At 48.7% G+C, this 57,671-nt stretch carries 38 protein-coding genes and 6 pseudogenes (2 of these 44 running past the window's edge); 24 read left to right on the plus strand and 20 right to left on the minus strand.

Features of this window, described 5'->3' with window-relative positions; all coding sequences use genetic code 11:
* Positions 1-543, plus strand: partial view of a TRAP transporter large permease gene (locus tag C0K55_RS07645; protein ID WP_000118645.1) — the 3' end only. The gene continues 729 nt to the left of window position 1, outside the view; only the last 543 of its 1,272 coding nucleotides appear in the window; its start codon lies off the left edge, out of view; its stop codon occupies positions 541-543.
* 42 nt (positions 544-585) lie between these two features.
* Here the strand turns inward: C0K55_RS07645 and tsr are convergent, their stop codons facing one another.
* Positions 586-2,247, minus strand: coding sequence for a methyl-accepting chemotaxis protein (tsr, locus tag C0K55_RS07650; protein ID WP_000919638.1), 1,662 nt, complete (start codon positions 2,245-2,247; stop codon positions 586-588).
* A gap of 558 nt (positions 2,248-2,805) precedes the next feature.
* Between tsr and btsT the strand changes: the two genes are divergently transcribed.
* The 3 genes from btsT to yjiA all read left to right on the plus strand — a co-directional run bounded on the left by btsT (position 2,806) and on the right by yjiA (position 6,246).
* Positions 2,806-4,956, plus strand: a complete 2,151-nt coding sequence (gene btsT, locus C0K55_RS07660) for a pyruvate/proton symporter BtsT (RefSeq protein ID WP_016249551.1) — start codon at positions 2,806-2,808, stop codon at positions 4,954-4,956.
* A 119-nt stretch (positions 4,957-5,075) separates the two neighbouring features.
* Entirely contained in the window at positions 5,076-5,279 is a 204-nt protein-coding gene (locus C0K55_RS07665; RefSeq protein WP_000467859.1) for a YbdD/YjiX family protein, read from the plus strand.
* A gap of 10 nt (positions 5,280-5,289) precedes the next feature.
* Complete coding sequence (gene yjiA, locus C0K55_RS07670; RefSeq protein WP_001297640.1) at positions 5,290-6,246, plus strand: GTPase; 957 nt, start codon at positions 5,290-5,292, stop codon at positions 6,244-6,246.
* A gap of 43 nt (positions 6,247-6,289) precedes the next feature.
* Here the strand turns inward: yjiA and mrr are convergent, their stop codons facing one another.
* Positions 6,290-7,204, minus strand: a complete 915-nt coding sequence (mrr, locus tag C0K55_RS07675) for an adenine/cytosine-specific restriction endonuclease Mrr (RefSeq protein ID WP_105266354.1) — start codon at positions 7,202-7,204, stop codon at positions 6,290-6,292.
* Positions 7,205-7,391: 187 nt separating this feature from the next.
* Here mrr and hsdR point away from each other — a divergent pair.
* From hsdR to mcrC, 6 genes and pseudogenes are all read left to right on the plus strand, one after another.
* Positions 7,392-10,903: pseudogene (hsdR, locus tag C0K55_RS07680) on the plus strand (type I restriction-modification system endonuclease).
* 200 nt (positions 10,904-11,103) lie between these two features.
* Positions 11,104-12,693 carry a type I restriction-modification system methyltransferase gene (gene hsdM / locus C0K55_RS07690; protein ID WP_105266353.1) on the plus strand — a complete coding sequence of 530 codons (1,590 nt, stop codon included), beginning with the start codon at positions 11,104-11,106 and terminating at the stop codon, positions 12,691-12,693.
* A complete protein-coding gene (locus tag C0K55_RS07695) occupies positions 12,690-14,039 on the plus strand; it encodes a restriction endonuclease subunit S (protein WP_105266352.1) in 1,350 nt (449 codons plus the stop codon). Before hsdM ends, C0K55_RS07695 begins: the two co-directional genes overlap by 4 nt.
* Positions 14,040-14,266: 227 nt before the next feature.
* On the plus strand, positions 14,267-14,608 hold the full coding sequence (gene symE / locus C0K55_RS07700) for an endoribonuclease SymE (RefSeq protein ID WP_046076301.1): 342 nt from the start codon (positions 14,267-14,269) through the stop codon (positions 14,606-14,608).
* Positions 14,609-14,769: 161 nt separating this feature from the next.
* On the plus strand, positions 14,770-16,149 hold the full coding sequence (mcrB, locus tag C0K55_RS07705; RefSeq protein WP_061091159.1) for a 5-methylcytosine-specific restriction endonuclease subunit McrB: 1,380 nt from the start codon (positions 14,770-14,772) through the stop codon (positions 16,147-16,149).
* The gene (gene mcrC / locus C0K55_RS07710) at positions 16,149-17,195 is read left to right on the plus strand and encodes a 5-methylcytosine-specific restriction endonuclease system specificity protein McrC (protein ID WP_072274951.1); all 1,047 of its coding nucleotides are present in this window, start codon (positions 16,149-16,151) and stop codon (positions 17,193-17,195) included. Before mcrB ends, mcrC begins: the two co-directional genes overlap by 1 nt.
* 56 nt (positions 17,196-17,251) lie before the next feature.
* Here the strand turns inward: mcrC and C0K55_RS07715 are convergent.
* From C0K55_RS07715 to C0K55_RS07730, 3 genes and pseudogenes are all read right to left on the minus strand, one after another.
* Positions 17,252-23,596 (minus strand): annotated as a pseudogene (locus C0K55_RS07715) (DEAD/DEAH box helicase).
* Positions 23,597-23,608: 12 nt separating this feature from the next.
* Positions 23,609-26,899 carry a protein YjiT gene (yjiT, locus tag C0K55_RS07720; RefSeq protein ID WP_123058143.1) on the minus strand — a complete coding sequence of 1,097 codons (3,291 nt, stop codon included), beginning with the start codon at positions 26,897-26,899 and terminating at the stop codon, positions 23,609-23,611.
* 495 nt (positions 26,900-27,394) lie between these two features.
* The gene (locus tag C0K55_RS07730) at positions 27,395-27,559 is read right to left on the minus strand and encodes a DUF1127 domain-containing protein (protein WP_061091163.1); all 165 of its coding nucleotides are present in this window, start codon (positions 27,557-27,559) and stop codon (positions 27,395-27,397) included.
* A 176-nt stretch (positions 27,560-27,735) separates the two neighbouring features.
* On the opposite strand from C0K55_RS07730, the pseudogene C0K55_RS26530 reads away from it, so the two are divergent.
* Positions 27,736-28,558, plus strand: a pseudogene (locus C0K55_RS26530) (aminotransferase class I/II-fold pyridoxal phosphate-dependent enzyme).
* A 242-nt stretch (positions 28,559-28,800) separates the two neighbouring features.
* Here the strand turns inward: C0K55_RS26530 and C0K55_RS07745 are convergent.
* Entirely contained in the window at positions 28,801-29,745 is a 945-nt protein-coding gene (locus C0K55_RS07745; protein WP_105266350.1) for an Rpn family recombination-promoting nuclease/putative transposase, read from the minus strand.
* Between the two features lie 184 nt (positions 29,746-29,929).
* On the opposite strand from C0K55_RS07745, the gene C0K55_RS07750 reads away from it, so the two are divergent.
* The 6 genes from C0K55_RS07750 to C0K55_RS07775 all read left to right on the plus strand — a co-directional run bounded on the left by C0K55_RS07750 (position 29,930) and on the right by C0K55_RS07775 (position 35,682).
* Positions 29,930-31,210, plus strand: a complete 1,281-nt coding sequence (locus tag C0K55_RS07750) for a DUF445 domain-containing protein (RefSeq protein WP_105266349.1) — start codon at positions 29,930-29,932, stop codon at positions 31,208-31,210.
* Between the two features lie 118 nt (positions 31,211-31,328).
* Complete coding sequence (locus C0K55_RS07755) at positions 31,329-32,480, plus strand: double-cubane-cluster-containing anaerobic reductase (protein WP_061091165.1); 1,152 nt, start codon at positions 31,329-31,331, stop codon at positions 32,478-32,480.
* Between the two features lie 9 nt (positions 32,481-32,489).
* Positions 32,490-33,257 (plus strand): putative 2-hydroxyacyl-CoA dehydratase activator YjiL, encoded by a 768-nt coding sequence (gene yjiL, locus C0K55_RS07760; protein ID WP_001517686.1) that lies wholly within the window; start codon positions 32,490-32,492, stop codon positions 33,255-33,257.
* Positions 33,254-33,511 (plus strand): DUF3343 domain-containing protein, encoded by a 258-nt coding sequence (locus C0K55_RS07765; RefSeq protein WP_001517685.1) that lies wholly within the window; start codon positions 33,254-33,256, stop codon positions 33,509-33,511. The genes yjiL and C0K55_RS07765 overlap by 4 nt, the downstream gene beginning before the upstream one ends.
* A 64-nt stretch (positions 33,512-33,575) precedes the next feature.
* Positions 33,576-34,436: an SdiA-regulated domain-containing protein gene (locus C0K55_RS07770; protein WP_001517684.1), complete on the plus strand. Its 861-nt coding sequence runs from the start codon at positions 33,576-33,578 to the stop codon at positions 34,434-34,436.
* Positions 34,437-34,503: 67 nt separating this feature from the next.
* Positions 34,504-35,682 carry an MFS transporter gene (locus C0K55_RS07775; protein WP_061091168.1) on the plus strand — a complete coding sequence of 393 codons (1,179 nt, stop codon included), beginning with the start codon at positions 34,504-34,506 and terminating at the stop codon, positions 35,680-35,682.
* Here C0K55_RS07775 and kptA read toward each other — a convergent pair.
* Complete coding sequence (gene kptA / locus C0K55_RS07780; protein WP_001151954.1) at positions 35,677-36,249, minus strand: RNA 2'-phosphotransferase; 573 nt, start codon at positions 36,247-36,249, stop codon at positions 35,677-35,679. The genes C0K55_RS07775 and kptA overlap by 6 nt on opposite strands.
* Positions 36,250-36,386: 137 nt before the next feature.
* On the opposite strand from kptA, the pseudogene C0K55_RS07785 reads away from it, so the two are divergent.
* A pseudogene (locus C0K55_RS07785) lies at positions 36,387-36,661 on the plus strand (hypothetical protein); the annotation flags it as partial.
* Positions 36,662-36,673: 12 nt separating this feature from the next.
* Positions 36,674-37,846 carry a beta-aspartyl-peptidase gene (iadA, locus tag C0K55_RS07790; protein WP_000568395.1) on the plus strand — a complete coding sequence of 391 codons (1,173 nt, stop codon included), beginning with the start codon at positions 36,674-36,676 and terminating at the stop codon, positions 37,844-37,846.
* Positions 37,847-37,921: 75 nt separating this feature from the next.
* Here iadA and iraD read toward each other — a convergent pair.
* The 4 genes and pseudogenes from iraD to uxuA form a co-directional block, all read right to left on the minus strand.
* Positions 37,922-38,315: pseudogene (gene iraD / locus C0K55_RS07795) on the minus strand (anti-adapter protein IraD).
* Between the two features lie 409 nt (positions 38,316-38,724).
* Complete coding sequence (uxuR, locus tag C0K55_RS07800) at positions 38,725-39,498, minus strand: Uxu operon transcriptional regulator (RefSeq protein WP_000833695.1); 774 nt, start codon at positions 39,496-39,498, stop codon at positions 38,725-38,727.
* A 214-nt stretch (positions 39,499-39,712) separates the two neighbouring features.
* Positions 39,713-41,173 (minus strand): fructuronate reductase, encoded by a 1,461-nt coding sequence (locus tag C0K55_RS07805; RefSeq protein WP_001517677.1) that lies wholly within the window; start codon positions 41,171-41,173, stop codon positions 39,713-39,715.
* Positions 41,174-41,253: 80 nt separating this feature from the next.
* Positions 41,254-42,438 (minus strand): mannonate dehydratase, encoded by a 1,185-nt coding sequence (gene uxuA / locus C0K55_RS07810; protein WP_001517676.1) that lies wholly within the window; start codon positions 42,436-42,438, stop codon positions 41,254-41,256.
* A 339-nt stretch (positions 42,439-42,777) separates the two neighbouring features.
* Between uxuA and gntP the strand changes: the two genes are divergently transcribed.
* Positions 42,778-44,121: a gluconate permease GntP gene (gntP, locus tag C0K55_RS07820; protein WP_000558241.1), complete on the plus strand. Its 1,344-nt coding sequence runs from the start codon at positions 42,778-42,780 to the stop codon at positions 44,119-44,121.
* A 184-nt stretch (positions 44,122-44,305) separates the two neighbouring features.
* Here the strand turns inward: gntP and fimH are convergent, their stop codons facing one another.
* The 9 genes from fimH to fimB form a co-directional block, all read right to left on the minus strand.
* On the minus strand, positions 44,306-45,208 hold the full coding sequence (gene fimH / locus C0K55_RS07825; RefSeq protein ID WP_001517674.1) for a type 1 fimbria D-mannose specific adhesin FimH: 903 nt from the start codon (positions 45,206-45,208) through the stop codon (positions 44,306-44,308).
* A gap of 18 nt (positions 45,209-45,226) precedes the next feature.
* Positions 45,227-45,730, minus strand: a complete 504-nt coding sequence (fimG, locus tag C0K55_RS07830) for a type 1 fimbria minor subunit FimG (RefSeq protein ID WP_000872022.1) — start codon at positions 45,728-45,730, stop codon at positions 45,227-45,229.
* Between the two features lie 12 nt (positions 45,731-45,742).
* Positions 45,743-46,273: a type 1 fimbria minor subunit FimF gene (gene fimF, locus C0K55_RS07835; RefSeq protein WP_000837649.1), complete on the minus strand. Its 531-nt coding sequence runs from the start codon at positions 46,271-46,273 to the stop codon at positions 45,743-45,745.
* 9 nt (positions 46,274-46,282) lie between these two features.
* Positions 46,283-48,919 (minus strand): fimbrial usher FimD, encoded by a 2,637-nt coding sequence (gene fimD, locus C0K55_RS07840; RefSeq protein ID WP_000120906.1) that lies wholly within the window; start codon positions 48,917-48,919, stop codon positions 46,283-46,285.
* Positions 48,920-48,985: 66 nt separating this feature from the next.
* Positions 48,986-49,711 carry a type 1 fimbria chaperone FimC gene (gene fimC, locus C0K55_RS07845; protein ID WP_000066584.1) on the minus strand — a complete coding sequence of 242 codons (726 nt, stop codon included), beginning with the start codon at positions 49,709-49,711 and terminating at the stop codon, positions 48,986-48,988.
* A 36-nt stretch (positions 49,712-49,747) separates the two neighbouring features.
* Positions 49,748-50,287, minus strand: a complete 540-nt coding sequence (locus C0K55_RS07850; RefSeq protein WP_000831509.1) for a fimbrial protein — start codon at positions 50,285-50,287, stop codon at positions 49,748-49,750.
* Between the two features lie 66 nt (positions 50,288-50,353).
* Entirely contained in the window at positions 50,354-50,908 is a 555-nt protein-coding gene (fimA, locus tag C0K55_RS07855; RefSeq protein WP_016262827.1) for a type 1 fimbrial major subunit FimA, read from the minus strand.
* 478 nt (positions 50,909-51,386) lie between these two features.
* The gene (gene fimE, locus C0K55_RS07865; protein ID WP_000044701.1) at positions 51,387-51,983 is read right to left on the minus strand and encodes a type 1 fimbria switch DNA invertase FimE; all 597 of its coding nucleotides are present in this window, start codon (positions 51,981-51,983) and stop codon (positions 51,387-51,389) included.
* Positions 51,984-52,464: 481 nt separating this feature from the next.
* Positions 52,465-53,067 carry a type 1 fimbria switch DNA invertase FimB gene (fimB, locus tag C0K55_RS07870; protein ID WP_000790567.1) on the minus strand — a complete coding sequence of 201 codons (603 nt, stop codon included), beginning with the start codon at positions 53,065-53,067 and terminating at the stop codon, positions 52,465-52,467.
* A gap of 1,466 nt (positions 53,068-54,533) precedes the next feature.
* Here fimB and nanC point away from each other — a divergent pair.
* The 4 genes and pseudogenes from nanC to C0K55_RS26535 all read left to right on the plus strand — a co-directional run.
* Entirely contained in the window at positions 54,534-55,250 is a 717-nt protein-coding gene (nanC, locus tag C0K55_RS07890; protein WP_105266815.1) for an N-acetylneuraminic acid outer membrane channel NanC, read from the plus strand.
* 19 nt (positions 55,251-55,269) lie between these two features.
* Positions 55,270-56,376 (plus strand): N-acetylneuraminate epimerase, encoded by a 1,107-nt coding sequence (locus tag C0K55_RS07895; protein WP_105266816.1) that lies wholly within the window; start codon positions 55,270-55,272, stop codon positions 56,374-56,376.
* Between the two features lie 64 nt (positions 56,377-56,440).
* Complete coding sequence (locus C0K55_RS07900) at positions 56,441-57,487, plus strand: sialate O-acetylesterase (RefSeq protein ID WP_105266817.1); 1,047 nt, start codon at positions 56,441-56,443, stop codon at positions 57,485-57,487.
* A 14-nt stretch (positions 57,488-57,501) separates the two neighbouring features.
* Positions 57,502-57,671 (plus strand): annotated as a pseudogene (locus C0K55_RS26535) (phosphorothioated DNA-binding restriction endonuclease); its annotated part runs 115 nt beyond the window's last position; the annotation flags it as partial.

Consider the following 57,671-nt stretch of genomic DNA (forward strand, 5'->3'; position numbering starts at 1 on the left):
GCCGCAGCGGTATTAATCGTTCTGGCGATTGGCTTTTTCATCTACCGTGAAATGAAAGTTTCCCACGTAGTTAAAGCTCTCGGTGAAACCGCACGCGCCACGGCGTCGGTGATGCTGGTGATTATGGCCAGCGCCGCCCTGGGTTGGATTTTCTCAATGGAACATGCTGGCGTCGCGGTGGCGAATTTCGTCACCTCGCTGACTGAAAACAAATATATGTTCCTTTTGATTATCAACGTATTGCTTTTGACGTTGGGGATGTTTCTGGAAGGAAACGCCATTCTGTTGATCCTGGTGCCGCTACTGAAACCGGTGGTCGAACACTTTGGTATCGATCCGGTACATTTCGGTATCATCATGATCTTCAACCTGTCGATTGGCGCGTTCACGCCGCCGGTGGGCACCGTGATGCTGCTGGTGTGTAATATCACGCAAGTTTCTGTAGGTAATTTCTTTAAGCAATCTCTGCCACTGCTGGTAGCCCTGCTGCTGATGCTGTTGCTGGTCACATATATCCCGGCAATTTCGCTGTTCCTGGTATAACGATAAAAACGCCGGATGAAGCACTCATCCGGCGTCATTGTGTTAAAACGTCTCCCAGTTATCCCCGCTATCGGCAACGGCAATTTTGCGCGGCGCAACCGGTGCCACACTGTTTACTACCAACACTTCGCGCTGACGCTTTTGCTCTTGCTGAATACGAAATACAGCCACAGCTTCAGTCAGGCGGCTGGCCTGCTCTTCCAGCGCGGCGGCAGCGGCGGCAGACTCTTCCACCAGCGCAGCGTTCTGTTGCGTTACCCGATCCATCTCGACAACCGCTAAACCAACCTGATCGATACCACGACTCTGCTCATCAGAAGCAGAGGCAATTTCACCCATAATATCGGTCACGCGGGTCACGGCGCTGACAATCTCCGCCATCGTTTCCCCGGCACTTTCGACCAGCGTAGAGCCAACATCCACTTTGCCAACCGAGTCTTCAATCAGAGTCTTAATTTCACGCGCCGCCTGAGCGCTACGCTGAGCCAGATTACGCACTTCTCCCGCAACTACCGCAAAACCGCGACCTTGTTCACCCGCGCGTGCCGCTTCGACCGCCGCATTCAAGGCCAGAATATTAGTCTGGAAAGCAATGCCGTCGATAACACTGATAATGTCGGCAATTTTCTGCGAACTGGTAGAAATATCACGCATGGTCTGTACCACGCTATCCACCACATTTCCGCCGCGTTGTGCTGTTTCAGAAGCACTTAATGCCAGATGGCTGGCCTGCCGCGCGTTCTCGGCATTTTGTTTCACTGTCGCGGTCAGTTGCTCCATGCTGGCTGCCGTCTCTTCCAGCGAAGCAGCCTGTTGCTCGGTGCGCGAAGAGAGGTCATTGTTGCCGGTGGCGATTTCGCTGGCCCCGCTATAGATGGCATTCGCGCCGTTACGCACATCGCCTACGGTACGTACCAGCTCACTTTGCATATGACGCAAACTCTCTGCCAGTTGACCCACTTCATTGGAACCGTCCACCTCAATCGATTTCACCAGATCACCGCCAGCAATATGGCGAATGCTGTCGATCAGGCGATTCATCGGTGCCACCAGCGACGTTTTAATACCAAACCAGACGGCGAAAATCACCGCCAGTACGACGATCAGCACGCACGCCAGCACCCACATTGCCTGGTTATAGGAAGCATTATTATCGGTGACGGCGATGTCATAGAGACGATCGTTTTGCTGCATATACGCCATATACTGCTTTTCGAACCCGTCCTGATATCCCTGTGTAGGTTGGTCAAAAAACGCATTGATTTTGCCCGCACTTAACAACTGGATCAGCTCCGCCAGTGCATTGTGATAGATATCGTAATTGCGTTTGATCTCAGTAGCAGCCGCTGTGCTCTGACGCGAGTTACGCGGTAGTGCTTCGTAATCTGCCCAGTTTTTTTCCGCTTGTTTCAGTGAAAGAGTGGCACTCTGCATCAGCTCGGCAACAGTTGAACCACTGCCAATATTGTTCTGATCCATCATGTAGCGGATGCCCGCGCGGTTGAGGGTGTTACGCGTCTGCAACAACTCAACCCAACTGCTATTCAGCGTAGATTGCTGCTGGCGAATGGTTTGTAAAACGGAGAAGTATTCTTTGTCCTTCTTTAAGGTATTAAAGAACAGACCGCCTGATGTTAGTTGTAAAAGGCCGAAAATGGCCAAAACCAGTAGTACACTGGTCACGATCCTGATACGTTTTAGCATGGTTTCTCTTTTCCTGTTGACCGATAGCAGGATTTTCGGCCTGGAATGAGAAAACTTTATAGGTAGCGGCTTTAAACTGGCTAAATTTACCTCACTTTTTTATTTTTGTTCAAAAATACAATAGCCACGCATTGGTACATTTTCTTTTGTTATTTTTTTACACTAATTGTATCTATTTTGAACATGAGAATATTTGCCAATAGTTTAATATTATTGGCCAAAACAATATTACCGGTTGGGAAGTGTGGTTTTATATTGTTATTTAATATATATAGAATAAATATAATTTTTATATGAGTAACACAACCGGGAGATAAAATTCGCCCTGGGTGTGATCATCATCACATAAATAACCTTCGTAAACCTCGCCCAATACCGCTCAACTGCAAAACTGACCGCTTACATCCCTAATATAACCGCTCAGTTATTTACCTTACTTTACGCGCGCGTAACTCTGGCAACATCACTGCAGGATAGCGGTCAATTTACCTCCTCAAACGCAACGCAAACCTAGAACGGCTTCGGCCAACTATTAATCAATACATGCCAGGTTTTACTATGGATACTAAAAAGATATTCAAGCACATACCCTGGGTGATTCTCGGAATCATCGGTGCATTCTGCCTCGCGGTAGTTGCATTACGTCGGGGGGAGCACGTCAGTGCCCTGTGGATCGTGGTCGCCTCTGTGTCGGTGTATCTGGTGGCGTATCGCTACTACAGTCTGTACATCGCCCAGAAGGTGATGAAACTCGACCCCACGCGCGCGACGCCTGCGGTTATTAACAACGACGGTCTGAACTACGTTCCGACCAACCGTTACGTGTTGTTTGGTCACCACTTCGCCGCTATCGCCGGTGCTGGTCCGCTGGTGGGGCCGGTTCTCGCCGCGCAAATGGGCTACCTGCCGGGCACGCTGTGGCTGCTGGCAGGCGTGGTGCTGGCCGGTGCGGTTCAGGACTTTATGGTGCTGTTTATCTCTTCTCGCCGTAACGGCGCATCTCTCGGTGAGATGATCAAAGAAGAGATGGGGCCAGTACCTGGGACTATCGCGCTGTTTGGCTGTTTCTTAATCATGATCATCATCCTGGCGGTACTGGCGCTGATCGTGGTTAAAGCCCTGGCCGAAAGTCCGTGGGGTGTCTTCACCGTTTGCTCAACCGTACCGATTGCGCTGTTTATGGGTATCTACATGCGCTTTATTCGTCCGGGGCGTGTAGGTGAAGTCTCTGTCATTGGTATTGTGCTGCTGGTTGCCTCTATCTACTTCGGCGGCGTGATTGCTCACGACCCTTACTGGGGTCCGGCACTGACCTTTAAAGACACCACCATTACCTTCGCGCTGATTGGCTATGCGTTTGTTTCCGCGCTGCTGCCGGTGTGGTTGATCCTCGCACCGCGCGACTATCTGGCAACCTTCCTGAAAATCGGCGTTATCGTCGGCCTGGCGCTGGGTATCGTGGTGCTGAACCCGGAACTGAAAATGCCTGCGATGACTCAGTACATTGATGGTACTGGCCCGCTGTGGAAAGGCGCTCTGTTCCCGTTCCTGTTCATCACCATCGCCTGTGGTGCGGTATCTGGCTTCCACGCGCTGATCTCTTCCGGTACGACGCCGAAACTGCTGGCTAACGAAACCGACGCGCGTTTCATTGGCTACGGCGCAATGCTGATGGAGTCCTTCGTGGCGATTATGGCGCTGGTTGCTGCGTCCATCATCGAACCGGGTCTTTACTTCGCGATGAACACCCCGCCAGCGGGTCTCGGCATCACCATGCCTAACCTGCATGAAATGGGTGGCGAGAACGCGCCTGTCATCATGGCACAACTGAAAGATGTTACCGCACACGCGGCGGCAACTGTCAGTTCCTGGGGCTTCGTGATTTCGCCGGAACAAATCCTGCAAACTGCGAAAGACATTGGTGAACCTTCTGTCCTGAACCGTGCGGGTGGCGCGCCGACGCTGGCGGTAGGTATCGCTCACGTGTTCCACAAAGTGCTGCCGATGGCTGACATGGGCTTCTGGTATCACTTCGGTATTCTGTTCGAAGCACTGTTCATCCTGACCGCGCTGGATGCCGGTACGCGTTCTGGCCGCTTTATGCTGCAAGACCTGCTGGGCAACTTCATCCCGTTCCTGAAAAAAACCGACTCTCTGGTTGCCGGTATCATCGGTACTGCGGGCTGTGTGGGTCTGTGGGGCTACCTGCTGTATCAGGGTGTGGTCGATCCGCTGGGCGGCGTTAAGAGCCTGTGGCCGCTGTTCGGTATCTCTAACCAGATGCTGGCAGCCGTGGCGCTGGTACTGAGCACTGTGGTGCTGATTAAGATGAAGCGCACTAAATACATCTGGGTTACCGTTATCCCGGCAGTATGGCTGCTTATCTGCACTACCTGGGCGCTGGGTCTGAAACTGTTCAGCAACAACCCGCAGATGGAAGGCTTCTTCTACATGGCAAACCAGTACAAAGAGAAGATTGCTAACGGTACTGACCTGACGGCACAGCAGATTGCCAACATGAACCACATCGTTGTGAACAACTACACCAACGCAGGCCTGAGTATTCTGTTCCTGATTGTGGTGTACAGCATCATCTTCTACGGTTTCAAAACCTGGCTTGCGGTGCGTAACAGCGACAAACGTACTGACAAAGAAACACCGTACGTTCCAATCCCGGAAGGCGGCGTGAAGATTTCTTCGCACCACTAACCGGTTGCCTTATCCGGCTTACAAAATGTCTATCGTAGGCCGGATAAGGCGTTTACGCCGCATCCGGCAAATCCCCAGCCCGGACAGCTTCCGGGCTTTACGCATATCTGGAAGGCAAAATGTTTGGTAACTTAGGACAGGCAAAAAAATATCTCGGCCAGGCGGCGAAGATGTTGATTGGCATTCCAGACTACGACAACTACGTCGAGCATATGAAGACCAACCATCCCGACAAGCCGTACATGAGCTATGAAGAATTCTTCCGCGAACGCCAGAACGCGCGCTACGGCGGCGATGGTAAAGGCGGTATGCGCTGTTGTTAATGGAGAGAGCATGAACCCGATTGCAGTCACCCTACTCACCGGTTTTTTAGGCGCGGGCAAAACCACCCTGCTACGCCATATTCTTAACGAACAGCACGGCTATAAGATTGCCGTAATTGAAAACGAATTTGGCGAAGTCTCCGTCGATGATCAACTGATTGGCGACCGCGCCACGCAGATCAAAACGCTGACCAACGGCTGCATCTGCTGTTCCCGCTCCAACGAACTGGAAGATGCGCTGCTCGACCTACTGGATAATCTCGACAAGGGCAATATTCAGTTCGATCGTCTGGTCATTGAATGCACCGGCATGGCCGATCCCGGCCCGATTATTCAGACCTTTTTCTCCCATGAGATTTTATGCCAGCGTTACCTGCTGGACGGCGTGATTGCGCTGGTAGATGCGGTACATGCCGATGAGCAGATGAACCAGTTCACTATCGCCCAGTCACAGGTTGGCTACGCCGACCGTATTCTGCTGACCAAAACCGACGTCGCTGGCGAAGCAGAAAAACTGCGTGAACGCCTGGCGCGCATCAACGCCCGTGCACCGGTCTACACCGTCACTCACGGCGACATCGACCTGGGTCTGCTGTTCAACACCAACGGTTTTATGCTGGAAGAGAACGTTGTCAGCACCAAACCGCGTTTTCACTTTATCGCGGATAAACAAAACGATATTTCGTCGATTGTGGTGGAACTGGATTACCCGGTAGATATCAGCGAAGTTTCCCGGGTGATGGAAAACCTGCTGCTGGAATCGGCAGATAAACTGCTGCGTTACAAAGGGATGCTATGGATTGACGGCGAACCTAACCGCCTGCTGTTCCAGGGCGTCCAGCGCCTCTACAGCGCCGACTGGGACCGCCCGTGGGGCGATGAAAAACCGCATAGCACGATGGTGTTTATTGGGATCCAGTTGCCGGAGGAAGAGATAAGGGCAGCGTTTGCGGGGTTGAGGAAGTAAAGGCTGGTAGGCCGGATAAGCACAGCGCATCCGGCCAGGTTTTTCACTCAAAATAGTCCATATCCAGTTTCGGCACCTTCAACAAACGTGAAGAAACCCCTACTTCGTTTTCGATCATTAAGTGCACCAGGCGTTCCCCATCAACCAACACCATCCCCTCGACGGATTGGGCAAAGTCACGCGCCTGAGACGTAAATCCAGAAGTGGTAATAAAAACTCCACGTTTCGCTTTTTGCCCGGCCAGTGCGCCATAAAACGCCTGTAATTCTGGCCTGCCTACAGTGTTCTGCCAACGTTTTGCCTGAACATAAACTTTCTCCAGGCCCAGTTTATCAAGCGAGATTACGCCATCAATACCACCATCTCCAGTACCGCCAACACGCTGCAAATCATCACGGTGGCCGCCATACCCCAGGCGATGCAAAACATCCAGAACAATGACTTCAAAGCGCGAAGGAGAAACCTGCAATAAGTTTTCCAGAACCTCATCAGCCACCGCATCACGAAGTTCCTTTAGCGCCTGATCTAACCGATCGTCCGGGCTGCTCTTTGCCAGTTCTTCATGATCGGGAGTGTCGGCTTTTGGCTCTAAATCGACGGCATCCGGCTGTGACTTGAGTTTGACATTCGTAAAATCGAAGGCCAGATGGTTCGTCTCCTGCTCCGTCATTGGCTGGGGATGAGACGCAACCCAGTCAAAACCAGCGGGGGTTAGGCACCATTTGCCACGCGACAAACTCTGCGATAACCCGGCACGTTTTAAACGGCCATGCGCCCAGCCTGCACGATTTTTATAAACAAGTTGTCCGCTGGTAATGACTTTCGCTCGCTGGCTGTCATCCAGCCCTAATGCATCCGCGGCAGCCTCATGGACATCACGCGCGGCTGCACCTTCCGGTTTTGTCGCCAGATAACGCAGAACAGGTTCAATAAATTTGTCATAGGTAGGAACCGTCATAGTACATCCTTGCAGAATCAGGTAGATGTTTTTCGGCTACTATAGCACTACAAAAATAGACGAACACGTTAGAAATGAGTCAGTTGCTGTGACCGCGGTCATTGCCCGGAAAGGTACAGAAAGCTAAGATGAGATGTTATGGGCCTTAAATATTTGGACAGGCCCACACAGCAATGGATTAATAACAATGATGAATAAATCCAATTTTGAATTCCTGAAAGGCATCAACGACTTCACTTATGCCATCGCCTGTGCGGCGGAAAATAACTACCCGGATGATCCCAACACGACGCTGATTAAAATGCGTATGTTTGGCGAAGCCACAGCGAAACATCTTGGTCTGTTACTCAACATCCCCCCTTGTGAGAACCAACACGATCTCCTGCGCGAACTTGGCAAAATCGCCTTCGTTGATGACAACATTCTCTCTGTATTCCACAAATTACGCCGCATTGGTAACCAGGCGGTGCACGAATATCATAACGATCTCGACGATGCCCAGATGTGTCTGCGGCTCGGGTTCCGCCTGGCTGTCTGGTACTACCGTCTGGTCACCAAAGATTATGACTTCCCGGTGCCGGTGTTTGTGTTGCCGGAACGTGGCGAAAACCTCTATCACCAGGAAGTGCTGACGCTAAAACAACAGCTTGAACAGCAGGCGCGAGAAAAAGCGCAGACTCAGGCAGAAGTCGAAGCGCAACAGCAGAAGCTGGTTGCCCTGAACGGCTATATCGCCATTCTGGAAGGTAAACAGCAGGAAACCGAAGCGCAAACCCGGGCTCGCCTTGCTGCACTGGAAGCGCAGCTCGCCGAGAAGAACGCAGAACTGGCAAAACAGACCGAACAGGAACGTAAGGCTTACCACAAAGAAATTACCGATCAGGCCATCAAGCGCACACTCAACCTTAGCGAAGAAGAGAGTCGCTTCCTGATTGACGCGCAACTGCGTAAAGCAGGCTGGCAGGCCGATAGCAAAACCCTGCGCTTCTCCAAAGGCGCACGCCCGGAACCCGGCGTCAATAAAGCCATTGCTGAATGGCCGACCGGGAAAGATGAAACGGGTAAACAGGGCTTTGCGGATTATGTGCTGTTTGTCGGCCTCAAGCCCATCGCGGTGGTAGAGGCGAAACGTAAAAATATCGACGTTCCCGCAAAGCTCAATGAGTCGTATCGCTACAGTAAATGCTTCGATAATGGCTTCCTGCGGGAAACCTTGCTTGAGCATTACTCACCGGATGAAGTGCATGAAGCGGTGCCGGAGTATGAAACCAGTTGGCAGGACACCTGCGGCCAACAACGGTTTAAAATCCCCTTCTGCTACTCGACCAACGGGCGCGAATACCGCGCAGCGATGAAGACTAAAAGCGGCATCTGGTATCGCGACGTGCGTGATACCCGCAATATGTCGAAAGCCTTACCTGAGTGGCATCGCCCGGAAGAGCTGCTGGAAATGCTCGGCAGTGAACCGCAAAAACAGAATCAGTGGTTTGCCAATAACCCTGGCATGAGCGAGCTGGGCCTGCGTTATTATCAGGAAGATGCTGTCCGCGCGGTTGAAAAGGCAATCGTCAACGGTCAACAAGAGATCCTGCTGGCGATGGCGACCGGTACAGGTAAAACCCGTACGGCGATCGCCATGATGTTCCGCCTGATCCAGTCCCAGCGTTTTAAACGCATTCTCTTCCTCGTTGACCGCCGTTCTCTTGGCGAACAGGCGCTGGGCGCGTTTGAAGATACACGTATTAACGGCGACACTTTCAACAGCATTTTCGACATTAAAGGGCTGACGGATAAATTCCCGGAAGACAGCACCAAAATTCACGTAGCCACCGTACAGTCGCTGGTGAAACGCACCCTGCAATCAGATGAACCAATGCCGGTGGCCCGTTACGACTGTATCGTCGTTGACGAAGCGCATCGCGGCTACATTCTCGATAAAGAGCAGACCGAAGGCGAACTGCAGTTCCGCAGCCAACTGGATTACGTTTCTGCCTATCGTCGCATTCTCGATCACTTCGATGCGGTAAAAATCGCCCTCACCGCCACCCCGGCGCTGCATACGGTGCAGATTTTCGGCGAGCCGGTTTACCGTTACACCTACCGTACCGCGGTTATCGACGGTTTTCTGATCGACCAGGATCCGCCGATTCAGATCACCACCCGCAACGCACAGGAGGGAGTTTATCTCTCCAAAGGCGAACAGGTTGAACGCATCAGCCCGCAGGGGGAAGTGATCAACGACACCCTGGAAGACGATCAGGATTTTGAGGTCGCCGACTTTAACCGTGGTCTGGTGATCCCGGCGTTTAACCGCGCTGTCTGTAACGAACTCACCAACTACCTTGACCCGACCGGGTCACAAAAAACGCTGGTCTTCTGCGTCACCAATGCCCATGCCGATATGGTGGTGGAAGAGCTGCGTACCGCGTTTAAGAAAAAGTATCCGCAACTGGAGCACGACGCGATCATCAAGATCACCGGTGATGCCGATAAAGACGCGCGCAAAGTGCAGACCATGATCACCCGTTTCAATAAAGAGCGGCTGCCTAATATCGTGGTAACCGTCGACCTGCTGACCACCGGCGTCGATATTCCGTCGATATGTAACATCGTGTTCCTGCGTAAAGTACGCAGCCGTATTCTGTACGAGCAGATGAAAGGCCGCGCCACGCGCTTATGCCCGGACGTGAATAAAACCAGCTTTAAGATTTTCGACTGCGTCGATATCTACAGCACGCTGGAGAGCGTCGACACCATGCGTCCGGTGGTGGTGCGTCCGAAGGTGGAACTGCAAACCCTGGTCAACGAAATTACCGATTCAGGAACCTATAAAATCACCGAAGCGGACGGCCGTAGCTTTGCCGAGCACAGCCATGAACAACTGGTGGCGAAGCTCCAGCGCATCATCGGCCTGGCCACGTTTAACCGTGACCGCAGCGAAACGATAGACAAACAGGTGCGTCGTCTGGATGAGCTATGCCAGGACGCGGCGGGCGTGAACTTTAACGGCTTAGCCTCGCGCCTGCGGGAAAAAGGGCCGCACTGGAGCGCCGAAGTCTTTAACAAACTGCCTGGCTTTATCGCCCGTCTGGAAAAGCTGAAAACCGACATCAACAACCTGAATGATGCGCCGATCTTCCTCGATATTGACGATGAAGTGGTGAGCGTAAAATCGCTGTACGGTGATTACGACACGCCGCAGGATTTCCTCGAAGCCTTTGACTCGCTGGTGCAACGTTCCCCGAACGCGCAACCGGCATTGCAGGCGGTGATCAATCGCCCGCGCGATCTCACCCGTAAAGGACTGGTCGAGCTACAGGAGTGGTTTGACCGCCAGCACTTTGAGGAATCTTCCCTGCGCAAAGCGTGGAAAGAGACGCGCAATGAAGATATCGCCGCCGGCTGATTGGACATATTCGCCGCGCGGCGGTGGGCGATGCGCTGAAACCGTTTGAGGAACGTGTCGATCACGCGCTGACGCGCATTAAGGGCGAAAACGACTGGAGCAGCGAGCAATTAAGCTGGCTCGATCGTTTAGCGCAGGCGCTGAAAGAGAAAGTGGTGCTCGACGACGATGTGTTCAAAACCGGCAACTTCCACCGTCGCGGCGGGAAGGCAATGCTGCAAAGAACCTTTGACGATAATCTCGACAGCCTGCTCGATAAATTCAGCGATTATATTTGGGATGAACTCGCCTGACACGTATACACTTCATCCTTCAGGCTGCCTCTGCGTTGGCTGCGCTCGTTCACCCCGGTCACGTACTTCTGTACGCTCCTGGGGATTCACTCGCTTGCCACCTTGATGCAACCTGAATGATTTTGTGTATATTACCCCCGGCAATTTCTTTTTCTGCGGCCCCGAACATGCGGGCCGCTGCTTAATTTACGGAACTCACAATGAACAATAACGATCTGGTCGCGAAGCTGTGGAAGCTGTGCGACAACCTGCGCGATGGCGGCGTTTCCTATCAAAACTACGTCAATGAACTCGCCTCGCTGCTGTTTTTGAAAATGTGTAAAGAGACCGGACAGGAAGCCGATTACCTGCCGGAAGGCTACCGCTGGGATGACCTGAAATCGCGCATCGGCCAGGAGCAGTTGCAGTTCTACCGTAACCTGCTGGTACATCTGGGCGCCGACAATCAAAAGCTGGTGCAGGCGGTATTCCAGAACGTCAACACAACCATTACCCAGCCAAAACAGTTGACCGAGCTGGTCAGCAATATGGATTCACTGGACTGGTACAACGGTGCGCACGGTAAGTCGCGCGATGACTTCGGCGATATGTACGAAGGGCTGTTGCAGAAGAACGCGAATGAAACCAAGTCTGGTGCGGGCCAGTACTTCACCCCGCGTCCGCTGATTAAAACCATTATTCATCTGCTGAAACCGCAGCCGCGTGAAGTGGTGCAGGATCCGGCAGCAGGTACGGCGGGCTTTTTGATTGAAGCCGACCGCTACGTTAAGTCGCAAACCAATGATCTGGACGACCTTGATGGCGACACGCAGGATTTCCAGATCCACCGCGCGTTTATCGGCCTCGAACTGGTGCCCGGCACCCGTCGTCTGGCACTGATGAACTGCCTGCTGCACGATATTGAAGGCAACCTCGACCACGGCGGCGCAATCCGTCTGGGCAACACTCTGGGTAGCGACGGTGAAAACCTGCCGAAGGCGCATATTGTCGCCACTAACCCGCCGTTTGGCAGCGCCGCAGGCACCAACATTACCCGCACCTTTGTTCACCCGACCAGTAACAAACAGTTGTGCTTTATGCAGCATATTATCGAAACGCTGCACCCCGGCGGTCGTGCTGCGGTGGTGGTGCCGGATAACGTGCTGTTTGAAGGCGGCAAAGGCACCGACATTCGTCGTGACCTGATGGATAAGTGTCATCTGCACACCATTCTGCGTCTGCCGACCGGTATTTTTTACGCGCAGGGCGTGAAGACCAACGTGCTGTTCTTCACCAAAGGCACGGTGGCGAACCCGAATCAGGATAAGAACTGTACCGACGACGTGTGGGTGTACGACCTGCGTACCAATATGCCGAGCTTCGGCAAGCGCACGCCGTTTACCGACGAGCATCTGCAGCCGTTTGAGCGCGTGTATGGCGAAGACCCGCACGGCTTAAGCCCGCGCACTGAAGGGGAATGGAGTTTTAACGCTGAAGAGACGGAAGTTGCCGACAGCGAAGAGAACAAAAATACCGACCAGCACCTGGCCACCAGCCGCTGGCGCAAGTTCAGCCGCGAGTGGATCCGCACCGCGAAATCCGATTCGCTGGATATCTCCTGGCTGAAAGATAAAGACAGCATTGATGCCGACAGCCTGCCGGAGCCGGATGTATTAGCGGCAGAAGCGATGGGCGAACTGGTACAGGCGCTGGGTGAACTGGATGCGCTGATGCGTGAACTGGGAGCGAGCGATGAGGCCGATTTGCAGCGTCAGTTACTGGAAGAAGCGTTTGGTGGGGTGAAGGAATGAGTGCGGGGAAATTGCCAGAGGGGTGGGTTGAAACCTACCTTTCTGAAATATGTAGTAAACCACAATATGGTTATACAACTAAGTCGAGCCCTACAGGTAATGTAAAATTTTTAAGAACTACAGATATTACTAAAGGTACTGTGGATTGGTCCACTGTACCTTATTGTTTGCAAAATCCTGATGATATACTTAAATATCAGCTTCAAGATCGAGATATTGTTATATCCCGGGCTGGTTCCGTAGGTTTTAGTTTTTTAGTAAAAAATCCACCGAATAATGTCGTCTTTGCTTCGTACCTGATCAGATTTAAACCTTTTGATAATATTTCAGAGCTTTACTTGAAGCGTTTTTTAGAGTCCGGCAACTATTGGGTTCAGCTTGCCTCTATGTCGGCTGGAAATGCATTACAAAATGTAAATGCTCAAAAATTATCCACTCTTATAGTACCAATTCCTCCACTTGCCGAACAAAAAATCATCGCTGAAAAACTCGATACGCTGCTGGCGCAAGTAGACAGCACCAAAGCACGTCTTGAGCAAATCCCACAAATCCTGAAACGTTTTCGTCAGGCGGTGCTATCTAGTGCTGTTAGCGGTAAGTTAATTGACAAAAGCTTCGAAAATAAATCAGAAAAGCTCAATTCGTTTGTATCTATAGATATTGGTAATGCGTTCAAAAGCTCAGAGTTTAGTGATGAAGGCGTTCCATTACTCCGAGGACAAAATATAGAACCCGGAGCATTACGTTGGGATGACACAAAAAAATTCCCAATAGATAAACTTCAAAAATATTCTCATTTATTTATTAATGAGGGCGATATTATATTAGCAATGGATCGCCCAATAATATCAAGCGGGTTAAAAATAGCTAAAGCCAAAAAAAGTGATCTTCCTTGCGTTCTGGTTCAACGAGTTGCCAGATTTAAAGATTTCGAAAATCTAATTCCTGACTATCTGTATTTGTTATTGAATGATGTGTCTTTTATTAATTATATTCAACCAAATCAGACTGGTAGCGACATTCCGCATATCAGTGGAAAACAAATTTTAAACTTTGAGTGTAATGTCCCCTCTATCCCCGAACAACGCGAAATCGTTCGCCGCGTCGAGCAACTCTTCGCCTACGCCGACACCATAGAAAAACAGGTCAACAACGCCTTAGCCCGCGTCAACAACCTGACGCAATCCATCCTGGCAAAAGCGTTCCGTGGTGAACTTACCGCCCAATGGCGGGCCGAAAACCCGGAATTAATCAGCGGAGAAAACAGCGCTGCCGCGTTGCTGGAAAAAATCAAAGCTGAACGCGCAGCCAGCGGGGGTAAAAAAGCCTCGCGTAAAAAATCCTGATCATTATTTTCTGGCGCACCTTTCCGGTGCGCTTTTTATTATTTCACGCCAATCATAACTCACATAAATATATTTAAATCATTCCAGAAATTGTCCATTTCATTCTATTTTTAGCTGGACTTTCCCTGTATTTACTGATGATATATCCAGGTATTTAGCGCGGTGCGGATGTGCGCCAACACACCCGCACCGCTCATCACAATCACTATTTTCAAGGAATAGCAGTTATGACTGACACGCATTCTATTGCACAACCGTTCGAAGCAGAAGTCTCCCCGGCAAATAACCGTCAATTAACCGTGAGTTATGCGAGTCGCTACCCGGATTACAGCCGTATTCCCGCCATCACCCTGAAAGGTCAGTGGCTGGAAGCCGCCGGTTTTGCCACCGGCACGGCGGTAGATGTCAAAGTGATGGAAGGCTGTATTGTCCTCACCGCCCAACCACCCGCCACCGAAGAGAGCGAACTGATGCAGTCGCTGCGCCAGGTGTGCAAACTGTCGGCGCGTAAACAAAAGCAGGTGCGGGAGTTTATTGGGGTGATTGCCGGTAAACAGAAAGTCGCGTAACAGCGTTTACTCCCGGTTATCCACCGGGAGCCTTCCACTGACTCAATAGAAACTTTCCCCCTCAGTAAATATTTACCCACCACCTTTTGCAGTAAAAATCTATTGTTTCAGTACGTTGCGAAAGAGATAATAGAGACTTAGCAATGAGGAAGGCATATCTTATGGAATCAATTCAACCCTGGATTGAAAAATTTATTGAGCAAGCACAGCAACAAAGTTCGCAATCCACTAAAGATTATCCACCGTCTTACCGTAACCTGCGAGTAAAAGTGGGTTTTGGTTATGGTAATTTTACATCTATTCCCTGGTTTGCATTTCTGGGAGAAGGTCAGGAAGTTTCTAACGGTATATATCCCGTTATTCTATATTATAAAGATTTTGATGAGTTAGTTTTGGCTTATGGTATAAGTGACGCGAATAAACCACATGCCCAATGGCGGTTTTCTTCAGAAATACCTAAAACAATCGCAGAGTATTTCCAGACAACTTCTGGTGTATATCCTAAAAAATACGGACAGTCCTATTACGCCTGTGCCCAAAAAGTCTCACAGGGTATTGATTACTCTCAGTTTGCCTCTATGCTGGACAACATAATCAGCGACTATAAATTAATATTTAATTCTGGCGAGAGGGTTATTCCACCCATGTCAAAAACTGAATCATACTGTCTGGAAGATGCGTTAAATGATTTGTTTATCCCTGAAACCACGATAGAGACGATACTCAAACGATTAACCATCAAAAAAAATATTATCCTCCAGGGGCCGCCCGGAGTTGGAAAAACCTTTGTCGCACGCCGTCTGGCTTATCTGCTGACAGGAGAAAAGGCTCCGCAACGCGTCAATATGGTTCAGTTCCATCAATCTTATAGCTATGAGGATTTTATACAGGGCTATCGTCCGAATGGCGTCGGCTTCCAACGTAAAGACGGTATATTTTACAATTTTTGTCAGCAAGCTAAAAAGCAGCCAGAGAAAAAGTATGTTTTTATTATAGATGAAATCAATCGTGCCAATCTCAGTAAAGTATTTGGCGAAGTGATGATGTTAATGGAACATGATAAACGAGGTGAAAACTGGTCTGTTCCCTTAACCTACTCCGAAAACGATGAAGAACGATTCTATGTCCCGGAGAATGTTTATATCATCGGTTTAATGAATACTGCCGATCGCTCTCTGGCCGTTGTTGATTATGCCCTACGCAGACGATTTTCTTTCATAGATATTGAGCCAGGTTTTGATACACCACAGTTCCGTAATTTTTTACTGAATAAAAAAGCAGAACCTTCATTTGTTGAATCTTTATGCCAAAAAATGAACGAGTTAAACCAGGAAATCAGCAAAGAGGCCACTATCCTTGGGAAAGGGTTCCGCATTGGGCATAGTTACTTCTGCTCCGGGCTAGAAGATGGCACATCTCCTGATACGCAATGGCTTAAGGAAATTGTGATGACGGATATCGCCCCTTTACTCGAAGAATATTTCTTTGATGCCCCCTATAAACAACAGATATGGACCGACAAATTATTAGGTGACTCATAGTGGAGCAGCCCGTGATACCTGTTCGTAATATCTATTACATGCTTACCTATGCATGGGGTTATTTACAGGAAATTAAGCAGGCAAACCTTGAAGCCATACCCGGTAACAATCTTCTTGATATCCTGGGGTATGTATTAAATAAAGGGGTTTTACAGCTTTCACGCCGAGGGCTTGAGCTTGATTACAATCCTAATACCGAGATCATTCCTGGCATCAAAGGCCGAATAGAGTTTGCTAAAACAATACGCGGCTTCCATCTTAATCATGGGAAAACCGTCAGTACTTTTGATATGCTTAATGAAGACACGCTGGCTAACCGAATTATAAAAAGCACATTAGCTATATTAATCAAGCATGAAAAGTTAAATTCAACCATCAGAGATGAAGCTCGTTCACTTTATAGAAAGTTACCGGGCATTAGCACTCTTCATTTAACTCCGCAGCATTTCAGCTATCTGAACGGCGGAAAGAACACGCGTTATTATAAATTCGTTATCAGTGTCTGCAAGTTCATCGTCAGTAATTCTATTCCTGGCCAAAACAAAGGACATTACCGTTTCTATGATTTTGAAAGAAACGAAAAAGAGATGTCATTACTTTATCAAAAATTTCTTTTTGAATTTTGCCGCCGTGAATTAACGTCTGCAAACACAACCCGCTCTTATTTAAAATGGGATGCATCAAGCATAACGGATCAGTCACTTAATTTGTTACCCAGAATGGAAACTGACATCACCATTCGCTCATCAGAGAAAATACTTATCGTAGACGCAAAATACTATAAGAGCATTTTTTCACGACGAATGGGTTCAGAAAAATTTCATTCTCAAAATCTTTATCAACTGATGAGTTACTTATGGTCGTTAAAGCCTGAAAATGGCGCAAAAATAGGTGGGTTATTAATATATCCCCACGTAGACACCGCAGTGAAGCATCGTTATAAAATTAATGGCTTCGATATTGGCTTGTGTACCGTCAATTTAGGTCAGGAATGGCCGTGTATACATCAAGAATTACTCGATATTTTCGATGAATATCTCAAATAAGCGGTAAGTTTTATAGCGAATACCGCTCCCGACACGACGTCGGGAGCGACTCATCATCAGGAGGCGATCACCTCCACCAGTACATCCGTTGCCCAGCTCTCTTCGCTGTTGACCACATTCCCTTCCTGACAGGCCTGAGCCATTTTGACTAACTGGAAAGAAACGTCATCGCGGAAGTCAAAGTAATGCCATTTCGATGAAAAGTTGATGCGCCAGTAGCCCATCCCCTGATCGAAACGGATCTTCAATACCTGACCATCCTAAAAAGTCACCGTCAGTTTACGATGGTGAGGGATATCGCGCGGCGAGTCAAACACCGTCAGTTCTACCGGCCTGCCCAGCGCAGCAGCAAACCACTGATCAGCGAAATCCTGAAAATCCACTATGCTCATCCAGTCATGGAAAGGCCGGTTACCGGGGCGATCTTTATCTTTAAACAGCGTATCCAACGCCACTTCAGCGCCATCGGTCAGCGTTGTTTTTAGCGGTTTCAGAATTGCCCCCAACAACGCCAACGCAACCGGGTTTTGCAGATAGCGATCGGTATAGTGAACGCCGGTAATTCGCGTGTTTTTCACCAGCGACTGCGCTTCTTCATGGTCGTTAAACAGCACGTCCCAGAAGCGTTGCCCGAACTGCGACAGTGGTCCATTCAACTGTTTGTGGATCTGAATGTCTTTGACCCGCTCGACAGCGTTGGCGGCTTTAGCGGGCAGAATAAACTCGCTCAGTTCTACCGTTTTATAACCGAGGCTACGCACCACCAGTTCGTCATTCAGGTGCCACTCCGGCCCCGGAATCGTTGCCTGCTGGCTGCGAGAGGCCAGCGTCATCACGCGATCGGCAAAGGTAACCTGGGCAACAATCGGTAATTGCAGATCCTGTTCAACATGGCACAGTCGCACACCCAGCGCAGTAAATTGCGATAGTTCATGCAACAGGTCCGGGTCATCCACTCCCGCAGGAATAACAAGATCGACCTCGACGTTGTCTTTTAGCCGATAGTTCTGAATAGCCGCACGGAACTGACGGGCATATAAATCCCACTCATTGGGCGCGCCGGTCATCCATAGGGTGAGCTTTTCAGCGCCTTCGTTAATCGCCCGGCGAATCGTATCGCCAATAGCGCCAGGGCAGTAGCGGGCATCCGGCAACGAGAATGTCTCTTCATCCGGTAAACCGATGTAATACGTGAAGTCATCGCCAAGCCAGGCCAGCGCCGCTTTGCGATCCAGCAAATCATGATCATGGCGGGTCTGGGAATCAAGCAGGCATTCACTGCATGCAGTATCACAATGACGGCAGCCTAACTGTTTCACCATTCCCTGCAAAATAGCTTCAATGTGTACCGGTGCGCTGGAGGCAAAACCGGCACCACCGCTGATCACATCATAAAGCTGTACGGCTAATACCGATTGCCCATCCTCCAGTCTGACCGGACGTACAGAATAGCCGAGTTCTGCGGAGGAGATCCCCAGAACGCCCGCCAGCGCCTGACGCAGAGCAACCGCCAGAGTCATGGCAACAATCCGCCCCTCTTCTGTGTTATCTGGCAGATACTCGCCGTTTTGCGGTTTGCGCAGAACCATTTCAAAGACATCGGTGCGCGCCAGTGCGCCCAGGGTGACGTTCTTCATGAGTGCCGTCGAACCGGGGCAAATCAGACGATGATTCTGGCTGTCGCGATCCGCTTTACCCGGACGCGGTGGATAATGAGCTTCCATACTTTTCGGTGCATCATTTTCATTCAGCATCGACTCCGCACGGCCACAGCTCAGACACAATGCATAACCGTGCCCACCTTCCCCCAGACTTTGCTGGAAAACATGCCCATCGGCACCAGAAGCCATATAACCCATTAGCGGGTTAGGCAGTGGCATAGGCTCAGCTTTAACAAAGACCCAAGCGGGGACAATCGGGACGAATTTCATGGTTTCAATATTATTCGTTACCGGTGCATGTGCATCGGTGACAAACCCGGCAGGCTGCAGCACCTGACGGCGATTATCCATGATTATTTTTTCGCCGCAGGCGCTGTTGGAGCAAAAGAGCATCCCTGAACTGCTCATCCCCTCTTCATAGCCAATGGTCCCGCATTTGTGACAACGCCAGGCGCAATCCAGACGCTGGGCTTCATTGGTATCGGCATTGATATTGTGCCAGTGCAGTGAGACACCGGCAGAGCGGAAGACTCGGCCATCAAGAATGATCTCTGCTCCCGGCGCATATTCACGAATGGCAACACCGAGGTTACGGGAAGGTAATCCTTTATAGCGGGAGACGTTATCTTCACGGTCCTTTTTATCGCGACTTTTCTGCGATTTTTCGCGGATATAATCTTCCATCGTGAAGTTATCAAACGTCACTACATCTGTCGGGAAGCCGTATCCCGGCAGGAAGGTTCTGGCAGCCAGATCGCGCAGCAGATACTCGCCACAGTGCCGTTTCTTCTCCAGCTCTATGCGCTTACGATAAGGCGTTTGCGGCTGCGACTCACGCTCCTGGGTCACGAGATCGCGATAAACGGAGAGCCACCGCTGTTGCAGGAAGGTGATCGCGTTGATTGTTTTATCCCGCAGATGTTCGGCTTTTGCGCCATGCAACGCCGTGCCTTTCACCAGCCGTTCCAGCGCCGTGTCGATATCAAGAACCGGACGCTCCAGCCAGACTTTAAAGCGTTCGCATTTTGACTGCCCGTCATCTTCACCGAAAAACCAGAGGCTATCGAGGCTGGTTTTCTCTTTATCGGTTTCGCCAATAACGTTACATAAAAAGTCGGACAGTAATAATGCATTGACGTGACGTTGCACCAGTCGGGCGGAGTTCATCGCGACCATTGGTGCAGGGATCATGGTTTCAAACGGCCAGAGCGGGTTAGCAAAAACCTGTTGGTCGTGTGGGTTACCTTTGCATAGAGTATAAGAGATCGCGCGTGATTCTTTACTACGCCCGGCTCGCCCGGCACGCTGTAAATAGTTGGCCGGATGTGGCGGTACGTTGTTCATTACCACCGCAGTAATGCCCCCGATATCAACCCCCATTTCCATGGTGGTAGAACAGTTGAGAACATTAAGTTGCCCATTCTTGAACATCTTTTCATAGCTTTGCAGGCGTTCTGAAGACTGCTGGGCAGAGTGCTCGGCAGTGCGATAGTAGAAACCGCCTTCCACGACACGATCGTTGATATCTGTCCAAACGTTTTCCGAACGCAATCGCGCGATCAGCGGCTCATTGCTGACCCAGTCGCGTGCTTTTGCCAGACCCTCTGCGTAGTCTTCCTGTGAACGATCCAACTTCCAGATTTCCGGCATGGTGACTTTCTGTGCGACAAAAGCGCCATATTGCGCCTGGGTAAGATGTTCAAACGAAATGTGGGTGGGCAGATAAGGGGTTAAACCTTTAAAAGCCGTATCCAGGATTTTATTGGTTACCGGGCAAATCCAGGCATCCGCGATTAAAGAAAAAGTCATATGCTCTTTCGGTAAATAAAAACGGTTGCCATCGGGTTTCAGTACTGCAAGCGGTCCGGTAAGTTGGGCCCATGCTTCTTTCAGCCATGTATTGATAATATCAATAGTCGCCGTATTGACGGTTTTGAATCCAGCTCCCAACATCAGCAACTTCGCTAAACGATGGGTTATGTTGCCATTACGAATTTGAGGCCAGCGTCTGTTCTGATTATCTTCAGGATCTTTTGATTCCGGGTTACGGACGAATTTTGATGAAAAACGGCTACCGATCCAGTTTTTCAGCTCATCATCCAACTGTGTGAAGTTGCTCTCACGAACGTAATGATCCAGCGTAACTTTGAGAAAATCGCGCCAGTCATCCAGCGTTAATCCTTTTTCCTGCCAGTGCAAAGGGATCTTATGTATTTTCTCCAGTCCCAGGTAACCAACCTGAACCAGCCCTTGAGTTTCCAGACTGTTAGTCCGTTTCGGGCGACGCATGAATTCCCGGAACAACATCATTTCCGAAAGCTTTAGTGGCCCGCCGTTTTCATTAAACACTTCAGGCTTAAGATAATGGTTATATTGCAGAACCGGCCCGCGGATATCGGCCCTCTCTTTAAGCTCGTTAACCATTTCTGTCCAGGTTCGGGATACCCGAGTGGTTGCTGCTTTTCCGCCGATTGCAGACTGGTAGGCCTGTTCAAGCTGCTCGGCCTGCGCTTCTGACAATTTCGCCTGGTCTGGCAATCCCCAGCTTCGATATTCTTCTGCCTGCTCACGGGCTTGCTTTACCCTGGTCGCTAACTTTTCCAAATTGGCATTAGCGTTCGGCGCGGTGGGCGTTTGCGTTCGTTGATGCCAGCTCAGAATTTCGACTACGCTTCCGCGTAAGCGACTGCGTTCTGCTTCTTGCTGCATACGCACCGCCATCCGGGCTGTCCCTTGTCGACTATCCGTAAAGGTAATGAGTCGACGTCCTCGCCCTGGCAACGAATCTGGCCCAACGCCCTCTTTGCCTTCATCACTGGTAAAGTCCTGGCAATACTCAAGAACGGTGGGCACGATGTTAGTAACGTAAAATGGCCCACCTAATAATGCACGCCGAAAGGGTTGTTTCCCGCTCATGCCTCTGTAGCCACAGCCGCTGGCGCTACAAACCTGTTCAATATCATTAATAATCAGAGGAATGCTGTCATTGTTAATAACGCCAATACGGCGCGTCTGGCGGTCGAGGCGTTGTAGGGTATAGCCTGTCTCGCTGGTCTCTCCTGCGGCAATAATCAACGGAGGCTGGAAACTGTTCTCTTTTTCGACTTTTTCCGCTGTAGTGTCATGTTCAACAGGTACTTCATCCTGCAAAGAGAATTCATCACCGCCTTTATTTTCCCATTGGACAAGTTTGCCCTTTTTGTCCCGCGCCAGAAGATGAGGCTCGTTACAATCATTACAGAACGCCAGTTCGTAGACCGGGCTTCCACAGTCGCAATTTTGTCGCTGGTTCACATATACGTAACCAAAGGGCCAGCCTTTTTCGAGCGGTGTACCGTGCTTTAATCTGCAATCTTTATCAACACAAGCCCATATTCCCTGGGTATTACGCTGGAAGATATGCGCCCTGACTTTAAGAAATGCAGGATCCTTTGCATTCGGTTGGGTCCCTGAACAGACGTCGATCCAACGCAGTACTTCCTGCTGGCTGTAATGCTGTTTTGTCAGCACGTTTAACCGCTCGGTTATCTCATCCAGCTTCATTGGATTGGGATGTTTGACCAACATCTCACGTATGTAACGCGCTTCGGGGGAATGCGTAAGCGCATAAAAGCGCTCAGGACTTATCCCTTTAATTTTATTATCATTTTTATCTTTTAGCTCCAGATCAGGTATTTGCTCTATTTCGTCTAACGGAACAGAAACGTTTTTGGATGGTTCCAGTTCAGGAATCACCCGACTTCCGTCCAGAACATCGATGCGCTCCTGCGGGATACCGGATAATTCAGAGAGAAATTTTTTCAGCTGTTTTTCAGCGTCACTGCCGGCAATGGTCGCAGAGGTCGCTACAAAGCGCACATCATCTGGCGTCACGCCAAACGCGGTCATCACACGACGCAGCTGGAGCGCCAGTTCAGCGGCCTGCGACCCTACATAAGTATGCGCTTCATCCAGTACAATCCAGCGTAGTGATTTTTGTGCTTTGGATTGCTGGATAATCGGGGCGTCGACCTGGCGAACCATCATATATTCCAGCATCGTGCCGTTGGTCACCAGAATCGGCGCAGGTTCTTCACGCATTTTTTCGCGCGAGAGCACCTCATTCGACCTTTTTGCCTGTTCGCTTTTTACCGAAGCGTGTAGGTTTTCGGTGTTGCCGTTGTAAAGGCAGTAGCGGATCCCAGTACCAAAACCACGCGTCCAGGCATCCAGACGCTCGCGCTGTGAATTAATCAGGGCGTTTAATGGATAGAGAAAAAGGGCTCGGACACCGACCAACGGATTGTTGCCATTTTCATGCAGTTCCCGGTAAAGATCTTCCAGCACCGGAACCATAAAACATTCCGTTTTACCTGAACCCGTACCACTGGTTACCACCACCGAATGTTTCTTTTCCAGCAAAGCTTTCCAACTGGCTAACTGGTGTGTAAAAGGCTTCCAGTCAGCACCAAATCGGTACCGGCCATTACTCTGATCATCCAGTGAATCAACCACTGCTTTGCTCAACAATGCGTTGCCTTCCGTCAGACTGCGCATCGTGTGGTTTGACTCCTTCCAGCCAAACATTTGCTGGAATACCGGAGAAGCAAGGAATGAGCCCGTTTTCCCGCAATCAGCCCCCATTTGCTGCGCGAGATGTTCACGCAACTGCGGGTTTGTAACACCCATGATACTGAGCGTTGCTTCAGTTGAACGAGACAACGATTGTTCAATAAGTGACGAAAAATAGCGTGTAGTCATCCTTATTCCTTTTTATTTTTTAGCAACATAACGCAACAGGCTGCACTGGAAGATGGTCTTAAACCAGCGGGAATCGAAGTCCCTGACTTGCCTCAGGAAAAATACGGCACCGGGTTTACGGTCAAATACAGCTTCAAAAGAAGTATTTCCGCTTGCCACAGCTGCAGCGAAGACGGGTAACCAGGCCACGGAATAGCGGTAGTCTGCGTCAGGATTAATACCAATCACTGGATTTTTTTGTGACATCATCCATTTATACAGACGCTTGCAGCCATATTCAGGCCAGCGAGCTTCACTGTGCTCACGTAAAAGCTCCTGATACCACCCATGGACATAAGATTCAGGAATAGACGGAGGGAGATATCCGTTACTTAACCATTTCTCAATTTCATCGGCATATGTCGGGAACACGAGCCCCAGCCGTTGAAACATATTAGTAACCAGTAATTTCTGGGTTTCCTCCGGTGCACCTTTTTGGCTCAGGAACAATTTGAAACGCTCAGATGCAGCTTTGATCTCAAAGATGGGGAAAAACTCCCATAGAATAGGAAACTCATTCTCAATACGACTCAGATACTCTGCTGACATTTCGAATTTGAAGAGCGACATCGCCAATGCCTGCGGATGCTGCACCAGTGCACGCCATACTTCAAAGGTTGCCAGCGGTAAATAACCAAATTGATCGTACAGGCTACGCATAAATTGCCAGCCAGAATGGGCAGGATCGTTAGCCATCTGTCCGAGAACCAGTGTGATGGTATTAACTTCTGCCTGTGGATTAAAAAGCTGGGTCGCTTTTTGCAATGAGCGGATGTTGCTTTCTTCTACCGGTAACGAAGATTCGCCACGAATGAAGCAGGGGCGAAAAGCCATCTCTTCACCCGGTTTAGGAACAACCAACCATGGTCCGTTTTTGTTAACGATTGAGCTCAACTCATATTCACCGACAGGCACTCCCTCGCTCATTCTTGATGCTAAGGGAATGGATTTCCTCTCTGGTTCACTTAACAGCATGATAACAGGGGAAGGAATCTGTCCAGCACGATGGTTCACTGACTGGCTGTGTAATAGTTCTTTTTCATAATCATAGCGCAGGCTGTATTTATAGCGACGAATTTGCCAGGCCATGACCACACCCGCCCCCGTAATACGCATCTCAACAACCTGATCAATACCTGCCTCAAGTGAAATCAGGTTCTCAATATGTTCGCGCAAACTATAAAGATTCAATTCAACAGGACGATCGCTCAACGCCGTATAACACCATTCGTGCCATGCCTGTAATCCACTAACGGAGCGCAAATGCAATTGCAATGTATATCTTGTCGGTTCACCATTTCTGGAGAACAGAAACGCTCTGGAACCCAGTAGATCATGCAGCGTAATGTTTTTATCCAGAGGACGTCCGTTTACATCAAGAGCGAGACAGCCTTTAGCGGGGAAAGGTAACTCAATGTCGATGGGGTCAGCCGCCAAATTGGGCAGAACTTGTAATGTAATAAATGCCGGAGGTACCCCTTCCGCTTTAAGCTGTATCTCTGTTCGCCCCTCAGTACGCTTACGTGTAGCCTCCAGTGTTTTTTCTTTGAGTTTTGCTACACAAGGATGCTGTGTGGTGATTACGATAGTGCCTTCATTTGCGTGCATTCCACCTTTTATCTCAATACTGAAATCAGCAGGCAAGATACCGATTTTGCGACGCAAGAGAGTTTCATTATTACTATTCCGGATAGAAAGATATTGAGCCCCCATCATCTCTTGGATATGACATTGCTCAATTGAAATTCCGCTCAGGTAACGCGTTACATCAATGCTTTGAATATCCGGTAGTGTAGAAATGACTTTGGGTACACCAATAAATGTCTCATCTGGATGACAAACCCAGCTTGCACGCTTTCCATTTAGAGCAAACCTTCCGATGCTGATTTGTTCTCTTCCGGTGCGAATCCGATAAGTTTCATTTGCTGCAACTGTAACGTCCTGGCATCCCTTAACAGGTAGCGCTTTAAGTCCTAATACGTTTACTGCACTCGATTGGCCATCAAAACCAGCAACAGTGCTATTGTCCCGAGGGAGCACAATCAGAACATCGCTGCTTCGCACACTACAGGAGGCCTGTCCCTGTAACAGCCATTGATCTGCATCAACGATGAAGGTTAACGGCACCTCACCAATGGCAATTTCACTGTCATCAAGTTTAATGCCCCCAACAATCATTCCTCCAGCACGTGCGACTAACGACAAACCTGCCGATGGTTTTTGCCTGACAAATCTCACTTCGCTTTTACGTAACCGAACTTTTGCATGTCTGTTTTCCAGGGAAGCATAGGCCGCCCCAAGGCCAGAGACTTCCTCACCATCTTCACAAATGGCAAGTTCAAAGCGTGTAGTTGACGGCTCGCTTGTTACAGGAAAGGAAACTTCGTCAGGAAGAGATACTATCGCCCTAAGCTCATCTGGATGCTTTTCTGACCAATAGAATTGGCAACGCGTACTCTTATTTTTTTGTAGTCGAGGCTTAGCCTCTACAGAGGCTGCGCATAGCAGTCCATTCAAAAAATGCGTTCCTGTTTCATCATCTAACGGTATTGGAAACTCGCTTCGCCAGGTAGGGTGAACCTTATCAAGCTGTTGTACTGGTTCTTTGTGATTTATTAGGTTGTAAGTAAGTACTAAGGAATTGAGGTTATCAGCCATATGACTGATAAGTTCTACAGAGGTATCTTCGCTAAAAACAGTTGGCAACGCTGATTTTTCTATGACAGCTCTTGCCAGCGAAAGGGCAGAAAAACCTGACTGCTTTGCTTGCTCATATTGTCCAAGGATCCTGGAGAAAACAGCCAGAAAGCGACTGTCTGATTCTTTGAGTAGCCGGAAAGGTAAACCACCCTCACTGAATAATGTTCCGAGAAAATTGCGTCGTTCAGATTCATAAAATCGAATTGGGCGCAGCCAGTAATCTTCCATCCCTTTCGGTACGATAGTACCAAGCTCTGTGGCGGTGAATGAAATCCCTATTTTTTTATATATAGGGTCCCACGTCCATCCGCATTGCCGTTCATAATCCCTGCGGTACCACTCAGAGCAAAAAAGAACAAAACAGGCAGCAAAGTCCCTATTACATATATAGGATTGCGATTGACCGACTGCATGGAGTAGCTGCGTTAATTGGTTATATTCATCATTGGTCGCATGATATTCATAAAGAGGACGGCCATCCGGTTGTCTCAACCCTCTAAGATTCACAAAGTTACTTAGCCAGGAAGTACATTTTACCCATGAAATGTATTCTGATTGCCCCAAAGCAAGCTCCTTAGAGATAAAAGATACAAAAACAAAACCCCAGAATATTTCTAATTTGAAAGAAAACTTTTCAAAATATCGTATAATTAATCAGGCGGCAATATCTAATTTTTCAGGTCGGTACTATAAATCAATTTTAGATAAAAATAATATCAACCATCTATTAATCATAACTCATTTATCACCAGCCCTTATAATTTCAAATGAAAATAAATCTCAAACAATCAAAAAGTATGCAGTAGCTAACATTTAACTTTCCAGGATATAAAACAATTAGAGAAACTGCACAATAGCGAATAATGAGAGTTGTAAAGTCAGTCAAAAAACACAAGTAATCACTGTGCGTTTTTTAACCATTATCGACATGAGTTTAAAGAGGTTAGTGAAGAAGATATTCCTGTACACTCCATACCTATTGATGAATTGTCTCTGGAAAATTTTTATAACTTAATTTAAAAACATAAAAACGTTTTATTATATAAATCTATATCCCCCTCACTCCACATCCTCCCTACGCAACCCAATATCCTTCAACCGCTCATCACTCATCTGCTGTAACACGCGCCGGGTCTGCTTTTTCAGCCACCAGCTTCTCACCGCCTGCCAGAGTTGCACAAGGCCGATAAACGGCGCTTTGGCTTTGTTTTCGTGAAATTCCATCTGCTGCCTCCTCATCTTTCAGAGGCTTCATCATCCGCCTTCTGGCCGCTCACAATGCAGATACAACTATTACTTTTATTTAACATAAAGACAGATTAAAACAGCATCTGCATCCGGTTTTTTAGCCTCATCTGTACCGGTTTCTCTCTCTGTATAGTCCAAATAAGGAATACAGCATGACGCGTTACCAATATCTGGCGACTCTGCTTGCCGGGCAGATTGAGCAAGGGCTGTATCGTCACGGGGAGAAATTGCCGTCGGTGCGCAGCTTAAGTCAGGGGCACGGCGTCAGCATCAGTAGCGTGCAGCAGGCGTATCAGACGCTGGTGACGATGAAGCTCATCACTCCGCAACCACGTTCGGGCTATTTTGTTGCGCAACATAAAACCCAGCCACCAGTGCCGCCAATGACGCGCCCGGTGGAAATCACCCAGAGGGATCAGGTGCTGGATATGTTGAAAGCGCATAGCGACAGTTCTGTTGTTCCGTTCAGTAAAAGCACGCCGGATGTTGAAGCACCCAGCCTGAAACCGCTCTGGCCTGCGCGTGGGCTGGGCCGCGCCAGGACGTTATCACGATAAACGGCTGCATATGAAATACGCCACCAGCAGCTTTAATGTACCGTCCACGCAAATGGCGGCAGCAACGTTTGTGCTGGAAGGTCACTATCATCGCCATATCCGGCGGATGCGGCAAAACTATCAGCGCAATATGGCGCTTTATACCTGCTGGATATGGGAATATTTTCCCTGCGAAATCTGTATTACACGCCCGAAAGGCGGATTTTTACTGTGGATAGAACTGCCTGAACAGGTCGATATGGTCTGCGTCGCGCGGCAACTGTGCCGCATGAAAATCCAGGTAGCGGCAGGCTCGATTTTCTCAGTTTCCGGCAAATACCGTAATTGTCTACGCATCAACTGCGCTTTACCGCTCAGCGAAACTTATCGCGAAGCGCTGAAGCACATTGGCGAGGCCGTGTATCGGGCAATGGAATAAATACGAAATAGTAGCGAAGCGCTGGAATTTCCTCTCACGAATCGCCTGTAACTCGTTTTATCTCTGCTGGGTCATCGCCACGTTCCAACCTGACTTAGGCAAAGTGCACTTTGTTCATGCCGGATGCGACGTGAACGCCTTATTCAGCCTACAAATATCGTAAATTCAATAGATTGCAGATAAAATGTAGGTCTGATAAGCGTAGCGCATCAGGCAGTTTTTCGTATGCCATCAGTCTCTGATTAGTACTCGATCCATGGATCGCGCTTGCTTTCAGGCAAGGGCTGCTCTAATGCCTGCATTTGATCTGCCGAAAGTCCGGTGATTTTTTGTATCCATTCAGGATCTGCCCCATTCTGCAACAACAATCGGAGGAGGCGCTGTTCCCCTTCTTCTTTCCCTTTCTCCCTCCCCAACAGCCATCCATCATGATGAATTCGCTCTGCAATCGTCATTATTCGCTCCCTTTGTTGTGGCATTCGACGGGTAAGTTCGCTGATAAACTTCTTAAAACGCGCTTCATCGCCAGTCAGTAAAATGTAATTTAACAGCGCAGTTATCTGGCTGTCATTAGCACACTCTGTAACCAGTAATACTACCAGTTGATCGATAAGCCCCATCAGATCGCGCTGGCGAATATGCTTTTGGATCAACTCCAACAGGGCGACTCTGCGATGCTGCACAATCTCGTCGTCCGGCACCACGGTGACATCCACCAGCGGGAACGCGGCGGAATAAAGTTTCCGTGCGGTAGCCGGGTCGGCAAATTCATCCAGCCAGCACAAAGACCAGGGATAAGGACTACGGCTACCGTAATAAAACAGCATAGGGATGACCAGCGGTAGCGGTTGGCGTTTATCATGCTCTATATGGCGCTGCATCACCGCCATGGAATATCGCATCAGACGAAAGGCCATATGAATATCCTCGCTGCTCTGATGTTCAATCACCACATAGATATAGCCATCACCTTCGCGGGTCTTTACCGACCACAGAATATCAGAGTGTAGCGCCCGCAATTTTTCATCGACAAAGCGGGCTGATTCCAGTTTTAAGGTGTCGAGATCGCACAGTTCACGTAAATCTTTGGGTAAGTGGATCTCCATAAAATCCCGCGCGGTGTCAGAGTGGGAGAGAAAGGATTTAAATAATGCGTCATGCGGCGTGCTGGTCGTGAAGTTTGTCATGGCGAGCCATCACCTATAAAAGAGATGGCCTGACTTTAGCGATTAATAAACCGACTCTCACCCGGTAATTTCCCATTCCCCGAGGCGCTTTCCAGGCTATTTTGGTTCTCCTGCAAGCGATACATTTTTCTGGAAGGCATCTCGATTTTTGCGTGAATCTACCGCCAGGCTCTATCCTTACGATATGAATAAAATCATTGAACTCCGACGCGCCAAAATGCTGGCGCTCTCTTTGCTGCTCATCGCTGCTGCGACCTTTGTTGTTACGCTTTTTCTACCCGCCAATTTTTGGGTGAGTGGTGTTAAGGCTATCGCAGAGGCGGCAATGGTCGGCGCGCTGGCAGACTGGTTTGCGGTGGTGGCGTTGTTTCGCCGCGTGCCGATTCCGATTATTTCTCGCCATACGGCGATTATTCCGCGAAATAAAGACCGGATTGGCGAAAACCTCGGCCAGTTCGTGCAGGAAAAATTTCTTGATACCCAATCGCTGGTCGCGCTGATTCGTCGTCATGAACCGGCATTATTGATTGGCAACTGGTTTAGCCAGCCGGAAAACGCCCGCCGTGTCGGTCAGCATCTGTTGCAGATCATGAGTGGTTTTCTCGAACTGACCGATGATGCACGTATTCAGCGTCTGCTTAAGCGCGCGGTGCATCGGGCGATTGATAAAGTGGATCTTTCCGGCACCAGTGCATTGATGCTGGAGAGCATGACCAAAAACGATCGTCATCAGGTGCTGCTCGATACGCTGATCGCACAGTTGATTGCCCTACTCCAGCGTGATAAATCGCGCAAATTTATCGCCCAGCAGATTGTCCGCTGGCTGGAGAGTGAACACCCGCTAAAAGCCAAAATTTTGCCTACCGAATGGCTGGGTGAACATAGCGCAGAGTTGGTTTCTGACGCCGTGAATTCTTTGCTTGATGATATCAGCCGCGATCGCGCTCATCAGATCCGCCATGCGTTTGATCGCGCCACCTTTGCGTTGATCGATAAGCTAAAAAACGATCCCGAAATGGCGGCGCGCGCCGACAATATCAAAGCGTATCTGAAAGAAGATGAAGCCTTTAACCGCTATCTCAGTGAATTGTGGGGGGATTTACGGCAGTGGCTGAAAGCGGATATCAACAGCGAAGACTCTCGCGTGAAGGAGCGTATCGCGCGGGCAGGTCAGTGGTTTGGCGAGACGTTAATTGCCGATGACGCCTTGCGGGCGTCGTTAAATGGTCATCTCGAACAGGCCGCGCACCGCGTCGCGCCTGAGTTTTCGGCATTCCTGACGCGACACATTACTGACACGGTAAAAAGCTGGGACGCGCGCGATATGTCACGGCAAATCGAGTTAAACATCGGCAAAGATCTCCAGTTTATCCGCGTTAACGGCACGCTGGTTGGGGGGGGTATCGGGTTGATACTGTATCTTTTATCGCAAATCCCGACCTTGTTATCCATCGGCAATTTTTAGAGATCAATGAAAATACGCTAAGAGGCTAACCGCGAGAGAGATCAAATAAACCACACTAAAAACATGGTAATAATGTGGCCTCTTTTCATCATCTCCCGTGTTACGGGGAAGGAAAATCATGTCACTTGTCACCGATCTACCCGCCATTTTCGATCAGTTCTCCGAAGCTCGCCAAAAAGGCTTTCTCACCGTGATGGATCTCAAAGAGCGCGGCATTCCGCTGGTTGGCACCTACTGCACGTTTATGCCGCAGGAGATCCCAATGGCCGCCGGGGCGGTTGTTGTCTCGCTCTGTTCCACCTCTGATGAAACCATTGAAGAAGCGGAGAAAGATCTGCCGCGCAACCTCTGTCCGCTGATTAAAAGTAGCTACGGCTTCGGCAAAACTGATAAATGCCCTTACTTTTACTTTTCTGATCTGGTGGTCGGTGAAACTACCTGCGACGGCAAAAAGAAAATGTACGAGTACATGGCGGAGTTTAAACCCGTGCATGTGATGCAACTGCCGAACAGTGTGCAGGACGAGGCTTCGCGCGCGTTGTGGAAAGCTGAAATGCTGCGCTTGCAAAAGGTAGTGGAAGAACGTTTCGGGCAAGAGATCACAGAAGACGCGTTGCGCGATGCCATTACACTGAAAAATCGCGAACGCCGTGCACTGGCGAACTTCTATCATCTGGGGCAGTTAAATCCCCCGGCGCTTAGCGGCAGCGACATTCTGAAAGTCGTTTACGGCGCAACCTTCCGTTTCGATAAAGACGCATTGATCAATGAACTGGATACAATGACCGCCCGCGTTCGTCAGCAATGGGAAGAAGGTCAGCGGCTGGAGCCGCGTCCACGCATTTTAATTACCGGCTGCCCAATTGGCGGCGCAGCAGAGAAAGTGGTGCGCGCGATTGAAGAGAACGGCGGCTGGGTGGTCGGTTATGAAAACTGCACGGGGGCAAAAGCGACTGAGCAATGTGTGGCGGAAACGGGCGATGTCTATGATGCGCTGGCCGACAAGTATCTGGCGATTGGCTGCTCCTGTGTTTCTCCGAATGATCAACGTCTGAAAATGCTCAGCCAGATGGTGGAGGAGTATCAGGTCGATGGCGTGGTAGACGTGATTTTGCAGGCGTGCCATACCTACGCGGTGGAATCGTTGGCGATTAAACGTCACGTGCGCCAGCAGCACAACATTCCTTATATCGCCATTGAAACGGACTACTCCACTTCGGATATCGGGCAGCTCAGTACCCGCGTCGCGGCCTTTATTGAGATGCTGTAAGAGGTGGCTGTGAGGTATTCGATAGGCATTGATTCCGGTTCTACCGCCACCAAAGGGATCTTACTGGCAGACGGCGTAATTATGCGCCGTTTCCTCGTTCCAACACCATTTCGCCCGGCAATAGCAATTACAGAAGCCTGGGAAACTCTGCGCGAAGGGTTAGAGACAACGCCGTTTCTGACGCTCACCGGTTACGGGCGGCAACTGGTGGATTTTGCCGATAAACAGGTGACGGAAATCTCCTGCCACGGGCTGGGAGCGCGGTTTCTTGCGCCAGCAACGCGCGCGGTGATCGACATCGGCGGCCAGGACAGCAAAGTGATTCAACTTGATGGTGACGGTAATCTGTGTGACTTCCTGATGAATGACAAATGTGCGGCAGGAACCGGACGTTTTCTGGAAGTGATTTCGCGTACGCTGGGCACCAGCATCGAGGAACTCGACTGTATTACCGAAAATGTGCCACCGCACGCCATCAGCAGTATGTGTACGGTGTTTGCCGAATCAGAAGTGATCAGTCTGCGTTCTGCCGGGGTAGCGCCGGAAGCGATTCTCGCCGGAGTGATTAACGCTATGGCGCGCCGCAGCGCCAATTTCATTGCTCGTCTCTCCTGTGAAGCGCCGATTCTGTTTACTGGCGGTGTCAGCCATTGCCAGGTCTTTTCCCGGATGCTGGAAACTCACCTGGGAATGCCAGTACATACCCATCCTGATGCACAATTCGCTGGCGCAATTGGCGCAGCGGTGATTGGTCAGCGGCAGAGAAAACGGGCATGACGGAATTCTTATTTTTATTTCATTCAACGGTCGGCGTCGTGCAAACGCGCAAGGCGCTGCAAGCAGCGGGCATGGCTTTTCGCGTCTCGGATATTCCCCGTGAGTTACGTGGAGGCTGTGGGCTATGCATCTGGTTGAGGTGTCCTGCTGGTGAGGAAACACAATGGGTTATCCCAGGTCAAACAGAGTCAATTTATTATCAGCAGGATGGGAGCTGGCTGTGTATTGCAGATTACGATTCAACTCCGCGTTAAGGATTCATTAAGATCGCTACGTATACTTCTCGATATCTTATTGATTTGCCTTAAAGGGAATGCCATGACAAAAAGTTTTTCGTTACATAAACGCATCACGGGTATTGCTATTCTTTTTGCCATCGTAGTCGTGAGTTTTTTCTTTGTGCAATCTTGCGCCCGTAAAAGCAATCATGCGACATCATTTCAGAATTACCACGCCACCATTGACGGCAAAGAAATTGAAGGTGTAACGAATAATATCTCCTCGCTGACCTGGTCGGCACAGAGCAATACCCTGTTTAGTACTATCAACAAGCCCGCGGCAATTGTTGAAATGACCACCAATGGCGACTTGATCCGCACTATTCCTCTGGATTTTGTGAAAGATCTCGAGACGATCGAATACATTGGCGATAATCAGTTTGTCATTAGCGATGAGCGCGATTATGCCATTTATGTCATTTCTCTTAATGAAAACTCAGAGGTGAAAATCCTCAAAAAAATAAAAATCCCGCTGCAGGAAACGCCGACCAATAGTGGTTTTGAAGGACTGGCTTATTCTCGCCAGGACCACACTTTCTGGTTTTTTAAAGAGAAAAACCCGATTGAGATCTATAAAGTTACCGGACTATTACGTAGTGACGAGTTGCACATTAGCAAGGATAAATCATTACAACGGCAATTTACTTTAGACGACGTGTCTGGCGCGGAATTTAACCCACAAAAAAATACACTTCTGGTGCTGTCTCATGAGTCTCGCGCACTCCAGGAAGTCACCCAAACAGGCGAGGTCATCGGTGAGATGTCGCTTACCAAAGGTAGCCGGGGTTTGTCACATAACATCAAACAGGCCGAAGGGATAGCGATGGACGCCACTGGCAATATCTATATCGTTGGCGAACCCAATCTTTTTTATCGCTTTACCCCTACATCATCACATTAACAGGCTGGCATGTTTTCCTTTTTTGTTATTAACTTGTTAACAACAAAAAATACAAATAAGGTAAAACATGTCCCCTTCATTGCATCCCGTAGAACGCTTCTCTTTCAGCACCGCGTTTTTTGGGATGCTGGTTCTGACCTTAGGGATGGGGTTAGGCCGCTTTCTGTATACGCCAATGCTACCTGTCATGCTGGCGGAAGGAACGTTTTCATTTAGCGAACTGTCGTGGATTGCCAGCGGCAACTACGCAGGGTATCTGGCAGGCAGCATGCTGTTTTCATTCGGCGCGTTTCATCTGCCGTCGCGTCTGCGCCCGTTTTTATTGGCTTGCGCCCTGGCAACCGGATTATTGATCCTCGCGATGGCATGGTTGCCGACTTTTGTTCTGGTGTTGTTGATTCGCTTTCTGGCGGGCGTCGCCAGCGCCGGAATGCTGATATTCGGCTCGACGCTGATTATGCAACATACCCGCCATCCCTTTGTGCTTGCGGCGCTGTTTTCTGGCGTTGGCGTCGGTATCGCGCTGGGCAATGAATATGTGCTGGCGGGACTGCATTTTACCCTCTCCTCGCAAACATTGTGGCAAGGAGCCGGAGCGCTTTCTGCCATTATATTGATTGTTCTGGCACTATTGATCCCGTCGAAAAAACACCTCATCGCGCCTGCGCCGTTGGCAAAAAACGATCAACAGATGATGAGTTGGTGGTTGCTGGCGATTCTGTATGGTCTGGCAGGTTTTGGTTATATCATCGTCGCCACTTATCTGCCGCTGATGGCGAAAGATGCAGGCTCGCCATTGTTAACCGCCCATCTCTGGACGCTGGTTGGCTTGTCGATTGTCCCGGGTTGCTTTGGCTGGCTGTGGGCGGCAAAACGCTGGGGAGCGTTACCTTGCCTGACAGCGAACTTACTGGTGCAGGCGATCTGCGTACTGTTAACCCTCGCCAGCAGCTCGCCTTTATTACTCATCATCAGTAGTATTGGGTTTGGCGGCACCTTTATGGGCACCACCTCGCTGGTGATGACCATCGCCCGCCAGCTTAGTGTGCCGGGAAACCTCAACCTGTTAGGCTTTGTGACGCTTATTTACGGCATTGGGCAAATTCTTGGCCCGGCGCTGACCAGTTTGCTCGGCAACGGAACATCGGCTCTCGCCAGTGCCACTCTCTGTGGCGCAGCGGCGTTGTTTATTGCGGCGCTGATCTGCACAGTGCAATTGTTTAAGCTGCAAGTGGTGACTTCATAAGGGCTGTTTCCCTTGCCAGTCAAGAAACTCAACCGCAACAGTTGATGTCAGCCAGACCCCGTTTTCCGCTTGCCAGAAAGGTATTCCTCGTTTCGCCATTTCCTGTGCTTTGACGGTTAAGATAACCGGCGCTCCGTGTCTTTCTCCTACTTTGCGAGCTGTCGCTTCATCAGCAGAGAGATGCACATAGTGACGCTCCCCTGCAATTAATCCCTGACTTTTTATCGCCTCAAGGAAACGACTTGCCGTACCGTGGTAGAGAAATTGTGGCGGTGTTTTTTCGGTGAAGGCAATAGCGACCTGCGAAGTCGAATGCCCCTGAACAGCACGAATACACCTACCATCACTGGAATAACTAAAGCGCTTCTTATCACTGGTGGCGACCACGGAATCCAGTAATGCACGCGTTAACCGCTTGCCCGCTTTTTGTGCACAGAGTATGAGCTTATCGATATTCGCCCACCCTTCACGATCCAGCACGATGCCAATCGCCTCTGGTTTATGTCGGAGGACAAAACTTAAAAACTTACTCGTATCCGCCAGATCTTTTTCACTGTACTTTGCCATTTTGCATTCATCCTTGTATTTTCCGCCTTTACTTACTCATCGTTATTGTCACTGTGTTTATGAATTTTCTGCAACTCAATCCTATTTTTCCACTCTGCAAAAAACACGTAGCAACACACGGTCACAAAAACGTTGTGGGGATGCCCGGTGAAGCGGCAACTGTCTTTTAGCCACGTTGATGAGTATGGACGACGCGGTCGGCGTTGCTGCCAGCCAGGCGACCGCGAGCGCATTAACCGATCATGATGTCACCGTTTTACTGCTCGCGATGTATTTAATGGGCAACCCGGTGCAAAATGTCGGTCGCTGCCTGGAGACAGCCGAAGTGAATGCCAAATATTACCCGCATATCATTACGGTCTGCGTGATTAACGCATTGCTGTCGATTTGGGTTATGCAGCTTATTGTTTAACAAGGAGTTACCATGATTGATTATTCCGCAGCCGGTTTTACCCTGTTGCAGGGAGCGCATTTGTATGCGCCGGAGGATCGGGGTATTTGCGATGTGTTAATCGCTAACGGCAAGATTATCGCCGTTGCCAGCAATATCCCTTCTGACATCGTACCGGACTGCACGGTTGTCGATCTCAGCGGGCAGATCCTCTGTCCGGGTTTTATTGATCAACACGTCCATTTGATTGGCGGCGGCGGTGAAGCTGGCCCCACAACACGCACGCCGGAAGTAGCATTAAGCCGCCTGACGGAAGCGGGCGTCACGTCGGTAGTTGGCCTGCTGGGCACTGACTCTATCTCTCGCCATCCGGAATCCCTACTCGCCAAGACCCGAGCACTCAATGAAGAAGGCATCAGCGCCTGGATGCTGACCGGTGCTTATCATGTACCTTCCCGCACCATTACGGGTTCTGTGGAAAAGGATGTGGCGATTATCGATCGCGTGATTGGCGTGAAATGTGCCATCTCTGATCACCGCTCCGCCGCGCCGGATGTTTACCATCTGGCCAATATGGCAGCAGAATCCCGCGTTGGTGGCTTGCTCGGCGGTAAGCCTGGCGTCACCGTGTTCCACATGGGCGACAGCAAAAAGGCGTTACAGCCCATCTATGACCTCCTGGAAAACTGCGATGTGCCAATCAGTAAGTTGCTGCCGACGCATGTTAACCGCAACGTGCCTTTGTTTGAGCAGGCGCTGGAGTTCGCGCGCCAGGGTGGCACCATCGACATTACCAGCAGCATTGACGAACCGGTCGCCCCTGCCGAAGGTATTGCCCGCGCCGTTCAGGCGGGTATTCCGCTGGCACGCGTCACCCTTAGCTCCGACGGCAACGGCAGCCAACCCTTCTTCGACGACGAAGGGAATTTAACCCATATCGGCGTTGCGGGTTTTGAGACGTTGCTGGAAACCGTGCAGGCGCTGGTTAAAGACTACGGTTTCAGTATCAGCGATGCCCTGCGCCCGCTCACCAGTAGCGTAGCCGGTTTCCTTAACCTGACCGGGAAAGGTGAAATCCTGCCAGGTAATGACGCGGATTTGCTGGTATTGACACCGAAGCTGCGCATTGCGCAGGTATACGCTCGCGGCAAACTGATGGTCAAAGACGGCAAGGCGTGTGTGAAAGGAACGTTTGAAACTGCATAAGCGGTTGTCAGCCGCCCGAATAGACGTAGAATGCCCGCACGGGTGGCTGACTGAGTAAAACGCAGGAGATTGTATTTAGCTGACTTTCCCCAACATCGCACTGCACCAACCGCCATGCTGCCAGATCAATTCCAATGTTAGCGGTTCATCGTCGTGGTACAGCATCATCTCCAGACTGATTGCCAGATCAGTGGCAATATACTTCTTTCAGACTCACCTGCAATGCTGCAATACGTGGTTCATGAAATAAAAGAGCGGAACGCAACTGGCGGCAATACCAACTCTGGAGACGTTTGTCGCACTTATTATGCCCTTGCCACTCAGGCATGCCAGAAACAAGTAATGTTGGTAGCGGTGAATGAGGAGAATTAAAAAGTTGAAAGAGATCCTGGCATACGGAATCACGCAGCAATGATGTATTGCTTCCTGTTTTTTCAGGTAATACGGTCTGAAGTAATTGGCGCATCATTTTGCGCACTCCTGACGTTTAGCGGCATCGATATCTTGCCCTGACGGCAGGATACCACTGAGTTGATGCTCATTTTCCATAGTCATTCCTTTTTGCTCATTACGTCCGTAACTGATACAGGCCTAATTCTTGCCCGCGAAGTATAAGACCCTGAACAGAAATGAAGATCCACTTACTTTTTATTTAAAAAGATATAATTTGATAAAAATCACTAAATCAGATAGAAACAAATCAATATATTTTGATTATTCCGAATGATTACTCAGATTTAAATAGAGATATAATATTTATAAAAGATATGTAATAAGTAATTATTAAATTACTCATAGTTTATTATTAATAATATATGTTATTACATGGCTACAAGACCCGGTGCAAAGCAGCTCAACTTTGCACCAGAAATAAGGGTTCAGGCGTCAACTTTATCCAATGGCCAGGAGTCAAAGAGATAACCATCAAAATAGATATCATCGACGTTGGAAAATTCCAGCAAACGCTGTTTCACATTTTCCAGATGCTGCCACATTGCCAGCTTCGCCGCACGGGCGTCTTTTTTGATTAACGCCGCGAGGATCTGTTTGTGATCGCCCAGCCACTCTTTGCGGTATAAGCTGTCATCCAGATGGCTGTGCAACTGGATCCACATCGGATTGTTTTCCCGCCACTGCCAGGACTGACGGAACAACTCCACCAGCATACTGTTATGGGTTGCTTCGGCAATGGCGAGGTGAAACTGCATGTCACCGCTTTCGCTGCTGCCCGGCGCACTGGAAGCCAGTTCGCGTTCTTCAAGCTGCAATGCCTGGCGCATTTTCACAATGTCTTCCCGTGTTGCCTGCAAGGCGGCAAACTCGGCTATGTTGCTCTCCAGCAACTGGCGCGCCTGTAACAGCTCAAAAGGACCAGCGTCGTTGCAGGCGTTAACATCTGCGCTGTCCGCACTCTTACTGGTGGAACTGTCAAGAACATAGATACCGGCACCACGGCGTACTTCTACCAGCCCTTTGATCTCCAGCATGATCAATGCTTCACGTACCACAGTACGCGTGACGTCGAGCATTTCTGCGATCTCACGCTCCGGCGGCAGCCGTTCGCCAGGATTGTACGGCGTCTTAATGATCAGATCGCGGATCATTGCCCCGACTTCCTGGTAAGGTCTTTGCGCAGAGGTGGCAGATTTCATGGTGTTGTGTCCGTTAGGTGCGGTTAATCAAATTTTTGCCGGATGCGGCGTGAACGCCTTATCCGGCCTACAACGGGCAATTTTACGGCACCCGTTAATCTCAAACTATACCATTTGCACTGGAAGTTGGCACGTACAGGTGGGCAAAAAAACGAAAACTGGTCAACCAAATATAAATTTGATTGACCAGTCAGTCTGTAGGGTAATCAGTCAGTTACAGAGCAGCCACGCACTCACGCGCACCACGTTCGCACAGTTGCTGATATGCAGTCGTCACCGCGCCAACAAAGTCCGCGTTCTGCGGCAGATCATCGGCAAAAATACCGCTCAGACCCAGCAGAGCTTTCACACGTTCCGCCCCCTGATATTGCGCGTTGATCTTCTGGAACTCCGCCAGCATCGGGTCGACCACGTCGATAGCGTTGCCTTGCTCATCAATCCCTTGGGTGTAACGCATCCAGCCCGCGACGCCGAGTGCCAGATGACGCCAGCTACCGCCGTTTTGCAAATGCAAGCGAACCGGATCCAGCAGACGCTGCGGCAACTTCTGGCTGCCGTCCATCGCAATCTGCCAGGTGCGATGACGCAGAGACGGGTTGCTGAAACGCTCGATCAGCAGCGTCGCATACGCGTTCAGGTCTGTACCTTCCGGCATCGACAGCGTCGGCGCTTGTTCCTGCATCATCAGAGCAAAGGCCGCTTTGCGATAATCCGCGTTGGTCATGGTATCAGCGATGGTTTCATAACCACCGAGGTAACCGAGGTACGCCAGGAAAGAGTGACTGCCGTTAAGCATACGCAGTTTCATCATTTCGAACGGAACAACGTCCGCAACGAACTGTGCGCCGACTTTATCCCAGTCCGGGCGACCATTGACGAAGTTATCTTCAATCACCCACTGACGGAACGGCTCGCAGGCAATGGCACACGGATCGTAAACGCCCAACTGGTCAGCAATTTCCTGCAATGTTTCAGGAGTAGCCGCCGGAACAATGCGGTCAACCATTGTGCACGGGAAAGTCACGTTCTCTTCAATCCATGCCGCCAGTTGCGGATCACGAGCCTGAGCCAGTCCCAGTACTGCGACTTTCGCCACATGACCGTTTTCACGCACGTTGTCGCAAGACATCACCGTAAAAGCTTTCAGCCCTTTTTCACGACGCAGACGCAGGGCTTCCACGATGTAACCAATTGCAGACTTCGGCGCGGTCGGGTTTTCCAGATCGTGCTTAATCAGCGGGTTATTGAGATCCAACTGACCGCTTGCCGCGTCGGCACAGTAGCCTTTTTCCGTGACCGTCAGGGAAACAATTGCCGTCTGCGGACGCGCCATCGCGTTCAGAATGCCTTCGCAACCGTCGATTTCAGGGTGCAGCGCTTCTTTCATCGAACCGATAATTTTCAGCTCGGTGCTTTCTGCGCCTTTTTCCGCCACGGTATACAACAGTTGCTGTTTTTTCAGGTTTTCGATCAGCACGCGGTCGTTACCTGGCATCAGGTTAACTTCGCAGATCCCCCAGTCGCTGTCGGTGCTTTCCAGCAAATGGTGGGTATACAGCGCCTGATGCGCGCGGTGGAACGCCCCGCAACCGAGATGCACAATGCGTGATTCCAGACGAGAATGATCCCATGACGGGCGGGCAACCGGCAGATTGCTGTCAACAATAGTAGTCATCGTAAACTCCAGAATCCGTCTTCAGAGAGTGACGGCAAGGAAGAAGGAACCGGCACGGCGCGAAGCCATGCCGGTGAGTATTAACGGCTAAAGAAAGCGCGTTGGATCGCCAGTTCGACACCGCGAACTTCGGCCAGGCCTTTCAGACGACCAATAGCGGAGTAACCAGGGTTGGTTTTCTTCTTCAGGTCATCCAGCATCTGGTGACCGTGGTCCGGACGCATCGGGATCAGGTCTTCTTTGCCTTCCGCTTTACGACGGTGCTCTTCTTCAACGATCGCTTTCACCACTTCGTACATATCAACGTCACCGTTCAGGTGCGCCGCTTCGTGGAAGGTTTTCGGGTTTTCTTCACGCATGGTGGAACGCAGATGGGTGAAGTAAATACGTGGACCGAACTGCTTGATCATATCAACCAGATCGTTGTCAGCACGCACGCCGTAAGAACCGGTACACATGGTGAAACCGTTCGCCATGCTGTTTACGGTGTCAACCATCCACTGCATATCTTCAATGGTGGAAACGATGCGCGGCAGGCCGAGGATCGGGCGCGGCGGATCGTCCGGGTGAACAGCCATGCGCACGCCAACTTCTTCCGCAACCGGAATGATCGCCTTCAGGAAGACAGCAAAGTTTTCGCGCAGTTTGGCTTTGTCGATATCTTTGTACAGTTCCAGGTGCTTACGGAACTGATCGAGGGTGTAGCCTTCTTCCGCGCCCGGCAGACCCGCAATGATGTTACGAGTCAGACGCGCTTTGTCTTCATCACTCATGGTGGCGAAGCGTTCTGCTGCCTGAGCAATTTCTTCTTCGGTGTAATCCGCTTCTGCGCCTGGACGTTTCAGGATGTGCATTTCGAATGCAGCAAATTCGATCTGGTCGAAGCGCAGTGCTTTGGAGCCGTCCGGTAGCACATATTCGAGGTCAGTACGGGTCCAGTCGAGAACCGGCATGAAGTTGTAGCACACGGTGCGAATGCCGCACTGCGCCAGGTTGCGCAGGGTCTGCTGATAGTTAGCAATCCACTGCTCATAGTTGCCAGTGTGAGTTTTGATATCTTCGTGAATTGGCACGCTTTCCACGACAGACCACACCAGGCCCGCGTCTTCAATGATAGCCTTGCGTTTGAGGATTTCTTCAACGGACCATACTTCGCCGTTCGGGATATGGTGCAGCGCGGTAACCACGCCAGTTGCGCCCGCCTGACGGACATCTGCTAAAGAAACCGGATCGTTAGGGCCGTACCAGCGCCAGGTCTGTTCCATGATATTTCCTCTTTCACATAGCGGGTTCCACAGCGAAGAGACGCGGAACCCCGGAGTTGTTTAGGTATCCGGATGAACAACCAGACCGCAGCCGTGGCGTTGCATCGGATGAGATGGCGTATAAGTTCTACCTTTTGGTAAGACATGTCAACCCGAATTCTAAAATTGGTTAACCACATCACAAGAAATCCACTCTCACACAGGTTGATGCAAATTACAGCAAAGGGTATTCAGCGGTTTTTGATCGGGGGATGTGATATTCATCGCAACAATGGTTGACCAATTTACATAACATGTCGCCCAAAATAGCAATGGTTCAACCAGGTAAGGTAAAACGTTATGCATGTGCTTAACATTCTTTGGGTGGTATTCGGCATCGGCCTGATGCTGGTACTGAATTTGAAGTTCAAGATCAACTCGATGGTGGCTTTGCTGGTGGCAGCGTTGTCCGTTGGGATGCTGGCGGGTATGGATCTGATGTCGCTGCTGCACACCATGAAAGCGGGCTTTGGCAACACGCTGGGGGAACTGGCGATCATCGTGGTGTTCGGTGCGGTCATCGGTAAGCTGATGGTTGACTCTGGTGCGGCTCACCAGATAGCGCACACGCTGCTGGCGCGTCTCGGCCTGCGCTATGTTCAGATATCGGTGATCATCATCGGCCTGATTTTCGGTCTGGCGATGTTCTATGAAGTGGCCTTTATCATGCTGGCACCGCTGGTGATCGTGATTGCCGCCGAAGCTAAAATTCCCTTCCTGAAACTGGCTATCCCGGCAGTAGCGGCTGCAACCACCGCACATTCACTGTTCCCACCGCAGCCGGGTCCGGTGGCGCTGGTCAATGCTTACGGCGCAGATATGGGGATGGTTTACATCTATGGCGTGCTGGTGACTATTCCCAGCGTTATCTGTGCGGGGCTGATCCTGCCGAAGTTTCTCGGTAATCTTGAGCGCCCAACGCCGTCATTCCTGAAAGCGGATCAACCGGTAGATATGAATAACCTGCCCTCTTTCGGCATTTCCATTCTTGTGCCGTTGATCCCGGCGATCATTATGATCTCCACCACCATCGCTAATATTTGGTTAGTAAAAGACACACCGGCATGGGAAGTGGTTAACTTTATTGGTTCCTCCCCAATTGCGATGTTTATCGCGATGGTGGTTGCGTTCGTACTCTTTGGCACCGCACGCGGCCACGACATGCAGTGGGTGATGAACGCCTTTGAAAGCGCGGTAAAAAGTATTGCGATGGTGATTCTGATCATCGGTGCAGGCGGCGTGCTGAAGCAAACCATTATCGACACAGGCATTGGTGACACCATCGGCATGCTGATGTCGCACGGCAACATTTCTCCATACATCATGGCGTGGCTGATCACCGTGCTGATTCGTCTGGCGACTGGTCAGGGTGTCGTTTCAGCGATGACCGCCGCCGGGATTATCAGTGCCGCAATTCTTGATCCGGCAACCGGTCAATTGGTTGGTGTAAATCCGGCGCTGCTGGTTCTGGCAACTGCCGCGGGTTCCAACACCCTCACCCACATTAACGATGCCTCTTTCTGGCTGTTCAAAGGTTATTTTGATCTGTCAGTAAAAGACACCCTGAAAACCTGGGGTCTGCTGGAGCTGGTCAACTCCGTGGTTGGGCTGATTATTGTGTTGATTATCAGTATGGTGGCGTAAAGGAATATCAGAGCCTGCCATTGGCAGGCTCAGTTCGGATGGTTGGCAACGTGCGCCTTGTTTATGCCAGATGCGGCGCTGGCGCGTCTTATCTGGCCTACAAAAAGCTAACATACAGGTTTTGTAAGCCTGATAGCCATCAGGCAAATATTGCGTACTCGCATTGGCAACCCCTGTGATTTCTTTATTGATAAACAAAAGTCACACCAATAATTGACTGCACATTACCTGCAGTCACCTGCCCTCCAGTACGTGCGTAATTTGCCGTTAACCCAAGACTTACCGCTGAAGTCCCTACTGCCCCTAATGACACAGTGCTATTCGCTGGAATAATCGTACCGTTGCGCGTCAACTGCACGCCGACGCCCTGTGCTGGCGAAAACGACGCCGTGTTGGTGAAAATCGAGTTGTCCGCATCTGCGGTTGTACCTGAAAGGTAATACCCCAGGTTTTGGCTTTTCGCACAATAAACAGTAAGAGGAATCGGCACCGAGCCGGGGTAGTCCGGCAGAGTGACGGTGACATCTCGCGCAGAAACATCACAACCACCGGTAGGCACCACCACATCGTTATTGGCATAAATATTCCAGACAAACTGGAAATCATCGCCGTTATAGTTGTTGGTCTGGCGCAAAATGAGCACGGCTATTAATGAACCAGCCTTAATCGCCACTCCGCCCGCACTGCTGACAGGCGTCAGATAAAGCGCCACTGGCCAGGGCTTATCCGTTCTCGAATTATAAACAACGCGTGGCGTTTCGCTGGTGGTAGGAAAAGGATAGCTACTGCCATTATATTTTACGGTTCCGGAAAAATTAGATAACACGCCGCCATAAGCTGAACCTCGTTGCAGTGTTACATAGTCTGTAATGGTTTCCGGGTAATCGTTATGGCAAAAGATCTGCGTCGAAAGATCCACAACCAGGTTTTGCCCCACATTCACTGCGGGCGCAAGGTTAACATAGACATTGGCGCTGCCGCCGCCAATAGGGATAGCCGTACCATTAGCGGTTTTACAGGCGAATGACCAGGCATTTACCGACCAGCCCATCAGCAGTACAGTAAATAAGGTAATAACGCGTTTCATTACAATCATCTCTTCGGGTTAGCTGTAGGTATAGGTGATGCTAATCACTGCCTGAATGGTTCCCTGGGTGGCACCACCATTTACCGTCAATGCTCTGACCTGCAACGGAAAGTGCGCAGATTGAGAGGAATCATCCACCTGAACAGTTTTGGTTGCGCCGGTGTTCAATGTGTTGCCGTTGTCATCCTGTAGCTCTAACTGGATGTTTTGCGCGGTTCCCTGGTTTTTATAATATCCGGTGCTGTCAGCCGCCCCGCTGAAACTGGCGGTGACTCTGGACGTTCCCACCGGACAATTCGTCAACTCAAGCGCAACATCATGCCAGGACGATGCCGCTCCGGCAGACATCAGGCTGAAAGAATAAAGATCGCCGAGATCAACCGTGGCATTGGTGGTGGAAACTGTGCACGGTTTGGCGACGACCTTACCATTCACCGTAATGGTGACATCGGCTGCCCGTACCGTCGCGCTTGCGAGCGCCAACATTGCCGCCAATAAATACCCACGTTTGCGCCATTTCATGAGCATCTCCAGTTACTGATATTCAAGAGTGAAGGTTGCCGTGGCATTGATATGCCCCGCAGTGACAGGCACCTGTGTCGCCATTAGCCGGGCGTAAAAATTCAGCGTATTTGGTTTACCCGGCGTCAGGGTCGTCCACGAAATCGCGGACGATGGGGCATTAAGTGGTATCTGATTTTGTTGCTCATTCAGAAGCTGTATTCCCAGTCCCGCAGCCGCTGACACAGTCTTTTCAAGTGCAAGCAGGTTGGAATTATGGCTATCTGCAACACCGGTAAATCCGATCTTTACAGCAGAGACGGCATTACCACAGGGTGACAGCAAAATACGAAAAGGAACGACCGGAGTCGTCGCCCCAATGTTGTTAAATTGCTTCGCCGCATTTTCCAGCAAATCAACGGTAAAATTGGTTGATTCAACTGCCACACTACAGCCGTTATCCCTGACATAGCCGCGGATAGTAATCGTGCTATCCGCAGCCAAAGCGTGACTGACAACCAGCCACAAAAAAGCGCACAGAAGATAAAAAGGTTTGCTTTTCATCACGCCCCCTTAACGACATTCAACTGATAGCTGGGTTAATAACTGCTGCTGACTCTCAGGTGGCAGTTTGTAATCTGCGACACAGTGAGCATTCTCCCCTTCTCCCCATTTCACCTGAACTTTTCCCGCTAAAGGCATCCCGCTGAGGTAAACCTGGCCATTATCCGCAACAATGCCGCTACTCTGGCTACTCTCTGATGTGACCATCGCACCAAACGGCAGCGGCTTATTATTGTGGGTCAGCGTCATGAGTAGTTTTATCCCAACGCGCGCTTTAAACTCTGCTCGCACGATTGCCCCACGGGTGGGAACAACGTTAGCGACCGCGTTATCTAAATCGACGTTATCAGCCAGGGTATTGGTATCCAGTGCCACTCTATTTTCCCGATATTCAGTGGCATAAGGCAGCACGGCATAACCGCGCCAGTCGGTACGAACACCTGTCTGGTTTTCGACTTTTACATCTTTTGCTCCAGGCGCTTTAATCAGCACAACCGTATCGTTTAACGGCTGCCCCAGCGTTACGCCATTGGCATGGGCCAATACCCCACCGCTGACTCCGTAATAGACCTGCTTAATATCATCGCTATGGCTGTAACCTATGTTGGCATTGCCATAACCGCCGCGATAATTCAGCGCTGCGTAGCCTGTACTTCCGCTATTCCCATCGCCACCTCCGGCATATCCGGTTTGTACGCTGTAGCTTAGGTTGTTGTCTTCCAGCAACGTACCGTATACACCGGCCAGGTTGGTCATCCGACCATTGAGATCGTGTGACATGCTGTAGCTGGCACTGGCATGTCGCCACTGAGATTTACTGTCAGAACGCAGCCAGTGGCTGAAAGGAATATTGACGTTAAGAGCCAACATCTGATCTCGTCCTTTTTGCCAGGCGTTTTTCGTCAGGCTATAGCTGAGCGTCCAGTTGATATCCTCGAATGCGGTATTTAATCCGGCCTGGAATTGCTCATCGACATTACTCGTTCCCCAATAAGTCTGATGGCTACCACTCAAATAAAGTGTTGATGTGCGCCCAACTTGCTGAGTGACAGTAAGTTGTAATTTTCCGCGTTTGTTATAAGCGAGGTTGTAATAGTCGGTGAATTTCGGCTTAACCTGAATAACACCATCCTGCGTTTCAATGTTGTAGCCATTCATTCGGCGGTATGTTGTATCAGCGAAATTGAAATATCCGCTGGTCGAATAGCGGTAACCCACTAACTGAATATTCGTGCCTGACTCATTGAGCGATTTGTTATAAAGAAAACGCACTGATTGTCCGTCATGCTGACTTTCATCGGGAAGTGTGGCATTAGCCTGCGTCATATCCACGGACAGAGCCCCCAATGTCCCCATGTTTTTCCCGACACCGAAATTAAAAGCACGATAACGATCCGCCAGTTGAGTACCGCCGTATATTGTCCAGCCAGCCGGGAGGCCGTGGAGTAACGTACTCTGGAAAAAGCGGGGGTTTTCCTGTTGCGCATTACCACTGCGGTACTCTCCAGCCGTAATGGAATAACGTGTATGTCCCTCACGCTGCAGGAGCGGTACTGACGAATAGGGTACGGTAAAGATCTGTGTGCTGCCGTCGGCCTCTTTAATCGTTACCTGCAAGTCACCACTATTACCTGCGGCATAGAGATCATTAATAGTAAAAGGCCCCGGTGGCACCGTACTATTATAAATGTCATACCCGTTCTGTTTAATAGATACTTGTGCAGTACCACGTGCAATACCGTGGATCACCGGGGCAAATCCTCTCTGGCTATCGGGTAACATATTGTCATCTGAGGCCAACTGTGCGCCGCGAAAGTTAATACCATCGAAAATATCGCCCTGGGTATAACCATCGCCCAACGTCAGGCGAGAACGTAACGGAATTATGTCTCGCTCAAGCCAGGTATTGATATGTTGCCATTTATTTTTGCTACCTGATGAACTGCCGCTACTGTTATAACTCCAGGTAGTATTGTCGCGTAAACGCCACGCACCAATATTTAATCCACTCTGCAGGTTTAAATATGCATAATGGCTGTTACCCCCAATCCGATTCTGCACACTATTTCCACTGAAGTTATAATTGAGTAATCCGGCATTAATACCTGAATCCCACAACTCTGGTGGAATATAGCCACGCGCACGCTGATTCATAAATGCCTGCGGGATCGTGAGGTTAAGCCGCTGCAGGCCAACATCTAAATGCGCAGTGGCTTCATTGATCATCGAAGTTAATGGTACGCAGGCATCAGCCGCCAGCAGATTCATACCGGAAACAGAGGCCGTATTCAGCCCCATACTGGCGAGTTGTGCGCGTGTCAGACAAGGGACAATCCCTTGTTCACTCTCCCCCGTATTAAACGTGACATCTCGTGTTGCCATATAACCATTATTCATATAGATATCGACACGATACGTTCCCGGCGGTAATTCTTGTCCATTTTCAAAACTCGATAAATCGGCAACAGCCTGAGGATCATCCGCTAAAAAGCGCGGGTTAAAATAGAGTTCGGCAGATGAAAAAGGTGCCTGTGCAGCAAATGCACAGGCAACAGAGAGCCGGATAAAAAAACCAGCCAGACAAGGCTTACGATTATGCAAGCATTGCGTGTTTCGCTGGTAAAATCTTAAATTCAGATATGACATTATTCCTCCGGTTTAAAATCACCCGGCAGTCAATTCTTTTTATTCAGGCGAAAAATTCCCCCTGCGTTATTCCATTACGCCCTTCATTTTTGGGGTAAGTGCACCATAATCATTTATTGTTCGATAAGTTATGCTGCTTCCGGCATCAGAAGGCAATTTAACCGTGCTTTCGCCCATTGGAGGCACCAATGCATTATCAAGAATCCGAGTTCCGGCATTAAGCTCTGTTACCGTCAGGTAATAGGGTGTCGGGTTAATCAGCGTCAGAGAATTTGTGCCGCGACGGAATCTTAATTTTTCTGCGGCCTGATCGGGTGGCAACGCTAATTTAGCCGGGCGGTAATAGAGTTTAATGCGGCTGATTATCGCGAGCTGTAACGTATTCTCGTTCAATTTTGATTTATCCATTGACGGAATCGCTTTTACATTCATCCAGAACAAACTTTCCCGATCCTGCGGCAATTGATTATTTGTGGCATCAAGAATACGCAGGGTATTCTCTTTTTTTCCCTTCATCGCAAACAGAGGTGGCGTCACGATAAAACGACCATCCTTTACACCATCAGCATTTTCTACCCATGATTGAATTAAATAAGTGCTATTTTCATCATTATTTGTCACGGCAAGTTGAACTTGTTTTTGCCCTGCCGGATAAATTACGCGAGTCGCACCTAATGCCACTCCCGCTTCAGCGCGTCCGGCAAGCATCATTGTTACGATCATCAGGATACCTGCCAGTAAGCAGAATGTTATTTCCTGCGATTTTCTTACATTGACGTTTTTATTACTCACTGTCCTGTTCCTGTTATCACAATATCTGCTGAACAATTACTGATAGGTTAAGGAGAACCAGGCCTGAGCATTAGCCATGCCGCCAGTAACCCAACGCCCTGTTGCGCGATATTTAGCAATGAAATGTAGCGAAGTCGCGCCTGAGTAAAGCCGTTTCCAGTGTATTGGTGGACGATTAATCGGTACGAGGTTTCCCTCGTCATCAAACAAGGCAATACCAACATTGGTTGCAATTCCCGGCCCCTCACCCACAGAAAGCACATCCGGATTTTTGCCATCAGCGACACCGTGAAACGCCACGCCCACACGTTCACTCACCACCGTGCTACATTCCCGTAAATGAATAACAAACGGCACCGGGGCGCTATCTTCCCCTACCGCATGAAACCGGTTACTACTGATTTGCCCCATATTGACCGTCATTTGTTTATCACCAGCTTCAATCCGGCAAGCTTCCGCAATAATGACGCCCTGAAATTGCATATTTCCACCGGGCAACGTGGTGTTCCATTTATTTCCGGCCAGTGCAAACATCGGCAGTAACGACGCTACTAGAAATAATTTCGTCCTTTTCATCGTTATTTTTATCGCGCAGGGGGCGGGCATCCTTGCCCATAATTATTTCCCTAAAACCTGAGTGGATTATTGATACTGAACCTTGAAGGTTGCATCCGCATTAGCAGCACCCGGGGTTGCCTCGCCGATTGCATAATAACGCGCCTGGAACGGAATGGTGTTAGTGCCATTATTCAGGGTTGTTTGTGCGCTAAATGTCGCACCGTCCAACGTCAGCGCATTGCCTGTTCTGTCAAGGATCTGCACACCAACGTTTGTTGCGCTACCTGCAGCAGAACTCTGCAGAGCCAGTACTGTAGGATTGTTGCTGTTAATCGCTGTGCCCAAGAAGGCAACAGCGGCTGTGCTTGCAACAGAAGTATCGCAATCATTCAGTTGAATGTTAAAACCGACGGCAGAGCTGGTTGCTCCACCCTGCTTCAGAGTAGCAGTACGAACCTGGCCCAACTGAACGGTTTGATCAACAGAACCAGCATCAACCGCACAAGCAGCATTAACGATTTCCCCTTTAAAGTGAACGGTCCCACCATTTACCGTCGTGGGAGTAGTATCGGCCAAAGCCGCTGTAGAACTGAGGGACAGCGCCGACAGAACAACAATTGCCAGAGTTTTAATTTTCATACTGCTTTCCTTTTTAAATCTACGTATAAATCGACATGGGCAGTCGTTCTGTACACTTTGTTCAGATAGATAGTTTGACTGCCAACACTGCACAGTTTTCCCCCAAAAAATGAAACATTTGGGGCCATTTTGACTCATAGAGGAAAGCATCGCTCGCTTACTTATTTAGTTTATTCGTTGGATTAATGAACTTTATTTAATTGATTTTATAGATTTTTATGCTATCTGAGGTGGTTTTTGAAGAGAAGAATGAGGAAGTTGCTTCGAGAGTCAGAAACGCTATCTTTACGTAACGCGGAGGCAATGTGAAATTAATTTACAAGAGAAATGATTTACATATCAAATGGTTAGCTGGTTTTCGTCGATTTTTTATATTTTTATGCTTGAGAAAAAACACAAAACTTTTTTATGATATGGACAGTTTGGCCCCAATTGTCTTGTATTAATCTAATTTTTTATTTTTTATCAATAGGTTACATTAAGCCTCTTCTCTTTTTAAATTTTCATTTATTAGATTATTTCTTTCCCATAATCCGGCAAAACGTGCGGCATTACTGGCGGTATAACGCACAGTATGGCGAATATTTCGATGCCCCAGATAATCCTGAATTAAACGAGTATCTGCACCGCGCTCGGCCAGTTCATAACCGCAAGCATGTCTTAACATATGAGGGTGAGTCTGCGTCACGGTTCCAGCTTCAACACCCGCATCACGAATGATGCGATAGGCCTGCTGGCGAGAAAGTCGGCTTCCACGACGAGAAATAAATATGGCATCGGTCTGGTCAGCACCTTTCCAGTTAGAACGTTCAAGGGTCCAGCGTTCTACAGCCTCACGCTCGTCGAAACGTAGTGGATGGACAGTAGAAAATCCGTTCTTCAGCCGACGAATATTTATCCGGCCTTCATTGAGATCAAGATCCTGATAATGAAGATCAAGTAGCTCACTAATACGCATCCCGTGCCGATATGCCAACAGAATAAGACAATAATCTCTGGCACCCGTTGCCCCATAGCAAACCGCTTGCATCATTGCCTGAACTTCTTTACCGGTAAGATAGCGACGTTTACTCACAATAGTAGTACTCCTGAACTGGGTTATATTTGAATGAATACCTATAGGAAAACCTCAATCGGTTAAAATTAGCCCAATAGATAAAAAGATAATCACACACGACATTGAGCGATTATCAGACGTTCACATTAAATATCATACAAAAATAAAATATCACTGATGTGACAAAATCTATTTTCATTGATTTAATTCAATATAACAATAGAGTAAACAGAATTAACTTCCAGTTGCTTAAAAAATAAAGAAAAAAAACACAATGAGGTAAGAACTTAGGTGATGTGTAAATTTATGAATGATTTTGTTTGTTTATTTTAAAAAAAATAAAACCATTGTGGTTTGTATGGCTGTGGTTAAACCAATGTTTATTCTGATAATTAATGATTATACTTACAATAACATCAATTAATAAATGGTTAATTATTATTGATACATCGTAAGAATAATGTAGTTTTTAACACCATCCATGGTATCTCATCCGTTTTTATAAAACAGCATGGCGTTGCCGACCTCTGGGGCTATCCCAGATACCGTAAAAACGCCCTGCATTACTGGCGGTATACCAGACAGTATGACGAATATTACGATGGCCAAGATAATCCTGGATAAGCCGTGTATCTACTCCCATATTCGCCAAAGCAAAACCACATGAATGACGTAACATGTGAGGATGAATCTCTAGTGATAATCCAGCATTATCACCTGAAGTAGAGATGATTTGATAAAACTGTTGACGAGAAAGAGGATTCCCCTTGCGTGACAAAAACACCCACTCGCTCTCAGCATGTGGATAAGAAGTACGCATACTCAACCAGTTTTTTAAAGCCTGAACTTCTTTGTTTAAGAGCGGGTGTGTCGTTGAAAAGCCTTTTTTTAATCGATGGATATATATACACTTTGCCTTAAGATCAATATCTGAAATTCTCAATCGACAAATTTCACTCGCCCGGAAGCCATGAATAAAACAAAGTAAAGTCAGACAATAATTACGTGCAGCATGAGGCCCGGTATTTGCTGCTTTAAGGAGTAACTCGATTTCACTGTGGGTCAGGAAGTTCCTTTTTTTGTTATCAGCCTTATTCTTCATCGTTTTCCCTTATAATTGCAGACACGCACTAGCTGTACTGGGTTATTATCAGCCCAACATTTAGCCCTGATTATGTTTATAAAAGCGAACGTTTGTGTAATGACTAACGCAAGTGGATCAGCTCTTTTGAATGAACTAAAATGGAGTGGCGATAGTTACTTATAATAACTTTGCCATACAAACGCTATATGCTCTTGTATGCTATGTTCATTAATATATTTATCAGCGCAAGACGAAATCCAATAATAAACCTCATGATCAATATAACTATTCTTATCTATATATCATGTGATATCTCCTGTAACAAGCAAATCATCATAAAAATTTAATATTGCTTCTGTCAGCCATCTCACACATAACATTATTAGTCAACTCTGTTTTTCCGCATAATTGCTATTTCATAGAAACCGGTAATTTTCAGGTGGCTATTATCATGCTAATGCTTAGTTTCCTAGCCATTATTATCCTTTGGTTCGTAAACTCATGCTGTGAGGTTGTTACATCCCTTTTTCATACTGTGTATTTCCCGGAGATATGAGGAAAGCCAGGACACGCTTTTTCCATCTGCATTCGTTGCTAAAGATAGCTTTGGTCACTACGACTTAAACCTTCCTGACTCACAGCTATTCGCCGGGTGATACGGCAACAAACGGATTGAAACATCATCCTGAAAATACCGATGCGTGCTGAACATCAACAAGCCTGCCCGGAACAACTCCGGGAGTTCCCAGCTACGTGCCACAAAGCAGGAAACATATTTCATGATGAGAATTATGCCCAGTCTGATGGCGGATAGACACTTATCTTTACCATGCCCGCTGAGTTATCTTGCAAATCGCCTCCTGTTTGAACTAAAAATAAATAACATATAAAACAAATAATTAAAGAAAAACCTTTGGTTTATGAAGAGCTCCGCAAGTGGTCATCTGGCTTCACATAGCATCTTCTTCTTAGAAAAATATCGACATATTTTGTGACACGAATTGCAAATCTGGTTTTGTTGTATGGATTGTGTGATTTTTGATCTGGTATAACAGGTATAAAGGTTCACCAAGACAGTAAATGAAGCTGGGCATCTCGCAATCTATGACAAACATCACTTCAGTTCTTTCTCATCGGGTGATGAAAACGCACTTCAGTCTGAAAGGAGTATGAAAATGAGATCAACAAACAATCTATTTTATGACTCTGGGTAAAATGGATTGAGTAAGTGATATAGCTTACGAACATTCAAATCAATTAAACATCAGAAGAGATTTTATACTCAGGTATTTAATCTGGTCCTCTGTATATTTAAATAATGTGGAAAGTGAATTTTCACAGGAGACCTTATACAAAAAATATAAAATACAGCTATCCGCTGCCAAAGACACTATAAGCCTGGCAAAAAATATTACACGACATAAATGCTAATTGTTTATGCGGGCTTTGTATTACTTTCTGTATCCTACAAATGAGTGAAATTTATGAAAAAGGCTAAAATACTTTCTGGCGTATTATTACTCTGCTTTTCGTCGCCATTAATTTCTCAGGCTGCAACACTGGACGTCCGTGGTGGATATCGTAGTGGGAGCCATGCTTATGAAACTCGACTCAAAGCCAGTGAGGGATGGCAAAATGGATGGTGGGCAAGTCTTGAAAGTAATACCTGGAACACTATTCATGATAATAAAAAAGAAAATGCCGCACTCAATGATGTTCAGGTCGAAGTTAATTACGCAATAAAACTTGATGATCAATGGACTGTGCGCCCGGGAATGTTAACCCATTTTAGCAGCAACGGTACACGCTACGGACCTTACGTAAAACTGTCCTGGGATGCGACAAAAGATCTCAATTTTGGCATTCGCTATCGTTACGACTGGAAAGCCTACCGACAGCAAGACTTATCCGGCGATATGTCTCGTGATAACGTTCATCGTTGGGATGGATATGTCACTTACCATATTAATAGTGATTTCACCTTCGCCTGGCAAACAACGCTATACAGCAAACAAAACGATTATCGCTATGCAAACCATAAGAAATGGGCGACGGAAAATGCATTTGTTCTACAATACCATATGACGCCAGATATTACGCCATACATAGAATATGACTACCTTGACCGTCAGGGTGTTTACAACGGTAGAGATAATTTATCTGAAAACAGTTATCGCATTGGTGTGTCATTTAAACTGTAGTAGACAGGAGACAGTCACAATGAATAAAAAAATAATGGCACTTGCTATCATAATGGCTTCATTTGCCGCAAACGCGTCTGTATTACCAGAACCCCCTGTGCCTTTTAAAAGCGGTACTGGAGTGATTGATAACAACACTGTCTACATTGGTTTAGGTAGCGCAGGAGCAGCATGGTACAAGCTGGATACGCAAGCCAAAGATAAGAAATGGATAGCCCTGGCGGAATTCCCGGCTGGCCCGAGAGATCAAGCAACCTCTGCATTTATTGATGGTAATTTGTATGTATTTGGCGGTGTTGGTAAAAACAGAGATGGGTTAACTCAGGTATTCAACGACGTACACAAATATAACCCCGAAACCAATACCTGGGTTAAATTGATGTCACACGCACCGATGGGCATGGCGGGTCATGTGACTTTTGTACACAACGGCAAGGCTTATGTTACTGGCGGTGTTAACCAGAATATCTTCAATGGCTATTTTGAAGATCTCAATGAGGCTGGAAAAGATTCAAAGACTATAGATAAAATCAACGCCAACTATTTTGACAAAAAAGCAGAAGATTATTTCTTCAATAAGTTTCTGTTGTCTTTTGAACCCTCTACACAGCAATGGAGTTATGCTGGTGAATCTCCCTGGTACGGTACGGCTGGAGCGGCGGTAGCAAATAAAGGTGATAAAACCTGGCTTATTAATGGCGAGGCAAAACCAGGATTGCGAACTGATGCTGTATTTGAGCTTGATTTCACCGGCAATAACATAAAATGGAATAAACTTTCTCCCGTCTCCTCACCGGATGGCGTAGCTGGCGGTTTTGCTGGTATTAGCAATGACTCTCTTATATTTGCCGGAGGAGCCGGATTTAAAGGTTCACGGGAAAATTACCAGAACGGTAAGAACTATGCGCATGAAGGCCTGAAAAAATCGTATAGCGCTGATATCCATCTTTGGCATAACGGGAAATGGGAGAAATCTGGCGAACTGTCGCAAGGTCGGGCCTACGGAGTATCATTACCCTGGAATAATAGCTTATTGATTATTGGCGGTGAAACTACGGGCGGCAAAGCTGTGGCGGATTCAGTGTTACTCTCTGTGAAAGATAATAAAGTGACTGTGCAAAACTAACTTTTCAGGGCTCCAGTAAAGGAGCCCTGATATCAATTCATCATTTTAATTACGCGACATTTATATGAACGCAATAATATCGCCCGATTATTACTATGTTCTTACCGTTGCCGGTCAGTCTAATGCTATGGCGTATGGCGAAGGACTCCCGTTACCAGACAGTGAAGATGCGCCTCATCCCAGAATAAAACAACTGGCGAGATTCACTCAGACGCATCCCGGTGGCCCGTTATGTCAATTTAATGACATTATTCCACTGACTCACTGCCCACACGATGTCCAGGATATGCAGGGTTATCACCATCCTCTGGCAACGAATCATCAAACACAGTACGGCACCGTTGGCCAGGCACTACATATTGCGCGGAAATTACTGCCCTTCATTCCTGATAATGCAGGCGTTCTTATCGTTCCCTGTTGCCGCGGTGGATCGGCTTTTACCGCGGGCAGCGAAGGGGCATATTCAGAACAGCACGGAGCCAGCCATGATTCATGTCGTTGGGGAGCAGATACTCCGCTGTATCAGGATTTAGTCAACAGAACACGAACGGCACTGTCAAAGAATCCGCAGAATAAATTCCTCGGCGTATGCTGGATGCAGGGCGAATTTGACTTAATGACCAGTGACTACGCGTTACATCCTCAATACTTTAATCATATGGTTGAAGCCTTTCGTGAGGATTTGAAACAGTATCGTTCTCAGCTTAATAATATTGCTGCCGCTCCGTGGTTTTGCGGCGATACCACCTGGTACTGGAAAGAAAATTACCCTCATGCGTATGAAACGATTTATGGCAATTATAAAAATAATGCCTTAGCCAATATTATTTTCGTCGGCTTCCAGCAACAAGGTGAAAGAGGGCTGACGAACGAGCCAGATGAAGATCCGGACGATTTTAGCACGGGATATTACGGTTCAGCGTACCGAACACCAGAAAACTGGACGACGGTGCTACGCAACAGTCATTTCAGCTCAGCAGCCCGTCGTGGGATTATTTCTGACAAATTTGTTGAAGCTATTTTGCGGTATTGGTGCGAAAGGTGGTCGGGGAGTTTATTCATGGGGGATACTCTTATACGTTCTCAGAACAGGCAACAAAAAAACAAATGAGATCAAGGTAATATATCTTCGCTTGCGGGTTTGAACAGCAGGCAATTGCCAACATAAAAATCTGGCACAAGGGTGAACAGCGCGCGCCACATAAACCTCTGTTACTGCTATACGTATTGGCTGGCTACCAGCATGGACATCCACGCCTTTTCGATTATGGCTCGGAAATCTACGAACCTCTGCA

Source organism: Escherichia sp. MOD1-EC6098 (genome assembly GCF_002965865.1).
GTDB classification, from domain to species: Bacteria; Pseudomonadota; Gammaproteobacteria; order Enterobacterales; family Enterobacteriaceae; genus Escherichia; species Escherichia marmotae.

Bases quoted from the DNA above. Each gene is read 5' to 3' on its own strand.
- tsr (WP_000919638.1), bottom strand. From the start codon at position 2,247: ATGCTAAAACGTATCAGGATCGTGACCAGTGTACTACTGGTTTTGGCC.
- btsT (WP_016249551.1), top strand. From the start codon at position 2,806: ATGGATACTAAAAAGATATTCAAGCACATACCCTGGGTGATTCTCGGA.
- C0K55_RS07665 (WP_000467859.1), top strand. From the start codon at position 5,076: ATGTTTGGTAACTTAGGACAGGCAAAAAAATATCTCGGCCAGGCGGCG.
- yjiA (WP_001297640.1), top strand. From the start codon at position 5,290: ATGAACCCGATTGCAGTCACCCTACTCACCGGTTTTTTAGGCGCGGGC.
- mrr (WP_105266354.1), bottom strand. From the start codon at position 7,204: ATGACGGTTCCTACCTATGACAAATTTATTGAACCTGTTCTGCGTTAT.
- hsdM (WP_105266353.1), top strand. From the start codon at position 11,104: ATGAACAATAACGATCTGGTCGCGAAGCTGTGGAAGCTGTGCGACAAC.
- C0K55_RS07695 (WP_105266352.1), top strand. From the start codon at position 12,690: ATGAGTGCGGGGAAATTGCCAGAGGGGTGGGTTGAAACCTACCTTTCT.
- symE (WP_046076301.1), top strand. From the start codon at position 14,267: ATGACTGACACGCATTCTATTGCACAACCGTTCGAAGCAGAAGTCTCC.
- mcrB (WP_061091159.1), top strand. From the start codon at position 14,770: ATGGAATCAATTCAACCCTGGATTGAAAAATTTATTGAGCAAGCACAG.
- C0K55_RS07730 (WP_061091163.1), bottom strand. From the start codon at position 27,559: ATGGAATTTCACGAAAACAAAGCCAAAGCGCCGTTTATCGGCCTTGTG.
- C0K55_RS07745 (WP_105266350.1), bottom strand. From the start codon at position 29,745: ATGACAAACTTCACGACCAGCACGCCGCATGACGCATTATTTAAATCC.
- C0K55_RS07750 (WP_105266349.1), top strand. From the start codon at position 29,930: ATGAATAAAATCATTGAACTCCGACGCGCCAAAATGCTGGCGCTCTCT.
- C0K55_RS07755 (WP_061091165.1), top strand. From the start codon at position 31,329: ATGTCACTTGTCACCGATCTACCCGCCATTTTCGATCAGTTCTCCGAA.
- C0K55_RS07765 (WP_001517685.1), top strand. From the start codon at position 33,254: ATGACGGAATTCTTATTTTTATTTCATTCAACGGTCGGCGTCGTGCAA.
- C0K55_RS07770 (WP_001517684.1), top strand. From the start codon at position 33,576: ATGACAAAAAGTTTTTCGTTACATAAACGCATCACGGGTATTGCTATT.
- C0K55_RS07775 (WP_061091168.1), top strand. From the start codon at position 34,504: ATGTCCCCTTCATTGCATCCCGTAGAACGCTTCTCTTTCAGCACCGCG.
- kptA (WP_001151954.1), bottom strand. From the start codon at position 36,249: ATGGCAAAGTACAGTGAAAAAGATCTGGCGGATACGAGTAAGTTTTTA.
- iadA (WP_000568395.1), top strand. From the start codon at position 36,674: ATGATTGATTATTCCGCAGCCGGTTTTACCCTGTTGCAGGGAGCGCAT.
- uxuR (WP_000833695.1), bottom strand. From the start codon at position 39,498: ATGAAATCTGCCACCTCTGCGCAAAGACCTTACCAGGAAGTCGGGGCA.
- C0K55_RS07805 (WP_001517677.1), bottom strand. From the start codon at position 41,173: ATGACTACTATTGTTGACAGCAATCTGCCGGTTGCCCGCCCGTCATGG.
- uxuA (WP_001517676.1), bottom strand. From the start codon at position 42,438: ATGGAACAGACCTGGCGCTGGTACGGCCCTAACGATCCGGTTTCTTTA.
- gntP (WP_000558241.1), top strand. From the start codon at position 42,778: ATGCATGTGCTTAACATTCTTTGGGTGGTATTCGGCATCGGCCTGATG.
- fimH (WP_001517674.1), bottom strand. From the start codon at position 45,208: ATGAAACGCGTTATTACCTTATTTACTGTACTGCTGATGGGCTGGTCG.
- fimG (WP_000872022.1), bottom strand. From the start codon at position 45,730: ATGAAATGGCGCAAACGTGGGTATTTATTGGCGGCAATGTTGGCGCTC.
- fimF (WP_000837649.1), bottom strand. From the start codon at position 46,273: ATGAAAAGCAAACCTTTTTATCTTCTGTGCGCTTTTTTGTGGCTGGTT.
- fimD (WP_000120906.1), bottom strand. From the start codon at position 48,919: ATGTCATATCTGAATTTAAGATTTTACCAGCGAAACACGCAATGCTTG.
- C0K55_RS07850 (WP_000831509.1), bottom strand. From the start codon at position 50,287: ATGAAAAGGACGAAATTATTTCTAGTAGCGTCGTTACTGCCGATGTTT.
- fimA (WP_016262827.1), bottom strand. From the start codon at position 50,908: ATGAAAATTAAAACTCTGGCAATTGTTGTTCTGTCGGCGCTGTCCCTC.
- fimB (WP_000790567.1), bottom strand. From the start codon at position 53,067: ATGAAGAATAAGGCTGATAACAAAAAAAGGAACTTCCTGACCCACAGT.
- nanC (WP_105266815.1), top strand. From the start codon at position 54,534: ATGAAAAAGGCTAAAATACTTTCTGGCGTATTATTACTCTGCTTTTCG.
- C0K55_RS07895 (WP_105266816.1), top strand. From the start codon at position 55,270: ATGAATAAAAAAATAATGGCACTTGCTATCATAATGGCTTCATTTGCC.
- C0K55_RS07900 (WP_105266817.1), top strand. From the start codon at position 56,441: ATGAACGCAATAATATCGCCCGATTATTACTATGTTCTTACCGTTGCC.